Here is a 48807-nt window from a genome sequence, read left to right as displayed (position 1 = left end):
CGGCACCGACGGCACCGACGGCACCGACGGCACCGACGGCACCGACGGCACCGACCCCGCCCTGGGTGACCGGTCGTCGCCACCACCACCATCATCATCACCACCACCGTCCCCGGGATCGGGTCCCGCCGCGGGGGGTGACCGGTGACCGGGCTCATCGCGGCCGAGGTCAAGAAACTCACCTCCGTGCGCAGCACGCTGATCCTGACCCTCATCGGGTGGTTCCTCGCCGTCACCTCGGCCATGCCGATCGTGATCAGCAGCTTCGAGCCGTTCCGGGGCACCTCCCAGCAGGTCGCCGACGCGGTCGCCGGCGCGGGTGGGAACTCGATCATCGTCCTGGTCGTGGGCCTGCTGTCGATGACGACCGAGTTCCGCCACGGCACCATCGGCCGGACGCTGCAGCTGGTGCCGTCGCGGACCCGGGTCCTGTTCGCCAAGCTCGCGGCGGGTTCCGTCTACGCCACCGTGTTCTTCCTCGGCGCGTTGGTGCTGATCGCCGTGGTGGTGGTCGGTGCCGTCCTCATCCAGGACGTGTCATTCGCCGTCGACGGGGCGGCCTTCGAGAAGGCGTGGCAGGGTCTGGTCGGTGCGATCCTGACCGTCCTGCTCGGCGTGGCGTTCGGTGCGCTGGTCCGCGCGCAGGTGGTCGCCATCGTCGTCGCGCTGGTGTGGATCTTCGTGGTCGAGAACCTGTTCGCCGCGCTGTGGCCGCAGGTCGGACGCTGGTTCCCGTTCCAGGCCCTCAACGGCCTGTTCATCCCCGAGTCGGCCGCGGGTCAGCTGCCCGACGGCATGTTCGTGCCGCTGGCGGGCCTCACCGCGCTGGCGGTGTTCTCGGCGTGGGTCGTGGCGTTCGGCGTGGCCGCGGTCGTGCTCCTGCGGACGCGCGACGTCTGACCCGCCGTGTGACCTCAGCGTGTCACGGTCACCTCAGCGCATCACCGGTGAACGGCTGGGGTCACCGTGAGCAGCTGAGGTGACACCGGTCAGCGGGCTGCGCCGGTGCCGGCGGGGTCGAGCGCCGCCAGCAGCGCGGTCACGTCGGCGGGCGCGTCATCGCGGGCGGCGATCGCCGCCACCTCGGCGTCGTCGACCGCGTCGCGTTCGATCGCGTGGCACAGCCGGTGCAGCTGGTCGGCGTGGTCGGCGACCCGTTCGGCGGCGTACCCCGGCGAGTTGCCGCGGGTGACCATGAACGGCCAGTCCGACGAGGCCAGCAGGGCGAGCTCGCGGGCGACCTGGACCCGGGCGCCGGAGGGGCCGCGCCCGCCAGCCAGGGCGCGACGAGCGGCAGCCTCGGCGCGGCGCAGCTCCTGCCACATCGGGCGGGTCTGGTCGGTGACCCACGACGCGTGGCCCTTGGCGAACCCCCACGAGGACTCGGGGAGCTCCAGCCGGCGCGTCGGCGGGCGGCGCTCGCGCCGGGACGCCACCGTCGTGGTCGTGAGCGTCGGGTCGTCAGCCACGGCGCGGACCAGGGCGCCGAGCCACTCCACCCCCTCGAACCACCAGTGTCCGAACAGCTCGGTGTCGTAGGCGGCGACGACCAGCTCGCCGGGCCGGTCGTCGAGGACGCCGTGGAGCACCCCGCGCAGGTGCTCGGCGTCGATCAGGGTCTGTGCCGCGGCACGGTCGGGCTCGTAGGTGGCTTTGCGGTCCGGCGGCAGGCTGCGGTCGGTCACCCGCCACGACGGGTGGAGGCCGTACCCCCCGGTCGCGTACAGGTCCCGGTACCACACGTTCCCGGGGTACCCCGCCGTCGGCGACCACACGTGGTAGGCGACCGACAGGTCGCGTGCGTACGCCGTCACGTCGCTGTCGCCGATCAGCACGCCGTCGTGGACGACCGACTCCGGTGTCCCTGGCGCGGCCGGGTCGGGCCGCACGGTCCAGTCGCGCTCGCGGCCGCCCGCGGCCTGGATCAGCGTCGGCGCATCGACCAGGACGTGGGAGATCCCGTGCGCGGCGTAGTGCTCCTCGAGCCCCGGCAGCTCGGGACCGGTCCGCGGCAACGTCGGCGTCCCGTGAGCGTCGACGGCCGTGGCCGCGGCGGTGGCGTCCGCGACGCGGCCGCGCGGCCGGTAGCCCATCTCCGGGGCCCAGATGCCGCGCGGGGAGCCGCCGGCCCAGCGCGCGTGGCTCGCCAGACCGTCGGCGAGCTGGGCGTCGATCAGCGCCGGATCGGTCTGCAGCGGCAGGTAGGGGTGGGTGGCCGGACCGCCGAGCAGCTCGAGCACCCCCGCGTCCTGCAGCTGGGCCCAGACCGCCAGCAGGCCGCCGCGGCGTTGCACGTCCTCGTGGTAGGCGAGCAGCCCTGAGAAGCGGCGCCAGTAGAAGCTCGACAGCGCCCGGACGTCGTCCGGGACGCGGTCGTGCCAGCGTTGCTCCTCGCTGCGCCAGACCTGACCGCCGAGCCAGGTCCCGAGGTCGTCGGCCAGCCGCTGGTCGGCGACCTGGTGGGCCACCATCGGGGTCACGCCGAGCGTCACCACCTCACGGCGCCCCTCGCCCGCGAGCTCCTCGAGCAGCCGGGTCACCGGCAACCAGGACGTCCCCCAGGCCTGGAACAGCCACTCCTCGCCGACCGGCCAGACCCCGTGGTGGCGCAGGTAGGGGAGGTGGGTGTGCAGGACCAGCGCGAGCTCGCCCGGTGCTCGACGGCTCACGCGGTCGGGACGCGGCAGACCGCGAGCAGGTCCAGGGTCGCGTCGAGGTCGCTGGTGCCGTCGGCGTGGACGGTCCCGGGGGTCACGGTGAACCAGGACGCGTCGACGCGGTGCACGACGGCTCGCAGCCAGCGTGGCCAGTCCTCCGGCGGCGACGAGGTCACGAGGTCGACGAACGTGCGCCGGGTGAGACGTTCGATCGTCCGCAGCGGTCGTCCGTGGCCGATCCCGTGCAGCCGGGGCACGGTGAACCCGGCGCGTTCGCACTCCTCGACCAGCTCGGCCGCGGTGAACTCGCGCGTGTGGAACGGGTTGACCGGCGTGTCGCTGCCGGGGGTGAAGGTCAGCCGGTTCGGGGTGGCGATCCACACCTCACCGCCCGGGCGGGTGACGCGGCGCAGCGACCGCAGGTAGCCGGGGATGTCGTGGAGGTGCTCGATCACCTGGAACGACACGACCAGGTCCACCTCGTCGTCGGCCAGGGGCAGGCTCATCAGCTCGGCCTCGTGCACCTCGACGACGGGGCCGCCGTCCGCCCCGTCGCGGCCGTAGGTGGCGCGGGCGTGGGCGACCACGGGAGGTTCGAGGTCGACGCCGATGACGCGGACCGGACGTGCACCGCTCGCGTCGGTGCCAGACCCCGCGGCGGCCAGCATCGCCAACCCGTAGCCCTCGCCGCACCCGGCATCGAGCACCACGTGTGCGCCGGCCGCGACGCGTGCCTGCGCGAGCCGGTACGCGACGACGTGGCGCTCGAACCAGTAGCGCTCGTCGGGGATGCCGGGCAGGGTGCGTTCACCCGTCAGCACGAGGCCGGGCGGGTCGTCTGGCGCGGGGACGGAAGCGGTCACGGCCGGCGAGCCTACGACGGGCGTGTCGCGGACCACGAACCCGGCCGGTCGGCCCGGAGCTGACTTTGAGCGTCCGCTCAAAGTTCCCTACGCTGCGATCGGCCCGAGGTGTCCACGAGCGACCGATCGCGGCCCCGCCACCACCCGACCACATCGAGAGGGAGACCGGATGAAGGTCATCGTCCCCGTCAAGCGCGTGCCCGACACCGCTGGCGAGAAGAAGATCGATGACGGCACCATGACCGTCGACCGCGAGTCCGTCGAGTCGGTCCTGTGCCCCGTCAACGAGTTCGCCATCGAGGAGGCCGTGCGCCTCAAGGAGAACCAGGGCGCCGAGGTCAAGGTGCTGCTGATGGGCCCCGAGTCCGCGCAGCCGGTGGTGCGCAAGGCCCTGTCCTACGGCCTCGACTCGGGTCTGCAGATCACCGACGAGGCGCTCGCTGGTTCCGACGCCATCGGTACCGCCAAGGTCATCGCCAAGGCGCTCGAGGGTGAGGAGTTCGACCTCGTCATCTTCGGCAACCAGTCGACCGACGCGCGCACCTGCGTGGTCCCGGCCGCCGTGGCCGAGATCCTCGGCCTGCCCTCGCTGACCTACGCCCGCCACCTCGAGGTCGACGGCGACAAGGTCGTGGTCCACCGCGAGCACGAGGAGGGCTGGGACGTGGTCGAGTCCACGCTGCCCGCCATCGTGTCGGTGGTCGAGGCCATCAACGAGCCGCGCTACCCCTCCTTCAAGGGGATCATGGCCGCCAAGTCCAAGCCGCTGGACGTCAAGTCGGCCGGCGACATCGGCGTCGACACCTCGCAGGTCGGCCAGGACAGCGCCGCAGCCGTGCTGACGTCGTTCGAGCCGCGCCCGCCGAAGGAGGCCGGGACCATCGTCGAGGACGACGGGTCCGGGACTGCCGCTTCGCAGCTCGCCGACTGGATGGCCTCGAAGAAGTTCGTCTGAGCGGCGCCGTCCGCCCACCGCATCTCCAAGGCGGGCCGGCGGTCTCGGAAACAGATCTGAGCTCAGCGCCGACGCACACGACGATCCCGGGAGGATCAACCCATGGCTGAACTGCTCGTACTGATCGACCACAGCGAGGGCAAGCCCCGCAAGGTCTCGCTCCAGATGCTCAACGCCGCCACGCAGGTGGCCGAGAGCGCCGGCGACACCGTCGCCGCCGTCTGGCTCGGCGAGGGTGGTGCCGACGCGGCTGCCACGCTCGGCGCGCACGGCGCGGCCAAGCTCTACACCTGGGACTCGGCCGACGCGCACGGGTACGTCACCCTGCCGCAGGTCGAGGCGCTCCAGCAGGTCCTCGAGACCTCCGGCGCCGAGGTGCTGTTCTTCTCGTCCTCCAACCACGTCAAGGACGTCGCGGCGCGGCTCGCGATCCGCGTCGACGGCGGTGTCATCACCGACGCCACCAACGTCGAGGTCGAGGGCGGCAAGATCTCGGCGACCAAGGAGGTGTTCGGCGGTGACCTGATCACCCGCTGCACCTTCGCCGACGGCAAGAAGCAGCTGGTCGGGGTCGCCTCGAACGCCTTCCCGGTGGTCGAGACCGGTGGCGGCGCACCCGAGGTCGTCTCGGTCGACGTGTCGCTGTCCGAGGCCGCGCAGGCCTCGAAGGTCACCAGCGTCGAGAAGCAGGGTGGCGGCGACCGTCCCGACATCGGTGAGGCCGCGATCGTGGTCTCCGGTGGCCGCGGCCTCGGCAACGAGGAGGGCTTCCAGCTCATCGAGCAGCTCGCGGACGTGCTCGGCGCTGGCGTCGGTGCGTCGCGCGCCGCGACCGACGCGGGGTGGTACCCACACCGCTTCCAGATCGGCCAGACCGGCCGCACCGTGTCGCCGACCCTCTACATCGGGTCCGGCATCTCCGGTGCCATCCAGCACCGCGCCGGGATGCAGACCGCGCAGAACATCGTCGCGATCAACAAGGACGCCGAGGCGCCGATCTTCCAGATCGCCGACTTCGGTGTGGTGGGCGACCTGTACGACGTGATCCCGAAGCTGATCGAGGAGCTCGAGGCGCGCAAGAGCTGAGCGAGCGAGAACCGCTGAACGCTCCGCCGCACACGACGGGCCCCGGCCACATCGGCCGGGGCCCGTCGCGGCTGGTGTGCGTCAGTCGCGGCCGCCACCGCCCTTGACGGCGCCCTTCACCTTGTCGGTGACCTTCTCCACCTTGCGCTTGGCGTCGCCCTTGGTCTCCTGGGTCTCGCCCTCGGTGCGCATCTCGTCGTTGCCCGTGACCTTGCCGGCGGTCTTCTTCAGCTTGCCGCTGGCCTGGTCCTGCCTGCCGTCGTTGCCCACGATCGTCTCCGCGCGGTCGCGAGCTCACCGGGATGGCGAGCTTCGGCACGAGTGTGACCGGCGGGGCTCGGTCGCGTCAGCCCGTCCGTACACTCCGGCCGACCGACGGACCTGGAGGAGCTCGTGGTCGCGCCCTGGGACCGTCGCAGCGACGACGACCGCGCTCGCATCGAAGCCGCGACGCTGGCACGGTGGCTGCCCGGCGCGGTCACGGCTGCGCCGTTCCACGCCGCTCGCGTCGGGGACATCGACGATCGCCTGATCGTCGACCGCCGTGGTCTCCAGCGGCTCGCTCCGACACGTGAACGCGATCTGCTCGCCGACGGCGCGGGCGGCGGGTCCGCGGTCCTGCGCCCGAACGAGCAGCAGGTCAAGGCCACCGCCGACGACAGCGTGATCGTCGGGATCGCTCGCGCCATCCGGCGGGACGGGACCGGCGGGAAGCGCGACGCGCTCGTCCGCGAGTACCGACCGCTCCAGCTCCACCGCGGCGGGGTAGCGGGCGAGTTGCTCGTGGCCTCGACGCGCTCCGACCTCGATCGTCAGCACCGGGTCGGCGCGCGCGCCGCCGCTGTCCTCGGGTTGCGCGAGGACGACGTGCTCGTCTCCGCGCTGCCAGCGGGACCGACGCTCGACCACCTCGGTGTCGTCCACCTCGCGACCGGTGCGGCCCTGACGGCGCTGCACGCCCGGGGTGTCGGGGACGACCTCACCACCGTCGCCGCTGCTGCGGCGCGGCTGCCCGTCACCGTCCTGGTCGTGGCGGCGCACGAAGCTGACGTGCTCGCCGCCGTCCTGCGGGAGGAGCGGACCGAGCTCCGCGAGCTGCGCACCGTCGTGTCGGTGGGGCCGCCGCCGACCGCCCAGCAACGAGCCGCGACGATCGACGCGTTCCGTCGTGCCGGTGCCGATCGCGAGGTGGCGATCCTCGCGCTCTGGGGCCCGAGCGTGAGCCGTTCCCTCTGGGCCGAGTGCGTCGAGGGGGGCGGCGGTCTCCACACCTACCCGGACCTCGAGGTGCTCGAGGTCCTCGATCCGCTGACCGGCAGGGTGACCGACGGTGACGGTGATCTGACCCTGACCAGCGCCGGGTGGCACGGCACCGTCCACCTCCGCTTCCAGACCGGGACCTGGGTGGACCCGCTCACCACCGACCCGTGTCCAGGGTGCGGCCGCGACGTCCCCCGGCTCGTGGGGGACCTCGTCCCGCACGCCTGGGAGCTGCCGGTCGCGCTCGACGGTGGGGTCCGGGGCACGATCGACCTCCGCGGGATCGCTGCCGTGGTCGCTCGGACGTCGTGGGTGACCGCCTGGCGGGCGGAGCTGCGTGGCCCCGACGAGCGCGTGCCGCGTGATCGGCTCGTGGTGGAGCTCGCCGGCACCGGTCCGCGCTCGGACACCGGGCGCCTCGAGCGGGCGCTCGAAGCGGCGACGGGTCTGGCCCCCGAGGTGATCGCGGGCGTCCACGAGGACGAGGTGGTACGGGGGATCGACGCCGCGGGCGGCGTCCTCGCCGACCGCCGCTGACGCTTGCGCGTCCCGCTACCGCGGCGGTTCGTCGACCACGCCGGGCTTGGCCGCCGCCAGCCCGCACAGCAGCTGCGGGACCAGCAGCGCGAGGATGACCAGCAACGGCACCTGCCAGCTGCCGGTCGTGTCACGGAGCAGCCCGATCAGCACCGGTCCGCCGGCGGCGATCAGGTACCCCACGCCCTGCCCGAGCGACGACAGCGCCGCCGTACCGTCCGTGGTCGTGGCGCGCAGGCCGATCAGCGTCAGGGCCAGCGGGAACGCTCCCATCCCCACACCGATCAGGACGGCCCACACCCACGGTGCCGCCGCTGGCGCGACCAGCAGGCCACCGAACCCGATGGCGGCCGCGATCCCGAGCAGGATCACCAGCGGGCGTTGGTCGACCCGGCGTCCGGCGAGCGCGGGCACCAGCAGCGACACCGGTCCCCCCACCAGCATCAGGACCGCGAGCAGCGACCCCGCCACCGCTGGTGAGGCGCCCGCGTCCCGGTAGATCGACGGCAACCACCCCATCACCACGTACGCCGTCAGGCTCTGGGTGCCGAAGTAGCCGGCGAGCGCCCACGACCGCGGTTGCCGCCGGACCCGCTGGCCGATGGCCGAGTCGAAGCTCGGTGCGACCGGTTCACCCTCGCCCGGCGGCGGTCCACGGCTCTCGCGCAGCCACCACCAGGGCACCGCTGCGAGGAGCGCTGGGATGGCCCAGACGGCCAGGCCCAGCCGCCAACTGCCGCCCGCGTCGGTGACCGGGACGGTCAACCCGGCGGCGGCGGCCGTCCCTCCCGCCAGCGCGCCCGTGTACCACGCGGTCGCGTCGCCGACCCGGTCCGGGAACCAGCGCTTCACGACGACCGGCAGGAGGGCGTTGCCGAGCCCCATCGCGAGCAGGGCGCCGCTCGACCACAGCACGATCGCGGTGCCCGAACCGCTGGTGGCGCGCAGGGCCAGGGCGGTGCCCGTGACCAGCATCGCGACCAGGAGCGTGGGAGCCGTCCCGAACCGACGGCCGATGCGAGCCCCGAGCAGCGCCGCGACGCCGAAGCAGACCGGGGGCAGGCTCGTCAGCAGACCCGCGACCGCGACGCTGGTGCCCGTGCCGACACGGACCTCCGGCAGGATCGCGCCGAGGCTCGTCACCGCCGGTCGCAGGTTCGCGGCCGTCAGCACGAGCGCCACGACGGTCAGACCGGCCATCCCGTGCCGGGCGGAGCGACCGTGTGCGGTGCTGGTCGGGGAGGTCACGTCCCGACGTCGGCGACGCGGGCGCCGGTGACCTCGAGCAGTGCATCTGGGGTCAGCGCGAAGACGGTCGTCGGCGTCCCGGCGGCGGCCCAGACCTCGTCCAGCCGCGTGAGATCGGCATCGCAGACCACCTCGAGATCGGTGGCGTGCCCGAACGGTGGGGTGCCGCCGATGGCGTACCCGGTCGCGTCGCGGACCTCGGCAGCGTCGGCCTTCCGCACCGAGGCGGCACCGAGCACCTCGGCGAGGGCGGACTCCGAGACCCGGTTCGCGCCCGAGGTCAACACGAGCACCGGTCGGTCGTCGGCGGGTCTCTCACGCCCCGAGCCCGAGGCGATGAACACGAGCGACTTGACGATGGCGGCGAGGTCGCACCCGATGGCCTCGGCAGCATCGGCCGCCGTCCGCGTGCCCGCCGGGAACTCACGGACCTCGGGCGAGAGTCCCGCAGCACGGGCCCGCGCGAGGAACCGTTCGGCGCCGGAGGCGGTCGGTCCGGCGGTCACGCCGTCACCTCGCCGTGCAGCGGCGCGGTCCCCGGGAGCAGGTCGACGGTCACGGCGAGCGTCGAACCGGCGGCCGGCGCGGGACGCAGACGGACCTCGCCGTTGGAGAAGTCGCGGTCCCCGCGCCCGACGCTGTCCCACACCTCGACAGGTTCGCCGTCGACGGTGATCGTCCAGGCAGTCGGTGGTGGGACCCGCCGGGGGAGCGGGCGCCCGGTCCCGTCGGAGACGCGTGCGAAGCGCAGGTCGGCGAACCCCGGCCACACCTCGAGGCTCAACAGCGTGAACCGGTGGCCGTCGGTCTCGCCGAGATCCACCAACAGCGGGACGACCCGGACGGCGCGCACGCCGGACGGGACGTCGGGGGGCAGGTGGGGAGCGGTCACGGGGCCTCACGGGCAGCGGCGGTGGAGCCTGACGCTACCGTCGTGGACGTGCCCACCTCTCTCGACCACGCCGCCACCACGCCGCCGCGCCCCGAGGCGCGCGCGGCCCTGACGCGCTGGCTCGAGGCGGCGAACGCGTCCTCCCCACACGCCGCGGGCCAGGACGCCCGCACGGTCGTCGAGGAGGCCCGGGAACGGGTGGCTGCCGCGGTCGGCGCGAGCCCCCACGACGTGGTCTTCACCTCCGGGGGGACCGAGGCCGACAACCTCGCCGTGAAGGGGGTGGTGTGGGCAGCTGGACGCCGGCTCGGCCGGACCCCGCACCTGGTCACCACGGCCGTCGAGCATCCGGCCGTGCTCGCGCCCGCCCGCTGGCTCGCCGACCGGGGCGAGGTCCACCTCGACGTCGTGCCACCGTCGGCGGACGGCACCGTGGACGTCGACCGGACCCTGGCGGCGCTGCGGCCCGACACCGTCCTCGTGAGCGTGATGGCCGCGAACAACGAGATGGGGTCCGTCAACGACATCCCCGCGTTGGCCGCCGCGCTCCGCGATCGAGCCATCCCCCTGCACACCGACGCGGTCCAGGCCTTCGCGACCCTGCACGTCGACGTGGCGGCGTGGGACGTCGACGCGCTGGCCCTGTCGGCGCACAAGTTCGGTGGACCGCAGGGCGTCGGGATCGCGGTCCTCCGGCGTGGGCTGCCGGTCGAGCCCCTCACCCACGGGGGCGGGCAGGACCGCGGCGTCCGGTCCGGGACGTTCGCCACCGGGTTGATCGCCGCGTGTGCCGCCGCCGGCGACGCGGCGGTGGCCGACCGCGCCGATCTGCGGGCGCGCCTGCGCCGGCTGAGCGATCGGCTCGCCGAGGGGCTGCTGGCCCTGGACGGTGTCCGCCGGAACGGGCCCGGCGATCCGGAGCGTCGGCTGGCCTCGCACGTCCACGTCGCCTTCGACGGCGTCGACCCGTCCGCGTTGGCGTTGGCCCTCGACCGCGCGGAGCTCATCGCTTCGTCCGGCTCGGCCTGCGGCTCTGGTGCGGCGACCGCGTCGCCCGTCCTCGAGGCGTGCGGTGTCGTTGGCACCCCGCTGCGGCTCTCGCTCGGCTGGACGTCGACCGACGCTGACGTCGACCGTGCGCTCGAGGTCCTGACCGACCTCGTCCCACGCCTGCGATCCGGCGCCGCGGTGGTCGGCTGATGGCGCAGGTCCTGGTCGCCATGTCCGGCGGTGTCGACAGCGCGGTCGCCGCCGAGTTGCTCGTCGCTGCCGGCCACGACGTGACGGGCGTGCACCTCAAGCTCGCGGAGGTCGCCGCGGAGGAGCAGGTCCCGGGGCACGGGTGCTGCACGCTCGACGACGCGCAGGACGCCCGCCGTGCGGCGCAGGTGCTCGGCATCCCGTTCTACGTCTGGGACATGGCTGACGAGTTCCGGCGTGAGGTGCAGGACCCGTTCGCTGCCAGCTACGCCGCCGGCGTCACCCCGAACCCCTGCGTGACCTGCAACGAGCGCGTCAAGTACGCGGCGCTGCTCGACCGGGCCACGCGGCTCGGGTTCGACGCGCTCGCGACCGGCCACCACGCCCGCCTGCGGCGGGACGGTCTGCCGGTCACCCAACCGGGTCCGGGCACGCAGCTACGCCGGGCGGTCGACGCCGGCAAGGACCAGTCCTACGTCCTGTACGTCGCCAGCCCGGATCAGCTCGACCGCACCCTGCTGCCCGTCGGTGAACTGTCGAAGGTCGAGGTCCGAGCGCGTGCAGCAGCAGCCGGGCTCCGTGTCGCCGACAAGCCCGACAGCTACGACGTGTGTTTCATCCCCGACGGGGACACCGCGGGCTACCTCGCCGATCGCGTACCGGCGGCTCCAGGTCCGATCGTCGACCTCCAGGACGGCGAGGTGGGACGCCACGACGGGGTGTGGCGCTACACGGTGGGGCAGCGGCGCGGCCTCGGTCGCGCAGTCGGCAGCCACCGACGCCGTTTCGTCGTCGACGTGGACGCGCCGTCACGCACCGTCGTCGTGGGTCCGCGCGAGGCGCTGGCGTGTCACTGGCTCGAGGTGGCGATGCCCACCTGGGCGGTGGCGGACCCGCCCACGCCGGGGGACCGGGTGCTGGTGCAGATCCGTGCGCACGCACCGGCGGTCCCGGCGATGCTCGTCCCTGCGGAGGAGAGCAGCGGCTGGCGCGTCGCGTTCGACCAGCCGCTGCACGGCGTCGCGCTCGGCCAGGCCGCCGTCCTCTACGACGAGTCGGACGAGCTGTGCCTCGGCGGCGGCCGCATCGCCCGCGCCGACCGCCCCGCCGGTCTGCCGCTGGTCACTGGCTGAGCGGCAGGTCGCGGGCGCCGGCAGCAGCGCCGATCCCGTGGCGCGCCCTGCTTCGCCGCGCCGTGGTCACCACCGGCCGATCTCGCTCAGGACGGGACGAGTCGGGTGTACGCTACGATCTGTTCCCAGATGTACAGGATGAGATGTGGCGGAGGTCGGGGTCGCCCAGTTCCGTCGGGAGCTCAAGGACTGGCTCGAGCGGGTCCGATCCGGCGAGGAGATCGTCATCACTGAGCGCGGCCGAGCCGTCGCCCGACTCAGCGGTGTCGACACCGGATCGCTCCTCGACCAGCTCGCCGGGGAGGGCCGGATCAGCGCACCAGCCGATGCCCCGCGACCCGCCGCGCGGAACCGACCTCGGGCTACGGCGACCACCGATGTGGCGGAGCTGATCGTCACCGAGCGCGACGCTCGCCGGTGAGCGTCGCGTACTTCGATTCGAGTGCCCTGGTGAAGCTCGTCATCGATGAGCCCGGTAGCGACGATGCCGCCTGGCTGTGGGATGCGGCGGACAGCGTGTTGACCAGCCGTGTCGCCCACCCGGAGGTTCGCGCGGCACTCGCTGCGGCCCACCGTGCCCTACGGCTCACCGCTGAGGGGTACCGGCGGGCGACGGGGGACTGGCAGCAGCTACGCCGGGGTATGCGTCTGGTGGAGGTGACACCACGGATCGAGCACGATGCCGGCGAGCTCGCAGAACAGCACGCACTCAGCGGTTTCGATGCCGTCCACCTCGCGAGCGCGCTGACGCTCGCCTCGGTGCCCGTGGTCGTCGCGACCTGGGACGCCCGGCTCCACCGAGCTGTCCGCGCATCAGGACTCGCGGTCCTGCCCGTGGTGGCAGACTGACATCGGCGCGTGAGGGGAGCGATGACCGTCGTTGTGGCACTCGTGACGATCGCGGCGTGGTTCGCGATCGGCCTCCCGCGGGTCGCTCGGGACCTCGCCGCGCTGCGCGACCTCGGTCCGGCGAGCCCGGATGCGGCCGGCCGTTGGACGTTGACCGAGGACGGTGCGAACGTGTTGCAGCTGTGAGGCTCGATCGGCGTCGCGTCGGTCAGGTCCTGGTCGTGATCGGGACGCTCGGGGTCGTCGCCAGCGTCCTCGCCACCATCGTCGGCATGCGCCTGCTCGGGTCCCTCGACCGAGCCCTCGAGGACAGCGTCGGCGTCGCCGCCGAGGCCATCGACGCGCTCGGCGCGACCGTCGAACTCGCGGGGGAGACCACGGCCCGGCTCGCGGTGACCCTGGAGCGGACGGCGACGACCACGCGTGACCTGTCCGCCGCCCTCGCCGATGCCGAGCAGGTCCTGCGAGCCACGGCCGACATCAGCGAGGACCAGGTCGCCGGCAGCGTCGAAGCCCTCGAGGACACGCTGCCGGCGCTCGTGCAGGTGGCGGCCGTCATCGACCGGACGTTGTCGGCGCTGAGCGTGGTCCCGTTCGGACCGGAGTACGACCCGGCCGAACCGTTCGACGATTCGTTGCGTGCTGTCAGCGAGGAGCTCGACGGCCTACCCGAGGCGCTCCGCGAGCAGGCGGAGCTGATCCGCGAGGGCAGCCGGGAACTGCGGACCGCTCGCGTCGGCACCGCCGCGATCGCCGACGACCTCGATTCGCTCGGCACGACCCTCGAACGGTCGACCGAGCTGGTCGAGCGCTACGCCGCGACGGCGGCCGAGGCGCGCGAGCTGGTCTCGGACGACGCCGACCTCGGACGGCAGCTCGCCCTCGGTCGGGTCCTCGTACTGGTGCTCGGCCTCACCTTCGCGGCCGGGCAACTGCTCCCGCTGGGAGCGGGGTGGCTGCTGCAACGACCCGACGTCGCCGCTGCCTTCCTGGCCCCACGCGACGGAGAGTCGCCACCCCCGCGGTGAGACCGGCAGCCGGCATCCCGACGCCGCCGTCACACGCTGGCGCACACGTTCGCTACCCACGCTGCGTGGGTCCGGCGCGTGTGGGTTGGCCACAGGCGAGGAACGAGCGAGGAGAGACGGATGCCGTTCATCAACGTGAAGGTCATCGAGAACGTCTTCAGCGACGCGCAGAAGCGGGACATCGTGGAACGGTTGACGGACGCGATGGTCGTGATCGAGGGCGAGGCGATGCGGGGCGTGACGTGGGTGGTCATCGACGAGGTCAAGAGCGGTGACTGGGCCATCGGTGGCCGGACGCTGACCACCGAGGCGGTCCGCGAGCTGGCCGCGGGCGTCCCGGCCGGCTGACCGGCGCCGCCATCGACGGACGCCACCACCCGCAGGATCCGAAGCCCGCGGCTGCCCACGGCGGTCGCGGGCCTTCGGCGCGTCGTCGAGGGCGCGCGCGTCCCTCGTCCAGGCGCGCACTGGTGACCCGAGAGAGGGCGTCCCACGCCCCGTCTCACGCGGTCGTTCGAGGGTGGCGATCCGAACCGAACGAGGAGCGCGAGGATGAGTCTGACCACCAGCCACCCGGCTGTCACCACAGCACCGAGGTCGGAGGGGGCGGCCCGTGAGCGCACGTGGGGCTCCGTGATCCTCACCGCCGGCGACGCCGTTGCCTGCATCCCGTTGGACGATGCCCGGTGGCGGACGGTCGGCGCCCGACTGACGGCCGTCGTGGACGCTGTCCGGCGAGCGAACGGGCACCCGGGGTCGCCGATCGGCGCGCACGAGACCGTCGCGCCCGTGTTGCGCCTGCGAGACCTCGGCTGTCTCAGCCGGATCATCGACCCGAGCGCGACCGTCGAGGGCCCCGAGGTGATCGAGGACCTCCTATGGTCGCTGCAGGTCGCGGCCTTGTGAGACGAGGACGATCATGAGCTTGGAGCTCTTCCTCCTCGGTCAGCCGCGCGCCGTCCTCGATGGCCACGCGGTGAGCGCCGTGCGCGGTACGAAGGCGTGGGCCCTGCTCGCCTACCTGCTGCTGGCGGACGGGCAGGTCGAGCGGCGGCGCCTGGCCTCGATGCTGTTCCCCGACGCCGATGACCCTTCGGCGTCGCTGCGCTGGAACCTGTCCCAACTGCGCCGCGGCCTCGGGATGGCGCTCGAGGGGGATCCGCTGACGGTGACGTTGCCCGAGGACACCTGGGTGGACCTCGAGGTCCTCGCCAACGGTGAGACGGGCGAGGCCGCCGCGGTCGCCCTCCGCGGGCAGGAACTGCTGGACGGTGTCGTGGTCGACGACCTCGACGCGTTCAGCGCGTGGCTCGATGGCGAACGTCGGCACGTCGTCGCGTTGTGCGCGGCGGGGTTGCGGGAGGCGGCCGCGTTGCGCCTCGCGGGCGGCGACGCGGAGGGCGCCTCCGTGCTGGCCGAACGCGTCGTCAGGCTCGAGCCGTTCGACGAGAACGCCGTGGTGTTGCTGGTCCGTGCCCTACGGGAAGCCGGCCGCCTGGGTGAGGCGCACGCGGTCGCAGCCGCGACGGCCGTCCGGTTCCGCCGCGAGCTCGGGACCGAGCCGTCGAGCGCGTTGTGGTCGGCTGCGCATGCCTCGACCGGTGGAGCTGCGAGGAGTGGGGGTGCAGCAGCGACCCAGGCGCAGCTCGAAGCCGGTGAGGCCGCCATCGCCGCCGGGCTCCCGGATGCCGGCATCGACGCGCTCCGGGAAGCGTTGGGCGGTGCCCGGGCGCTCAGCGACGCGGGCTTGTTGGCGCGGTCGCTCACGGCCCTCGGCAGCGCGCTGATCCACGCCATCCGTGGCAGCGACCAGGACGGACTCGCCCTCCTCCACGAGGCGATCCCGCTCGCTGCAGCCAGGGACCTGCCCGGCGTCGCGGCGAGAGCCACCCGCGAACTCGGCTACGTCGACATGCTGCGCGGACGTTACGGGCGAGCCCAACGCTGGTTCGAGGCGGCGGCCGAGCACGCGACCGGCGACGACGAGGAGCTCGCGTGGATCGCGGCGTTCGCCGGTGCCGCCCGGACCGACGTGGCCGACCACGCCGCGGCTATCGGCCTGCTCGACGAGGCCGTCGGCCGAGCTGACGCGAGCGGTTCGCTGCAAGCCTCGGCCATGGCTCTGGCCATGCGTGGCCGCCTCCGCCTCTTCCTCGACGACCCGTCCGGGGCGGCCGAGGACCTGGACCGGTCGGTCGCGGTCGGCCGCGCAGCCACGTGGCGTGCGTTCGTGCCCTGGCCCCAGACCATCCGCGCCGAGGTCGCCTACCGCGACGGGGAGCTCGACCACGCCACTGCGCTCCTCGAGGCGGCGCACGCGACCAGCCTCCAGGTCGCAGACCCGTGCTGGGAGTCCATGGCGCTGCGCGGGCTCGGCCTCGCGCGTACCGCCCAGGGCGATGTCGACGAGGGCCTCGGGTTGCTCGAGAACGCTCCACACCAGTGCCGCCGACTGCCCGACACCTACCTGTGGATCGAGGCCTACGGCCTCGACGCGCTGGCTGACGTCTCCAGCCGACGTGGTCTCGACACCGCCACGCGCTGGATCGATCAGCTCGAGGAGCTCAGCGTCCGCCACGGCATGCGGACCCTGAGCTCCAACGCCGCCAGCTACCGCGAACGCTGAGAGCTCGCGCTGGCGGGTGCTGCTGCGCCGGGGCCGCCAGCCGTCTCACGACTCCGACCTGGGGGTGGCGGGCGCGTGCGACACGGATGGGACGGTGCTCGCGGCGAGGAGGCTGGCGAACAGCATGGCTGCGGCTGTGGCCACCCACGCCACGGCGTACGACGCGTTCTCGGCCAGGGCGCCGAACACCAGCGGGCCGAGCGCTCCGCCGATGCCGAGCCCGGTCAGCACGGTGCCGGCAGCCACGGCGGGAGCTTCGGGACGCGCCCGGACCGCGGCGAGGAACGCCAGCCCCGTCCACCCCCAGCCGGCGCCGAGAAGCACGATCGCCCCGATCGCCGCGAGGACCGCAGGTACCGGGGTCGCCAGCAGCACGGCGCCGAGCCCACCGATCGCGAGGAGCGCTGCCACGGCTGGTGTCGGCCGGGCGCGCTCGCCGTCCGCCCAGCGGCCCAGCCCGATCCGGGCGCCGATGCTGGCCAGGCTCGCCGCGACCAGGAGCAGTCCCGCGGCCCCCGTCGACAAGCCGCGCGCGGTCGAGGCGGGGACGAGGAAGGTCGGGGCTGCGGTCGCTGCCCCCGCACCGAGGCCGACCGCGACCGCGAACCGCACCAGGGCCTTCCTCGCGGTCGGGTCGGCGGTGGTCGGGGTGGCGGTGGCCGGGGTTGTGGGGGTCGGTTCGCTGTCCCTGCGAGTGGCTGGCCCCGAGACGCGAAGGGACCCGCCGCCTCCGCGGGGCAGCAACACGAGGACGACGATGGCCAGGATCGGTGCGGCGAGGAAGGCGGCGCGCCAGTCGAACCACGCGGTCAACGTCGGCAGCGCGAGACCCGCCAGCAGCGAGGCGGTCGGGACGCTCGCCTCCTTGATCCCGAAAGCGAACCCCTGGCGGTCCGCACGGAGCCGGTCGGCGAAGGTGCGTGCGCCACCGGTGTCGATGAGACCGACCGCCACGCCCACGAACACCAGCGGGGCAGCCAACTGCCACCACGAGGACGCCGACCACCCGATCGTGGCGGTCGCCACCGCCGCGACGATGACGCCGGCGCGGAGCGCGAGGTTGGCCCCGAGCCGCTCGGTCCACCGCCCGACGGTGCTCGCGGCGATCCCGACCGTGGTGAAGAGCACGGTGACGGCGGCACCGATGGCGGTCTCGCTGAGGCCGAGATCAGCCCGGATGGCGTCCGTCGACGCGCCGATGAGGAACACCGGCAGCACCGCGAGGCTGAGCGCAGCGGCGACCGACGCGGTGACCCGCGCCGTTCCCGCTGGTGTCGTGCCGTGCACGTTGACCTCGCCGTGGTTGGCCACAGGAGCGTAGGCAGCGGCGGGTCCGGCACGGTCGCGCGGGCCAGCGGTCGGCGCCGACGTGCGGGTCGGTGGGTCACACCGCAGCACTAGCCTGGCCCCTGCTCGCCGCCGGATCCCGCTGCGCCGTCGCGCCTGGAGGTCGTTCACCGTGCCCGATGCGCCCGAGGCGCCCGCGGACCTCGATGCCGCGCGGGATCGTCACGACGAGCTGGCGGGCACGATCCGTGACGCGCGGTACCGCTACTACGTGCTGTCGGACCCGACGCTGACCGACGCCGAGTTCGACGCGCTCTGGCACGAACTGCTCGCCCTCGAGGCCGCCCACCCGTCGCTCGTCACGCCCGCATCGCCCTCGCAGCAGGTCGGCGCGCCGGTCGACAGCGCGTTCCCACCGTTCCGCCACCTCGAACCGATGATGAGCCTCGACAACGCCTTCGATCGCGACGAGCTGGTCGCCTGGGCGCAGCGGGTCCGACGTCGGCTCGCCGCGACCGCCGTGGTCGAGGACGGCGGGGGCGACGTCGACGAGGTCGAGGACGAGCTCGACGATGAGGACGCCGAGGAGATGCTCGGCGAACCCGTGCGGTTCCTGTGCGAGCTCAAGATCGACGGCGTGGCCATCAACCTGGTGTACCGCGACGGGTTGCTGGTGACCGGGGCGACCCGCGGAGGCGGGGTCGTCGGCGAGGACGTCACCCCGCAGATCTCCACCCTGGCCGACGTGCCCTACCGGCTCGCCGTCGACGATCCCCCCGCGCTGATCGAGGTCCGTGGCGAGGTGCACTACCCGAGCGAAGCGTTCGAGGCGATGAACGCCGAACGGATCGAGCGGGGAGAGCCGGCGTTCATGAACCCCCGCAACGGGGCGTCGGGAGCGCTACGTCAGAAGGATCCCGAGGTGACCCGGCAGCGGCCGCTCGCGCTCTGGTGCCACGGGCTCGGGATAATCGACGGTGTCTCCTTCGCCACGGGCAGCGACGCCTACGCCTGGCTCCGCGACGCTGGGCTGCCCGTCCCGCCGCAGACGACCACCGTCGACTCGATCGAGGCGGCGTGGGAGCTGGTCGAACGCTTCACCGCCGAGCGCTACGAGGTGGGCTTCGAGATCGATGGCGTCGTGGTCAAGGTCGACGACCTCGCGCAGCGGGAACGGCTCGGATCGACCTCGCGAGCGCCGCGCTGGGCCATCGCCTACAAGATGCCGCCCGTCGAGCAGACCACCCGCCTCGAGGCCATCGAGGTGAACGTCGGGCGGACCGGCAAGGCGACGCCGTACGCGGTCCTCGACCCGGTGGTGGTCGCCGGGACGCGCATCACGTTCGCCACCCTCCACAACGAGATCCAGGTCCAGCTCAAGGACGTCCGCGTCGGGGACACCGTCGTGGTCCGACGCGCCGGCGACGTCATCCCCGAGGTCGTCGGGCCGGTCCTCTCGGAGCGACCGGACGGCACGGAGGCCTGGTCGATGCCGGCCGACTGCCCGTTCTGCGGCCAACCGCTCGTGCGGCCCGAGGGCGAAGCTCACCACCGCTGCGAGAACGTCGACTGCCCGAACCGCCTGCGTGAATCGCTCACCCACCTCGCGGGCCGAGGGGCGCTCGATATCGAGGGGCTCGGGGAGAAGAACGTCGACCTGCTGCTCGCTGAAGGGCTGCTGGCCGACCTCGCCAGCGTGTTCCGCCTGCACGAGCACCGTGAGGCGCTGCTCGCCCTCGACAAGTGGGGTGACAAGCGGGTCGACAACCTGCTCGCCGGTATCGAGGTCGGCCGGCAGCGCACGCTCGACCGCGTCCTGACCGCCCTGAACATCCACCACCTCGGCCCGACCTACGCCAAGGCCATCGCACGGGCGCTGCCGTCGCTCGACGCCGTCCGGTCGGCGACCGTCGACGAGCTCGAGGCCATCGACGGCATCGGACCCGTCATCGCGCAGGCGGTCGTGCAGTGGTTCGCGACCCCGCGCAACGCCGAGCTGGTCGACGACCTGATCGCGCTCGGCGTCGACCCGCGGGGTGAACCCGTCGCCGGAGCGCCTGAGGGCGTCGACCCGGACCTGCTCGCCGGTTGGACCGTGGTGGTGACCGGCACGCTCGAGGGGTGGACCCGCGACGAGGCACGCGAAGCGCTCGAGGCTCGCGGTGCCAAGGTCACCGGCAGCGTGTCGGGGAAGACCAGCGCGGTCGTGGTCGGGGCCGACCCGGGAAGCAAGCTGGCGAAGGCCGAACAGCTCGGTGTCCCCGTCGTGGACGAGGCGGCGTTCGGGACCCTGCTCGAGAGCGGGCAGCTCCCCTCGTGATCGAGCCGTTCGAGGCGGCCTCCTACCCGGGTCCCCGACCGGACGGTCCCGTGCTCGTGCACGAGGGCCGCCTGCACGACGTCGCGATCGCTGGCGACGGAGCCGTCGTGTCGTCGGTCGCCGTGCCGGTCCTCGCGCACGGCGCGCTGCGGTGGGTCGTGGCCTACGGCTCGAACGCCAGCGCCTTCCCGACGCGTTGGCGTACCTGCCGGGTCCCGCGACCCGCGTGCAGTTCGATGACGCCGGCGAGTGGCGTGGCTGGCCCGACGTCGACCAGCGGCGCGCGGCGGCCCACGTCGTCGCGGGTGGGCGGTCGACGCCGCCCCCGCCGCTGCCCGAGGCGGTCGAGGGCGCCTGGCCTCACACGCCGCTCACCCGAGCCAGCTGAGACCGCGGGGCGGCCACGGCCGTCGGTCTGGCCGTTTTCGACGTCCGCAGCTTCTCGCCGGCCGTGGCCGGTTCCCCCGCGCTGCGCGCCCACCTCGAACAGACCGTCGCGCAGCGGACCGCCGCCTGAGGGCCGTCAGGCCCGCAGCATCGCGGGGTGCAGGCGCTCGGCTGCGCCGCGGCGGTACCGCTGCGCTGGTCGGCCACCACCCGGTCCAGGCTTGGCCAGCCCCTCGACGGGGACGACGAAGTCGCGGGCGGTGACCACCTTCCGCCGGAAGTTGGCGGCGTCGAGCTCGACGCTCCAGACCGCCTCGTACACCCCGCGGAGCTCACCCAGGGTGAACGGCTCGGCGACGAACGCCGTGGCGAGGGCGGTGTACTCGAGCTTGGACCGGGCTCGCTCGACGGCGTCAGGGACGATCCGGTCGTGGTCGTAGGCGAACGGGGGCGCGTCCGGCGACGCCCCCGGTGAAGCGGGGTCGAGCCCGAGCGCGTCGACGAGGAAGAACGCGGCATCGGTGCCCGCGGCGGGATCGTCGGTGGTCGGCGTGAGCAGGAGGTAGGCCACCGACACCACCCGCCCCCGTGGATCGCGGGACGGATCGCCGTACGTGCGCAGCTGCTCGAGGTGTGCCTCGGGCGCGGTCAGGCCGGCGTGCTCGGCGAGGGCTCGGTGCGCGGTGTCGTCGAGGCTCTCCTCGTCCCGCACGCGACGTCCGGGCAGGGCCCACCGGTCGTGCAGCTCGGCCGGCTGCGGTCGCACCAGCAGCAGCATCAAGCGTCCGTCGCGGATGGTCAGCATCGCGACGTCCACGGCGACGGCGCAGGTCGAGACCCGCCCCGCCCGCGCTCCTGCGCTCCCGCCGCTGGAGCTCACGCCTGAGCTGCCGACGGGCCGCGCGCCGTGATCCTCACGCCGGCAGCTCGCAGCTCCTCCACCGTCCGGTCCCCATCGCCAGGTTCGAGTTCGACGAAGGCGGTGGTGGTCAGGGGCACCTCGACCGCGAAGCCGAGCCGCTGCGCGTCGAGCGCTGTGGCCTTCACGCACACGTCGCCTGCGAGACCGACGACCACGACGCGGTCGACACCCGCGTCCGTGAGCAGGCTGCCGAGCTCCGTCGCCTCCTCCTCGCCGCTGACGGGGTCGCGCACGGAGAACCCGGAGTAGCCGTCGCCGCCATCGACGCCCTTGCGGACCACCGGCCCGTCGACGGTCAGGTCGCGGTGCAGCTCGGCACCCCAGGTGTCCGCGACGCAGTGCACGGGCCAGACGCCGCCGTCCTTGGCGAAGTGCGGGGTGACCGGTGGGTGCCAGTCCTGGGTGTAGATCACGGTCGCGCCAGCGTCCCGCGCGGCTCGGACCTCGGTGTCGACGGCGGGCACGACGGCATCGCCGCCGGGCACGTAGAGGCCTCCATCCGGCGAGGCGAAGTCGTGCTGGACGTCGACGACCACGAGCGCTGTGCCGGGGCCGTACCCGGCCGGTGTCGTCGTGTCCTGGCTGGCGGTGGCGTTCACGGTGTCGCTCCGTTCCTCGGCTGCGCGGCGGACGGGTCCTGGCCTTCGCGGACGGTCGGGAGGGCGACCGTGCCGGGGCTCACATCGAGCGCCGAGGCCGGGAGCTCGGCGAGGGTGTCACGGTGGTGCTGCTGGGAGGTGGCGAAGCTGGGGCGGGGGAGGGCCTCGCCCGCGGCGATCACCGGCACCTGCAGCGGCCGCGACCCGGGCGGTGGCGGGCGGCCCCACGGGTGCAGCACGTCGGCGACGGCGACCCCGTCCTCGAACCTGCGCGCGGCGGCTTTCCAGCCCCCGACGGTGGCCTTGCCGCCGCCGGCCTTCGCGACCGGTTCGAGCTCACCTCCACGCTCGCGTGCCCGGGCCACGAGCTTGTAGACGAACCCGGCCGTCGGAGCGCCGCTGCCCGTGACGACGGCGGTGCCGACACCGAAGGCGTCGATGGGGGCGCCCCGACACGCATCGATCCGGTGTTCGTCGAGGTCGCCGGACATGACGATCCGCGTGTCGTGGTTGCCGAGCTCGTCGAGCAGGGCCCGAGCGTGGTGGGCTTCCGCGGCGGGATCGCCGCAGTCGATGCGGATGGCATCGAGGTCGGGCCCGCCTGCGGCCACCGCCTCACGGATGCCCTGCGGGACGTCGAAGGTGTCGACCAGCAACGTGGTCCGGGTCCCGAGGGCGGCGATCTGCGCGCGGAAGGCCGTGGGCTCGTCGTCGTGCACCAGCGTGAAGGCGTGTGCGGAGGTACCGAGCGTCCGCAGCCCGTACCGGCGGCCGGCCTCCAGGTTCGAGGTGCCGATGAACCCGACCAGGACGGCCGCCCGCGCGGCAGCGACGGCGGCCTCCTCGTGGGTGCGTCGGCTGCCGAACTCGAACAGCGGGCGGCCGTCGGCGGCCACGACCATGCGTGACGCCGCGGACGCCACCGCGGTGTCGTGGTTCAGGACCGACAGCAGCACCGTCTCGAGCAGCACGGCGTCCCCGAAGCTGGCCGAGACGGTCATCGCCGGCACGTTCGGGGACACGATCTCGCCCTCGGGGAGCGCCCAGGCGTCGCCGCGGAACCGGTACCCGGCCAGCCAGGCCAGCGTGGGCTCCGAGACCACGGCGTCGCGCTCCAGCGCGGCGAGCACCTCGTCGTCGAAGCGGTGGCTCGCGATGGCATCGATGGCGCGATCGAGACCGGCGGTGACGGCGTACCGGCGCCCTTCCGGGAGCCGGCGCGTGAACAGCTCGAACACGCAGGGACGATCGATCGTGCCGTCGGCTCGGGCCGCGTCGAGCATCGTCAGCTCGTAGCGGTCGGTGAGCAGCGCGGTCGACGCGGCACCCGCGGCAGCGGCGGGGGAAGCGGAGCTGGCGGTCACGGGGATCTCCGTCGGTCGGGGACGACCGTAGCGCGGTTCTGGTCACAGTGACCTGAACGGTCGTGGGCTCGCGGACACGCGACGTCGGCGTGGTCCGGGGTCAACCTCGCGACGGCGATCCACTTCGCCATCCTCCTGCGGTGGGGCATCGTTCCCACGCTCGTGGCGATCGTGCTGGCCACGGTCACCGGCGAGCTGGCACGTCGCAAGCCGCTGCACAAGCTGACGTACAACGTCGCGCAGTGCTCGCTGTCGTTCCTCGCCGCCTGGGGTGTCCTCCGCCTCGCCGGGTGGGAGGCGTCGCCGCTCCTGCCCGCCGACCTGCGACCCGCGGACCTGCTGCTGGTCGCCGCGGCTGGCCTCGCCTACCACGTCGTCAACATCGGCCTCGTCGGGACGGCCCTCGCGCTCATCGCCGGAAGCACCTGGTGGGCGACCACCGCGGACAACGTCTGGTGGTACACGCGCACGACCCTGGCGGTGCTCGCGATCGGCCCGCTGATCGTCGTGGTCTCCATGGTGCACGCGGGCTTCCTGATCCTGCTGGTGCTGCCGCTGTGGCTCATCTACGCGGTCGCCAAGCTGTCGCTCGACCGCGAGCTGCGGGCCTCGACCGACTCGCTGACGGGCCTGGCCAACCGGGACCGACTCGAGCACCTCCTCGAGGAGCGCTCCGCCGCCGTCGCGCGGACCGGTCGGCGCATCGCGCTCTGCGTGGTCGACCTCGACCGCTTCAAGGAGGTCAACGACACGCTCGGTCACGCCACCGGGGACGCGCTGCTCCGCGCCGTCGCCGCCCGCCTGACGGCTGCCGTCCGCGAGGACGACGCGGTCGTCCGTCTCGGTGGCGACGAGTTCGTTCTGCTGCTCGATGTCGACGACCGGGCCGTCGCGGGCACCGTTGTGGAACGGATCGCCGTCCACGTCCACCGCCCCTACGACCTCGCCGGGGTGCGCCTCGAGGTCGCCATGAGCGTCGGGGTCGCGGTGCTCGGCGAGGACGGCGACGATCTCGACACCCTGATGCGTCGCGCCGACGTCGCGATGTACGACGCGAAGGCCTCCGGCGAGATCGTGCGCGTCTACCACCGCGAACTCGACCATCGGAGCATCCTCACCGGCGAGCTCGTGGCCGACCTACGCCGTGGGATGACGGCCCGGGAGCTCGAGCTCCACTACCGACCGCAGGTCTCCATCCCGGACCGAGCGGTGATCGGCGTCGAGGCGTTGGTGCGCTGGCAGCACCCCACCCGCGGGTTGCTCGCACCGGGCGCGTTCCTGCCGGTCATCGAGCGCACCGCGACGATGCGACAGCTGACCACCGAGGTCCTCGAGCTCGCCCTGGCCCAGTGCGCGAGGTGGCGACGCCTCGGGCTCGGCGTCCCGGTGTCGGTGAACGTGTCCATGCACGACCTCGCCGACGTGACGTTCGCCGACCGGGTGGTCGCGGGGATCGCTCGGCACGGGCTGGCGGCCGGCGATCTGTGCATCGAGATCACCGAGCAGGCGCTGGTCGGGGACACCGATGAGATCATCGCGACGCTGGACGCGTTCGCCGCGGCCGGCATCAGGTTGAGCCTCGACGACTTCGGGACCGGCCACGCGTCGCTCACCTGGTTGAGCCTGCTCCCGATCAGCGAGGTCAAGGTCGATCGTGGGTTCGTGGCCGACCTGGTCGAGGGCCGCCCAGCGGTGGGAGCGATCGTGCGCTCCGTCCTCGAGTTGGCACGTGCCATCGGTGCCAGGTCCGTCGCGGAGGGCGTCGAGACCGAGACGCAGTGGGCCGTCCTGGAGTCGCTCGGCTGCGACGCCGCGCAGGGGTGGTTGACCGCTCGACCGATGCCACAGGACGAGGCGACGGACTGGCTGCTCGAACGGACCGGCTCGGGCGATCACCGCGCCGACGCCGACGACGCGGAGACGGTCGCCTGAGCCGAGGGCCGACCGGAGGCAACCTGGGCGACCGCTAGCCTCTGGACGCTCCCGTCCCGCTCGAGGAGGCCCTCCGTGGCCCTGTCCGATGACGAGGTCCGCCACGTGGCGTCCCTCGCTCGCTTGGCGTTGACCGACGACGAGGTCACGGCGCTGGCTCCCCAGCTGTCGGCGATCCTCGACTACGCCGAGCAGGTCGGTGAGGTGGCTGCGGCCGACGTCCCGCCGACCACCCACCCCTTCGCGCTGACCAACGTCTCGCGGCCCGATGATCCGTCACCCTCGATGCCACGCGAGGACGTGCTCGCGATGGCTCCGCAGGTCGAACAGGACCGCTTCGCCGTCCCCCGTATCGTCGCGGAGGAGGGCTGATGACCGAGCTCACCACCCTGTCCGCCACCGAGTTGGCCGTCCGCCTGCGCGCTCGGGAGGTCTCCGCTCGGCAAGCCGTCGACGCCCACCTCGACCGCATCGCCGCGGTCGACGGGGTCGTCACCGACGGTGACGTGTGGCGCCCCGCGGACGAACCCGGCGACGGTGATCTGCACGCCTTCCTCGCCGTCACCGCGACCGCTGCCCGCCAGCACGCGGACGACGTCGACACCCGCCGCGCGGCCGGCGTCGAGCTCTCGCCCCTGGCTGGCGTGCCGCTCGCGCTGAAGGACGTCCTGACGATGCGCGGCGCCCCGACGACGTGTGGGTCGCGGATGCTCGAGGGCTGGATCCCGCCGTACGACGCGACCGTCACCGAGCGCCTGCGCGACGCCGATCTCGTCGTCCTCGGCAAGACCAACATGGACGAGTTCGCGATGGGCTCGTCGACCGAGAACTCCGCGTACGGCCCCACCCGGAACCCGTGGGACACCGATCGGGTGCCGGGTGGTTCCTCGGGCGGGTCGGCGTCAGCGGTCGCCGGGCTGCTCGCTCCGTTGTCGATCGGGACCGACACCGGTGGCTCGATCCGTCAGCCCGCGGCGTTGACGGGCCTCGTCGGCGTCAAGCCGACCTACGGCACGGTGTCACGCTACGGGCTGGTCGCGTTCGCCTCGTCGCTCGACCAGGCGGGCCCCTTCGCCCGCACCGTCGAGGATGCCGCCACCCTGCACGAGCTCATCGCCGGTCACGACCGTCGCGACTCGACCTCGGTCCCCGATCCGGTTCCGTCGCTGACCGCGACGATGCGCGACGGCATCGAGGGGCTGCGGATCGGGGTCATCTCCGAGCTCCGCGGCGAGGGGTACGAGCCCGGCGTCGCACGGGTCTACGACGAAGCGCTCGCCCGTTTCGAGTCGCTCGGGGCCACGCTCGTGGACGTGTCGTTGCCGAACGCCGCGTACGGCCTGCCGGCCTACTACCTCATCGCCCCGTCCGAGGCCTCGTCCAACCTGGCCCGGTTCGACGGCGTGCGGTACGGCGTCCGCGTCGACGCCGAGACCGCCGAGCTGATGAACGCGGCCACCCGCGAGCGAGGTTTCGGACCCGAGGTCAAGCGCCGCATCATGATCGGCACCCACGCGCTGTCGTCCGGTTACTACGACGCGTACTACCTGCAGGCTTCCAAGGTCAGGACGTTGATCGCCCGGGACTTCGCTGCGGCCTTCGAGACCGCCGACGTCCTCGTCAGCCCCACCTCACCGTCGGTGGCGTTCGGGCTCGGGACCAAGACCGCCGACCCGCTGGCGATGTACCTCAACGACGTCGCGACCGTGCCGGCGTCGCTCGCGGGTGTCCCCGCGATGTCGCTGCCGGCCGGGCTCGCCGAGGCGGCTGACGCCCCCGGCACGGCGCTGCCTGTCGGGTTGCAGCTGATGGCGCCGCTGCTCCGCGATGACCTGCTCTACCGCGCCGGGTACGCCTTCGAACAGACGACCGGCTTCTCCCCGATCCCGGTCGGTGACCGTGCCGTGGAGGTGACCGCGTGACCACCAGTGATGTGACCGAGGTGCCCGTCCCGGGCGAGCTGCGCGACGCCGACAAGCTGCAGAAGGACACCGGCACCGCGGGTGTGGTGCCCGAAGGCTGGGCGATCACCATCGGGCTCGAGGTCCACGTCGAACTCACGACCCGCACGAAGATGTGGTGCGGATGCTCGACCACCTTCGGCGGTGAACCCAACACCAACGTCTGCCCGGTCTGCACCGGCCAGCCGGGGGCGCTGCCGGTGGTCAACGTGCGGGCGGTCGAGGACGCGGCGCTGCTCGGCCTCGCGCTCAACGGGTCCATCGCCGAGGTGTGCCGGTTCCACCGCAAGAACTACTTCTACCCCGATATGGCCAAGAACTACCAGATCAGCCAGTACGACGTCCCGCTCGTCCACGACGGCTACCTCGACGTGCCCGGTCCCGACGGCCAGCCGCACCGGGTCGGGATCGAACGCCTCCACATGGAGGAGGACACCGGCAAGTCGCTGCACGTGGGCGAGTCCGGCCGGCTCCACGGCGCCGACCGGTCCCTGATCGATTACAACCGGTGCGGCATCCCTCTCCTCGAGGTGGTGTCGCGTCCGCACGTGCACGACCCGGACACCGCGCAGGCCTACCTGCGCGAGCTGGTCGCCATCGTCCGTGCGACCGGCGTCTCGGACGCCCGGATGGAGGAGGGCTCGATCCGGTGCGACGCGAACGTCTCGGTCGCCCGTCCCGGCGAGCCGCTCGGCACCCGCTGCGAGATCAAGAACCTCAACTCGGTGCGCTCGCTCGGTCGGGCGATCGCGTACGAGGCCGCCCGGCAGGTCGCCGTGATCGAGGACGGCGGCACGATCGTGATGGAGACCCGGCACTGGGACGAGGGAGGCGGTGTCACCGAGACGCTCCGCAAGAAGGAATCGGTGACCGACTACCGCTACTTCCCCGACCCCGACCTGGTCGCGATCGTGTCACCCGTCGAGTGGGTCGATGGCGTGCGGACCCGCCTGCCCGAGCTGCCCGCACAGACCCGGACCCGGCTCATCGATGCGGGCGTCGCGTCCGAGGCCGCCGGATCGCTGGTCGGTAGCGACCTGCTGCCCCGCTACGACGATGCCGTCGCGGCCGGCGCGGCACCGGATGCGGTCGCCAAGTGGCTGACCGGGGACCTGACGGGTCTGCTCGGCGCCGCGGGGCTCACGGCCGACGAGGCGGGCGTCACCGGCGCCCACGTCGCCGAACTCGTGCAGCTCGTCGAGGTTGGCACGCTGTCGACCAAGCTCGCCAAGCAGGTCCTGGAGGTGCTGGTCGAAGAACGTGGCGCGAAGGGGCCCGCGGCCATCGCGTCCGAACGCGGGTTGCAGCAGGTCTCCGACGAGGGCGAGCTGCGCAGCATCTGCGAGCAGGTCGTCGCCGACAACGCCGCCACCGTCGAGCAGATCCGCGGCGGCAACGACAAGGCCATCGGTGCGCTCGTCGGACAGGTCATGAAGGCCACGAAGGGGCAGGCCGACCCGCGCAAGACCAACGAGCTGCTCCGCGAGCTCATCGGTTGATCGGCGCCGCTGCGCGCCGTCGGCGCGCAACGGCGACCCACCTCGGTCCGGTCGCCACCGGGCGGTGGGGTCCGGGGTCACGAGGTCCTGGGACCTCGGACCCCCGCCCGTCGACGGTGGTGCGGGGGTCGGTCAGTCGTCGAGCTGGAAGGTCACCAGCAGGTTGACCTGGTAGCCCGAGACTTTGCCGTCGGTCAGGGTCACCCGCTGTTCCTTCACCCAGGCGGACTGGACGTTGCGGAGCGTCTTGTTGGCACGGTCGACGCCGGCCTTGATGGCGTCCTCGAAGCTCGATTCCGACTTGGCGCTGATCTCGGTCACGCGTGCCACGGTCGTCGTCATGGTTCTCCCTCTCGTCGGGTGTTGCGGTCGCCGCGCACCCTGGCGCCTCGAGCGCGACCGCGCAGGGGTCGAACGGCCACGACCACCGCGGCGACGCGAGAGCCAGCGCCCGTTCGGGCGTCGGTCGACAGGACGCCCATCTGGTCGCTGTCGTCGAGCAACCGACCGACCTCGGTCAGGATCTCGGTTCCGGTGCCACGGCCCTGGTGCGCAGGTGCCGTCGCCACCGCCTCGACGTCGCCCGGGAGGTCGCCGTGGTGAACGTGGAGATGGTCGTCACGCCTCGTTCCGGACCGGCCCGGAGTCGAAGGCCAGCAGGTCGGTCCCGAGGTGCGCCGCGGCTGCCTCGCTGGCGTTGCGCACCACCACACCGTGGGAGCGCTCGAACAGCGGCCGCGCGATCGGCGTCAGCAGGTCCATCCAGCGGGCGGTCGTCACGACGTCCCACACGAAGTGGACGTCGGTGGCGGTGGTCCCGCCGGAGAGGTCCCACGTGCCGGTGCCGTCGAGCTGCCCGGAGGAGCGCATCCGCAGGTGCGATCGCCAGCTCCCATCGGGGCGGGCGGCCGGCCCGTCCACCTCGACCGTCTCGATCGAGGCGGACAACCGGTACCCGACGGGTGCACGGACGGTCGCGTCGAAGGTGCGTCCCACGCCGCGTTCGTCCCCGTCGTCGACCCGGCGCACCTCGACGGCGTCGCCCCACAGCTCGAGCCACCCGGACGGGTCCACGATGGCCCGGTGCACCTCACTCACCCCGGCGCCGAAGCGCATCCGCGTCGAGAACCGGTACCTCGCCACGGGTCCCTCGCCGTCGTCGTGTCTGGTGGCGGGACGCTAGACGGCTCGTCGGCACCACGGCACGGGACCGTCGGGCGCCCGACCCGTTAGCGTCCCTGCGATGACCGACCACGTTGCCCCCGAGCCGCTCGACACCATCGCGGGCAGCGTGCGAGCCGAGATCGAGGTGAGCCGGTCGCGCTTCATCGCCGACCTCGTGCCCATCGCGGACGAGCCCGGCGCATCGGACGTGGTCGCTGCGGCGCGCCGCGAGTTCCACGGGGCCCGCCACCACTGCAGCGCGTGGGTGCTCGGCCCGGACGGTCAGCGGGTCCGCTCGAACGACGATGGTGAGCCCGCAGGGACGGCGGGTGCACCGATGTTGGCTGTGCTCGAGGGGGCCGCCCTCACCGACGTGGTCGCGGTGGTCACGCGCTACTTCGGCGGCACGCTGCTCGGCGCTGGTGGGCTCGTCCGCGCCTACGGGGACACCGTCAGCGCCGCGGTGGTCGCAGCGGAGCGGCGCCGCCGGCGGCTCGTGTCCCGGGTCGAGGTGCAGGTCGCGCACGCGGAGGCCGGCAAGCTCGAGCACCTGCTCCGACGGTGGGTGGAGGGTGCGCGGGGGGCGGTCGACGATGTCCGTTACGGGCCGACCGCGATCCACCTCGTCGTGGCGGTCCCGCTCGACGAGAAGGCGGAGCTGCTGGCGGCGCTGGCGGCCAGCGGGGTGACCCACCGGGTCGGCGAGCTCGGCGAGGCCATCCGCGCCCTACGGTGACCGTTGGAACCAGGGACCGGCCGGGGGCGCGACCCTCGCTGCGGCCGGGCGGCCGCACGTCCCGCGGGCGCTCACCCTCTACCCTCGGTGGCCGCGGGCGAGCGCCCGTGCGTGGCGCCCGTCGAGGCGTGCCCAACGACCGTGCCAGGACCGCTGCTCACAGACGGTGCCGAGGACCAGGAGCCCGACCGTGGTGCTCGAGAGGATCGGGTCGCCCGCCGACCTGAAGGCGCTGCCGCTCGAGGACCTTCCGGCGCTCGCCGAGGAGCTGCGGGCGGCCATCATCGCCGCGGTGGCGCGACTTGGGGGACACCTCGGCTCGAACCTCGGTGTGGTGGAGCTGACCATCGCGCTGCACCGCGTGTTCGACTCCGGCGGCCGCGACCTCCTGCTCTGGGACACCGGACACCAGGCCTACGTCCACAAGATGCTGACGGGCCGCAGTGGGATGTTCGACACGCTCAAGCAGTCCGGCGGGCTGTCGGGGTACCCGTCCCGCTCCGAGTCCGAGCACGACGTCATCGAGAACAGCCACGCCTCGACGGCGCTGTCGTGGGCCTTCGGCGTCGCCCGGGGCGAGCAGGCCAAGGACCCCGAGGACCGTCGCCGGGTCGTCGCGGTGGTGGGTGACGGCGCGCTGACGGGCGGGATGGCCTACGAGGCCCTCAACAACCTCGGCCACCACCGGCTGCCGGTCCTGATCGTGCTCAACGACAACGGCCGGTCCTACGCCGAGACCGTCGGGCGGTTGTCCGAGCGGGTGTCCGACCTGCGGACCGACCCGCGGTACCGCACCTGGCGTGCTCGCCTCGACCGGGTCCTGTCGCGGGTCCCGCTGGTTGAACGGGTCGCCGGCGCGGGGCTCGAGGGCATCAAGCAGTTCGTGTCCGACGCGCCGGCGCTGCAGTCCTTCGTCGAGGCGCTCGGGGTGCGGTACCTCGGTCCGGTCGACGGCCATGACGTCGCGCGGCTCGAGCACGTGTTGACGACGGCCGAGCGGCTCACCGGCCCCGTCCTGGTCCACGTCCTCACCCAGAAGGGCAAGGGGTACGAGCCGGCCGAGACCGACCTCGAGATGCACCTGCACGACACCTCGGCCTTCGACCTGCTGGCCGGTCCCGGCAACGGCGGTGTCCCCAAGCCGCGCGGGTGGACGGCGGCGTTCTCGGACGCCATCACCGACCTCGCGACGCGTCGTCGCGACGTGATCGCCATCACCGCGGCGATGCCCGGGTCGACCGGCCTGCTCCCGCTCGCCGAGCGGCGCCCCGACCAGGTGCTCGACGTCGGTATCGCCGAGCAGCACGCGATCACGGCCGCTGCGGGGATGGCGCAGGCCGGCTTGACCCCGGTCGTCGCGTTGTACTCCACGTTCTTCACCCGCGGCTTCGACCAGGCCAACCTCGACGTCGGGCTGCACGACGAGCACGTCGTCTTCTGCTTCGACCGGGCGGGCATCACCGGCAACGACGGCGCCTCGCACCAGGGCGTGCTCGACCTGGGGCTGATGCTGCGCATCCCGACCGCCACGGTGCTCGCACCCTCCACCGAGGAGGACCTGCGCGCCCTGCTCGAGGTGGCGCTCGACCTCGACGGTCCCGTGTCGTTGCGGTTCCCGAAGTACGCCGTCGCGACGGCTGCCGCCCTCGGGCTCGATGGGCCCGGGGAAGGGCTCGAGGCGGCGGAGGTGCGCCGGGTCGCGGAGGAGGTCGACACCGACCTGTGCCTGCTCGCCGTCGGCGACCGGGTGGGACCCGCCCTCGAAGCGGCCGAGCTGCTCGGTGAACACGGCATCGAGACGACCGTCTGGGACGTGCGTTCGGTGCGGCCCGCCGACCCGCGGATGCTCGCCGCAGCCGCGCAGGCGCCTCTCGTCGTCACGGTCGAGAACGGCTACGTCGCCGGCGGGGCCGGCGCCCACCTCGCCGACCGGATCGTCGAGTTGGCCGGCGTCCGCGAGGCGCCGCCGGTGCTGCGCCTCGGCGTGCCCGACACCTACATCAGCCACGCCAAGCCGGACGCGATCCTCGCCGAACTCGGGCTCGACGCCGCCGGCATCTCCTCCGCTGTCCGCAAGGTGCTCAGCGACGGGTAGGCGCGGGGACTTGCGTCGCGCCCGGCCATCGGGGAACATCGTCGGACTTCCCACCGGAAGACACGCGTTGCGCACCGACACCGTCACGACCCGCCCGGCGTTCCGCGCCGGGTCCGTCGTGTCCGTGATCGTCGTTACGTAGCGCGTGCTCGCTCGGGCACGCGCGAACCTCCCGGATCGGGAGGTTCTCTCGTGAGAGGGGTACCAACGGCACGGCGCCGATCCGCCGCCGACAGGAGACACGATGTCGCTCGCCCCCGAGGCCGCAGGACCCGGTTCCGCCGGGACCGCTCCGCGCCCGCACGAACGCACCGGTGAGGTCATCACCGGTGCACAGGCGGTCATGCGCAGCCTCGAGGCGCTCGGGGTCGACGTGGTCTTCGGCTACCCGGGTGGCGCCATCCTGCCGGCCTACGACCCGCTCATCGACGCCGGGTTCGAGCACGTGCTCGTCCGCCACGAGCAGGGCGCGATCCACATGGCGGAGGGCTACGCCCACGCGACGGGCCGCGTCGGCGTCTGCATCGTCACCTCGGGCCCGGCGGCGACCAACCTCGTCACCGGTCTGGCCGATGCTCACATGGACTCGCTCCCCATCCTGGCCATCACCGGACAGGTCGCCACGACCGCGATCGGCTCCGATGCCTTCCAGGAGGCGGACGTCACCGGCATCACGATGCCGATCACCAAGCACAACGAGATCGTGTACTCCGCCGACCGCATCGCTGGTGCGCTCGCCGAAGCGTTCCACATCGCCCGGTCGGGACGCCCCGGGCCGGTGCTGATCGACCTGCCGAAGGACGTGCTGAACGCGACCGTCGAGTGGCGCTGGCCCGACCAGCTCGACCTGCCCGGGTACCGGCCGACGGTGCGCGGTCACGGCAAGATGATCCGCGAGGCGCTCGACCTCATCGCCGGCGCGCAGCGCCCGGTCATCTACGCCGGTGGGGGTCTCGTCCGTGCGGGTGCTGACGCCGAGCTGCGCGAGTTCGCCGAGACGCTCGGTCTGCCGGTCGTGACCACGCTGATGGCCCGCGGGATCCTGCCCGACACCCACGAGCTGACCGTCGGGATGCCCGGGATGCACGGCCACTACGCCGCGGTCAAAGCCTTCCAGGAGACCGACCTGCTCGTCACCCTCGGTGCACGCTTCGACGACCGCGTGACCGGCGACCTCGGCAGCTTCGCGCCCCTCGCCAAGGTCGTCCACGTCGACGTCGACCCCGCCGAGATCGGCAAGAACCGGGCCGTCGACGTGCCGATCGTGGGTGACGTCAAGGTCGTGCTCGGCCAGCTGCTGGAGGTGCTCGAGGACAAGCGCGCCAAGGGGCAGCTCGAGGAGCTGGTCCCCGACGTGGCGGCCTGGCGGGACCACCTCGACCGGATGAAGTCCGAGCACCCCCTGCGTGTCGATCAGCCCGACACCGGCGTGCTCAAGCCGCAGACCGCGATCCGTGCCATCCACGCCACGTGGGGGGACGAGGCGGTGTACGTCGCCGGCGTCGGACAGCACCAGATGTGGTCGGCCCAGCACATCCCCTACAGCCGCGGCCGGCAGTGGATCAACTCGGGCGGGCTCGGGACGATGGGCTTCGCCGTCCCCGCCGCGATCGGGGCCAAGGTCGGGGTCGGGCGTGACGTCCCCGTCGTCGCGATCGACGGCGACGGCTGCTTCCAGATGACCTTCCAGGAGCTCGCCGCCGCGGTGCAGCACGACATCCCCGTGGTGTTCTGCGTGATCAACAACGGCTACCTCGGCATGGTGCGCCAGTGGCAGCACCTGTTCTACGACGACCGGCTGTCGCAGGTGGCGCTGCCGCAGGACCTGCCCGACCTGATGAAGCTGGCGGACGCCTACGGCATGCCGGGCTTCCGCGTCACCACCGTCGACGAGCTCGATGCGACGCTGGCCGAGGCGAAACGGATCACCGACCAGCCCATCCTGGTCGAGTTCCGCGTCGACCCGGACGAGATGGTCTTCCCGATGGTCCCGTCGGGAGCCAGCAACGACGAGATCCTCGAGTCCGCCGAGGAGTGGCACGCCCGTGCCGCGGCGGTGGCCGCGGTGGACGACAGCTCACCCCAGGACCTCGGCGTCGGACCGGAGATCATCTGATGAGCCACCACACCCAGCACACCCTGTCGGTGCTCGTCGAGAACAAGCCCGGCGTGCTCACCCGCATCGCGGGCATGTTCGCCCGGCGCAACTACAACATCCACTCGCTGGCGGTCGGCCCGACCGAGGATCCTCGCGTGTCCCGGCTCACGTTGGTCGTCGGGACCGAAGCGGTCCAGCTCGAGCAGATCGTCAAGCAGCTCAACAAGCTGGTCCACGTGCTGAAGATCGTCGAGCTCGAGGAAGGTGACACCGTCGAACGCGAGCTGCAGCTCATCAAGGTCGCGTGCGACGCCTCCACACGCAGCCAGGTCATCGAGCTCGCGAAGGTCTTCCGTGCCAACGTCGTCGACGTGGACCACGACTCGCTGACCATCGAGGCGGCCGGTGACCCCGAGAAGCTCGGGGCGATGGTCGAGCTGCTCGAACCCTTCGGGATCCGCGAGATGGTCCGGAGCGGGCGGATCGCGCTCGCCCGCGGCGCGCGCAGCATCACCGACGGGTCCAAGGTCCGGATGCAGCGCGTGGTCTGAACCCGTCCGCGGTCAGGTCGCGGCGGGGAGCTCGAGGGTGAGCACGGCCCCGCCCTCGGGGACGTCCCGGCCCGAGAGGTGGCCACCGAGCCGTCGGGCCAGGTCGGCAGCCGTCGCCAGACCGAGACCGCTCCCGTCGCGTCCGTTCGAGGTGGCACCGCGCACGAACGGCGCGAACAGATCGTCGTCGCCACCGAGCCCGGGTCCGTCGTCGTGGACCTCGATGGTGACGACCGCCCCTCCGCCGCCGATCGTCACCTGGACCGTCCCGTCGCCGCCGTAGCGCAGCGCGTTGTCGACCAGGTTCGTCACGATCCTCCGTAACGCGTCGGGGTCAGCGAGCGCGGACCGGTCCTGACCTGACACGACGGTTCGTGCCTCGGCATCGGCGCCGACGGACGCGATCGCCTCGAGCAGCACGCCTCGGACCTCGACCCGCCGAGGCGCGAGTGGCGTCGTGCCGACGCGAGCGTGTTCGACCGCCGCGGTGAGGGTGCGGTCCACGCGATCGAGCGCGGCTTCGGCCCGGCCGACCAGCGCTTCGAGGTCCGGTGCCAGCTCACCGAGCTGCTCGCGCACGAGCGACACCGCGCTGCGTGCGGTGAGCAGCGGCGTGCGCACGTCGTGAGCCAACCGCCCGACCACCTCGTCTGCTGCGGCGTGCGACGCGAGTGCTCGGTGCACCGCGGTGGCACCGGCGACGGAACCTGGCTCCGGTTGCCTCTCGGACACGCTGTACCTCCCGAGCGCCTCTCCGCGGCGGCTCAGCGGTGAACGGTACGGTCGCGTGCCGATGCCGTCGCGCGAACCGGAGCGACCGGCGCGGAAGCAGACCCCGTCGCACGAGGCCGCCCGAGATGCACCCCGTCGGGGTGGCACGCGACGACGACCGTAGGAGCCAGCGTGACCGCCACCGCCTTCCCCGCCGCCACCCCACCGGAGCGACTGCTCCTCGGGCCCGGCCCCTCACCGGTCCACGAGCGGGTCACAGCGGCGCAGGCGCGCCAGGTCGTCGGCCACCTCGACCCGTGGTTCCTCGAGGTGATGGACCAGATCGCCGCGATGCTGCGTGTGGTCATGCGCACGGCGAACCCGCTGACCTACGCGGTGTCGGGGACCGGGTCCGCTGGGATGGAGACGGCGGTGGTCAACACCGTCGAACCCGGCGACACCGTCATCGTCGGGATCAACGGGGTCTTCGGCGGTCGCATCGCGGACACGGCGGAACGTGCGGGTGCCGAGGTCGTGCGCATCGAGGAGCCCTGGGGCCGGATCATCGCGACCGACCGCGTCGCCGAGGCGCTCCAGGCACACCCCGGCGCGAAGTTCGTCGCCCTCGTCCACGCCGAGACGTCCACCGGCGCCCACCAACCGCTCGAGGAGGTCGGCGCGCTCCTGGCCGACACCGACACCCTGTTCCTCGTCGACAGCGTGACCGGTCTGGGTGGCGTCCCGCTCGAGGTGGATGACTGGGGGGTCGACGTCCTGTACTCCGGCACCCAGAAGTGCCTCTCGGTCCCCCCGGGGCTGGCGCCGGTCACGTTCTCGGCGAAGGCCGAGGCCGTCCTCGACGCGCGCACGGCTCCCGTCCGGTCGTGGTACCTCGACGTGTCGGCGATCCGCACGTACTGGGGACAACCCGCGGGTGGGGGGTCGGCGAAGCGCGCGTACCACCACACCGCGCCGATCAGCGCGCTCTTCGGGCTGCACGAAGGGCTGCGCATGGTGCTGGAGGAGGGTCTCGAGACCCGCTGGGCCAGGCACGCGGAGGTGGGCGAGCTGTTCCAGAGCCACCTCGAGGACCGTGACATCGAGCTGCTCGCCCAGCAGGGGCACCGGCTGCCGCAGCTGACCTCGTTCGCGTGGCCGGAGGGCGTGGACGAGGGCGCGCTCCGCAGCCGCCTGCTCGACGAGCACGGCATCGAGGTCGGTGGTGGGCTCGGCACCTTCGCGGGCACGGCCTGGCGGGTGGGCCTGATGGGCGAGGGGGCGACCCACGCGAACGTCGACCGTCTGCTCGACGCGATCGACGAGCTCCGCGAGCGCTGACCTCCCGTCACCGCGACGGTCATCGGTCGTTCGAACGGGGGAACCGGCGGGTACGCGGGGCGGGGTATCGCCGCGTGGTCCAGGGCCGCCGGAGCCGGGAGAGCTCGTCGTGCGTCCATCGTCGCTGCGTTCCGTCCTCGCCATCGGCACCGCAGGGGTCATGGCCCTCGGCGCCGTGCCGCCACCCGTCAACGGCGTACCGGTCCCGGACCCGCTGGGTCCGATCGTGGGCGACCTCGTCGCCGCGATCCCGCCGGAGGCGCTCGGTGCGCTCGGCGACCTGTCGTCCCTGGTGCCCGAGGACGGTCCGCTCGGCACCGTCGGTGACCTGGTGCGTCCCGCCCGGGACGCTGAACCGGTCGTCCTGACCGGCACGGCCCTGCCGGCCTGGTCGCGCTCGCCCGCCACCGGCACGCCGGCGACCTACCCGGGCGGCACCGACGAACAGAACGGCCTCGGCGACCTGGTCCGGTCCGCGCACCACGGCACCATCGTCGTACCGCCCGACCCACGCGACGGCACGAACGCTCCCGTCGACGCGGTCACCGCGTGGCGGTGGGATCCGGACGCCGGGTTCGTCGAGGTGCCCGTGCAGGTCGATGAACGCTTCCCCCACTTCCTCGCCAACGCCCGCTCGACGTTCTCGGTGTACTCCGGCGCCGACACCGAGCTGACCTACGCCTGGGGCGGCGACGGACGCAGCACCGTCGGCGAGGAGGCCTGGAAGAAGGTCGCCGGCGAGTGCGTCGCCCGGTACCCGGAGGCGGACGAGCTCGAGACGCTGGCGGCCGTAGGGGTCATCACCCCCGGCCAGGGCGAGACGCTGACCGACTACCTCGGCCCGAAGGCCGACCCGGTCCCCGGCCTCGACGACGACGACGAGATCGCCTTCCTCGCCGAGGACGCTGGCCCGCGTGCCCCGGCCGACCGCGCTCCTGACCGCGTCGACGGCGCCTCGAAACACGAGGTCGTGCTGGTCGACCCGCTCACCGGCGAGGTGTCGTACATCTACCTCTTCCTGGCCGACGACGGTCCGTCGTTCAGCGCCGATGACGGGTACGTCCAGCTCGAGCGGGATGACACCGCCGACTGGTGGGCGGACCGGGGCAGTTGGGCCGCGACCGACCCCGAGAAGATCGGCACGTCCAACACCGGGTACGGCGCGAACCTGCCCGGGACCGCGTGCGTCGTGGCACAGGGCCGCGACTACGAGCTCGGGCAGGCACGGCCCTCGAGCGATCGGTTCCCGCTCGACGGCATGAAGGTGCGCACCGACGCTTACGAGTTCGACGCCTCGGGTCGCTGGATGAAGCGCGCGATGCGCATCGCCCCGCCCGGCGCCGCCCCGTCGAAGGTCGGCACGCCGTTCGACGACCGTGGCTGGGAGTACGGCGATGACCTGGTCGACCGCTGGAAGGGCCGGGCGTTCCAGCAGTCCCCGGACTCCGCGGTCTCGCTCGTCGGTTTCGAGGACGAGCAGGTCAACTGGGAGGCGAACGCCTCGCTGATCGGGTGGCGGTCCGGACCGGTCCGCGCCATCCGCGAGGTCTGGGGTGCCGACTCCGGGACCAACGTGACCAAGACCGAGACCTTCTACCGCGACGGGATCCAGTACCGCTACCGGGTGCGGGTCCACCCGATCCCGCCGGACGGCCTCTACACCTCGTGGGACTACGACGGTGACGTCGCGGCTTGCTACTACAACGTGACCACGGTGCTGCAGGACCGTCGCGACGGCGACTGCGTCGGCGGCGTCCAGGTCGACGGTGTGGACGACGAACGGGTCGGCAACATCGACGGGTTCGACCTGAACGGTGACGGGGACATCGACTTCCCCGCGTTCTTCGACGTCACCGATCCGACCTTCGACGTGCCGCTCGCGTTCGGCCGGTGGGAGCAGGTCTCCGGCAAGGACGACAACGGCAGCCTGGTCTACCTGTTCGAGATGACGGGTCCGACCACGCTGACCAACCCGATCGTCATCCCCTACTACCGCGACGACGCGTGCCTCGACGACGGGACCGGTGACCTACCCGTCGCGCGTCCGTGGCCGGGCGAGCCGTCGACCGACCAGCGGGTCGTGGCCGGCTACCAGCTGGCCGGGGGGTACGGACCGGACGACGAGGTGCCGTGCGCGGACCGTCAGGGTGCGTACGGCAGCCACGGGGTCCACTTCCTGGTCACCCACGACAGCGATAACGCCTTCGTCGGCTCACCGGTGCCGCTGACCGAGATCGACGGGTCGCAGTGGCAGTGGGCCGTCCCGACCGAGGCGCCTGGTGCGGTGGGCGATCGGTACGCCCAGACGCGGCGGGTCCCGCTCGTGCCGGTGGTGCTCGGCCAGGGCTCCGCGGTCGTGGCGAGCCCCGATGACGGTGGCCCGGATGACGGCGGCCCGGACGACGGCGGCCCGGACGACGGCGGCACCGATCCAGGGGGTCCGGACCGCGGACCGTCGTCCTGCCCCGATCGAGGTGGCCCGCAACGGGGTGACCCGGACCGCGGCGAGGGAACGCCGGGGCGCGGTTGCGGCCGACGCTGAACTCCACGGCCGCCGGCTACGGTCGGTGGCCGTGGAGCGACAGCGGCTGACCTGGAAGTGGCGCGTCATCACCGGTCTGGTGGTGGCGTTCGTCCGCCTGTGCCGGTGGCAGGTCGACGTCCAGGGCCTGACCAACGTCCCCCGACAGGGCGGGGCGGTGCTCGCCTTCAACCACCACTCCTACCTCGACTTCGTCATGTTGGCGTGGGCGCCGGTCCTGCGGGTGAAGCGCACCGTCCGGTTCCTGGCGAAGCGCGAGATCTGGGCCTCGCCGTGGACCGGGTGGCTCGCTCGCTGGGCCGAAGCGGTCCCCGTCGACCGCAGCTCGGCGACCGCCCGGGCCGATGCCTACGGCGCTGCTGTCGCCGCGTTGCAGGCCGGCGATCTGGTCGCGGTCGCTCCCGAGCAGACGATCTCGACCTCCTTCGACCTGCTGCCGTTCCGCACCGGTGCGGTCCGGATGGCGCAGCGGGCCGGCGTCCCGATCGTCCCCGTCATCGGCTGGGGTACCCAGCGCCTGGCCGCCAAGGACGTCGGGTTGCACATCCGGTCCGGTCGCGGCATCCCGATCGTCGTCCGCTACGGACCACCCCTGCACGTCGGGACCGACGAGGACCCGGCGGCGGCCACGGAGCGGCTGCAGGAGGCGATGACCGAGCTCCTCGACGAGGTGCAGCGCGACTACCCGGACGGGACACCGCCCGGTGCCTGGTGGGTCCCCGCCCGCCTCGGCGGCGGCGCGCCCGACCACGACGGGGTGCAGCGCGCCCACCTCGCCCGCTTCCGCGCGAAGGGACCCGACCCCGGCTGATGAGGGTCACGGGTTTCCGGAGAGCCGTCCGAGCCAGACCGTCCACCCTCCCACCGACCGCCGGAGCAGGCCGTGCCGCGTCCCATCCACCCCGGCAACCCGCGGGCATCCTGGCTCTACCGGTTCGCGGCGTGGTTCGCGTTCGCCGTCATGCGGCTCCAGCGTTGGCGCATCAGCGTCCGTGGGCTCGAACACGTACCGATGGCCGGCGGCGCCGTGATCGCGGCGAACCACACCTCGTTCTGGGACTTCTTCACCGTGGGACGCGAGCCCTACCTCCGCTGGAGCAGGCCCGTGCGGATCATGGCGAAGGAGTCGCTGTTCCGTGCGCCCTTCTTCGGGTTCCTGATGCGGCGGGCCGAGCACCTCCCCGTCCACCGTGGGGCTGGTGGGGACGCGCTCCGCAGCGGTGTCGTGGCGCTCGAAGCGGGCGAGCTCGTCCTCGTCCTGCCCGAACAGACCATCTCGCCCTCGTTCGAACTGCTGCCGTTCAAGACCGGCGCGGCCCGGATGGCCGCCGCTGCCGGTGTCCCGCTCGTCCCAGCGGTCTCGTGGGGATCGCACCGGTTCCACACCGTCGGACGGCGTCCGCGGTGGTCGTGGCGCCTGCACGTGAGCGTCGCGTACGGGGAACCGCTCCACCCCTCGCCGGACGATGACCCGCGGGAGGTCGCGGCCGAGCTCCGGCACCGCGTGCAGACGTTGCTCGAGGAGGTGCAGGCGGGGTACCCGGATCACGTCCCCGGGGCCTGGTGGATGCCGGCGCGGCTCGGCGGGGGTGCTCCGACGACCGAGGAGGGCGACCGCATCCTGGCCCGGATCCGCGAGGGCTGGAAGCCCAAGGACGCGGCGACCGGCTGAGCTCGCGTCAGGCGTCCAGGGTGGCGATCGCTCCGGCCCGAGCGACGGTGTCGCGTGCCTGGTCGACGTGCAGGTTCTCGATCATCCGACCGTTCACGGTGACCACACCGCGCCCCTCGCGTTCGGCCTCCTCGAAGGCGGCGATGATCTCCTCCGCACGGGCGACCTCATCGTCCGACGGCGCGAAGACCCGGTTGGCCGGTTCGAGCTGCTTCGGGTGGATCAGCGTCTTGCCGTCCATGCCGAACTGGCGGCCCTGGAGGCACTCGGCCTCGAACCCCTCGGCGTCGTCGAGGTCGTTGTAGACGCCGTCGACGATGGCCTTGCCACCCTCGCGCGCGCCGATGACCAGCTGCTGCAGCGCCGTCAGGAGGGGAGCTCGACCCGCGACGTGCTCGGCACGCAGCTCCTTGGCGAGGTCGTTGGTCCCGACGACCAGCACCGCCAGCCGCTCGGACGCCGTGGCGATCTCGAAGGCGTTCCGCACCGCCGCGGGGGTCTCGACCATCACCCAGATCCGGGTGCGATCCGGTGCACCGCCCGCCTCGAGCGCCCGCTCGATGGCGTGCACCTCGCCGGCCGATCCGACCTTCGGCACCAGCAGCGCGTCCGGGCCGGCCGCCGCGATGGCGGCGACGTCGCCCTCGTACCACGTCGTGTCGGCACCGTTGGCGCGGATCGCGACCTCGCGACGTCCGTACCGTCCGGACGATGCGGCCTCGCACACGCGGTCGCGCGCCTCCTCCTTCGCGTCGGGTGCGACGGCGTCCTCGAGGTCGAGGATCAGCGCGTCAGCCGGCAGCGAGGCGGCCTTCTCGAGGGCGCGGTCGTTCGCGCCCGGCATGTACAGGACGCTGCGGCGGGGACGGGTGGTGTCGGTCACGGTGATCTCCTCGGAGCGCTCGGGGGCGGCGGACCTGGCGGCGGTCGTCAGAGGTCGTAGGCCGCGGCGAGGTCGTCGTCGCGCTCGGCGAGCGTGCGGGCGAGGTCGAGCACGACCAGGCACTGCTTGTAGGTCGCATCGTCCTGCATCTTGCCGTCGATCATCACCGCGCCCGTCCCGTCGCCCATCGCCTCGACGACCTTCTTGGCCCACTCGACCTCCTCGACCTCGGGGGAGAAGACCTTCTTGGCGATGTCGATCTGGACCGGGTGCAGCGACCACGCACCGACGCACCCGAGCAGGTAGGCGTTGCGGAACTGGTCCTCGCAGGCGACCGTGTCCTTGATGTCGCCGAACGGGCCGTAGTACGGCAGGATCCCGGCGGTCCCGCAGGCGTCGACCATCCGGGCCACGGTGTAGTGCCACAGGTCCTGCTGGTAGGTCGTGCGCTCACCTTCGATGTCGCCGTCGACCGGGTCCTGGCGCACCAGGTAGCCCGGGTGACCGCCACCGACGCGGGTGGTCTTCATCCGACGGTCGGCGGCGAGGTCGGCCGGGCCGAGCGACAGTCCCTGCATCCGCGGTGAGGCGAGGCAGATCTCCTCGACGTTCGCCATCCCGCGGGCGGTCTCGAGGATGGCGTGGACCAGGATCGGACGGGTCAGGCCGGCCTTCGCCTCGAGCTGCGCGAGCATGCGGTCGACGAAGTGGATGTCCTCCGCGCCCTCGACCTTGGGCACCATGACGACGTCGAGCACGTCGCCGATCTCGGTCACCAGGGTGGTGAGGTCGTCGAGGATCCACGGCGAATCGAGCGCGTTCACCCGGGTCCACAGCTGCGTCCCTGTGGAGCTGTCCCAACCGCGTCCGACCTCGACCAGGCCGTCGCGTGCCGCGTCCTTCTTGTCCGCCGCGACCGCGTCCTCGAGGTTGCCGAGCAGCACGTCGACCTTGGGCGCGATGTCGGGGACCTTGCCGACCATCTTCGGGTTCGACGGGTCGAAGAAGTGGATCATCCGCGAGGGCCGTGCGGGTACCTCACGCACCGGCTCGGGTGCTCCGAGGGCGAGCGGCTTGAAGAAGTCCTTGGGGCTACGCAAGGGAGAGCCTTCGTGACGGCGGCGAGGTGGCAGATGCCGAACGGTAGGCGCGGGGCCGCGTCACCACCGAACCGGCGTCGTCAGGCGGAGGCGCCGGCGTAGTTCCGCAGGCCCAACCGCCAGAACCAGCGGGTGACGGCGACCAGCACCAGCGTGAAGGCGACGGCGCCGCCGAGGGCGAGCAACCCGGCCCGTCCGGTCAGCGCCTCGGACGGGAGGGTGACGGCGAACGCGAGCGGCACCAGGACGGTGAACACCAGCCGCAGCCAGCCCGGGAACAACCCGATCGGCCAGCGACCGGCCTGGTAGAGCCCGTTGAACAGCTCGGCGACGTGCTCCATCCGCACGATCCAGAAGGCACCGGTCGTGATGATCAGCCACAGGCAGTAGATCATCACCGCGCCGAGCGGCAACGCGACCAGGAACGTCCCGACGCTGAGCACGGTCACGGCGACGCCGGCCTGGACCGCGGCGACCACGACGACGCCGAGCCCGACCACGACGTCGACCAGCGGCCACACCGTGATCCGGCGCAGGCTCACCACCAGTTGGGCGTCCACCGGCTTGATCAGGGCGAAGTCCAGCTTGCCCTCGCGGATGTCCTCCATCAGCAGCTGCATCGAGGGCTGGATCAGCGACCGGATCACGCCGCCGAGCGCCGTGTGCACCCCGACGACGACCATCAGCTCCCACGGGCTCCAACCGCCGAGCGACGGGGTGTAGAGGAAGACCAGCGCGACCACGGCGATGGCGGTCGCCAGCGCGACCAGTGACTGGAACAGCTGCAGGAAGAAGTTGACCCGGTACTGCAGTTCGTTGAGTGCGCTGACGCCGACGAGGGTGCGGATCACGTCCCGGCGGCGGACCACCGCGGGTCGCGCCAGACCAGCCCGGTCCGGCCGCCGGCCGGGTGCAGTGTCCGGGGTCGGGGCCATCAGTTCCCCACCGCGCTGTAGCGCCGGATCGCGCGCTTCCACACCACCATCGCCAGCAGCCAGCCGAAGCCGATCCAGAACAACTGTGCCAGCAGTCCACGCACGAGTTGGGGGCCCGAGAGGTCGCTGACCAGCGCCTCGATCGGGAACCCGAACGTGGACCGGAACGGCAGGAGGTCGACCCAACGCAGCACGGCGTCGGGCATCAGGTCGAGGGGAACGAGGCGGCCCGACAGCAGCAGTTCCGCGGCGAAGTACAGCTCGAACAGGGCCGCGACCCGCGTGGTCCAGAGCGTCACCAGGCCGAGCACGAACAGCAGCAGGGTGCGGATGACGTAGGCGCCCCAGATCGCGACGAAGAAGGTCGCGGCCTGGGCGAGGTTCACCGATAGTTCGGGGGGGAACAGCAGCGCGAGCACGACCGCGATCGGGACCCAGAGCAGGACCGCGATCACCTTCCAGCCCGCGAAGTAGGCCAGGTCGTAGTGCAGCGGGTGGATCGGGCGGACGAGCATCCCCGACAGCTGTCCCTCGCGGATGCGGAACTCCCAGCCGTAGGGCGTGAACACGATGTTCATGTTCCGGACCAGCATCCACACGATGTAGTAGGCGGCGAACCCGCCCGGCGTGTAGCCGCCGACCGAGCCGCCGCTGGCCTCGGCGACCACCGACCACACCACGAGGTAGATGACCGGCTCGACCACCATGCCGATCATGTACATGTAGTTGGCGGCGCGGTACTGGAACTGCTCCTGGACCGCCGTGCGGGCGACCGTGGCGTAGAAGTCGAGCATCTGCCGTGGCCGGCCGACCCGCGCGAGCGGCGGCCGGGCCGGAGGCGGTGGGACCCGGTGCTGTTGCGCCGTGTCGGCGCTCATCCGGGCAGCTTCTCGTCGCTCGGGACGGCGCTGCCCGGCTCGTCCGGCGTGGCGAAGACGCGCTCGATGACGTCGTCGATCGGGGGATCCTCGATGGTCAGGTCGGTCGGCTGCAGGTCGGCGAGCAGGCGCGCCGCGACGGCGGATGCGTCGGCCCTCGGTACCCGCAACGTGACGCGCGCGCCGTCGACCGCGACCACCTCGCCGTAACGGGACAGGTCGGCGCCCGGATCGACGAGCGTGACCCCCACGGTCTTGGCGGTCTCGAACCGTGCGGCGAGCTCGGACAGGGGGCCGTCGTAGAGCAGCCGACCGTGGTGGATCACGATCACGCGGCGGCACAGGGCGGAGACGTCGGCCATGTAGTGGCTGGTGAGCATCACCGTCGCCCCGTAGCGAGCGTTGTACCCGGCCAGGAACGTCCGGATGCGCTTCTGCATCGTGACGTCCAACCCGATGGTGGGCTCGTCGAGGAACAGGACCTGCGGCCGGTGCAGCAGCGCGCCGGCGATCTCGGCCTTCATGCGCTCGCCGAGCGAGAGGTTGCGCACCGGCTTGGTGACGAGGTGACCGATCTCGAGCAGCTCGACCAGCTCGTCGCGGGTGCGATCGAAGTCGGTCCGCGCGATGCCGAAGATCGCCCGGTTCATCTCGAACGAGTCGACGACCGGCAGGTCCCACTGGAGCTGGTTGCGGTTGCCCATGACCAGCGTGATGCGGGCCAGGTACTCGCGCTCGCGCCGCCAGGGCTCGTGGCCGAGCACGCGGGCCGTGCCGGAGGTCGGGTGCAGCAACCCCGAGAGCATCTTGAGCGAGGTGGTCTTGCCGGCACCGTTGGGACCGAGGAAGCCCACCACCTCCCCGGGTTCGATCGTCAGCGACAGTCCTTCGACGGCCCGCACCTCGCGGTGCTCGCGACGGACGAGCGAGCGCATCGCCGCGCCCAAGCCGGCCTCGCGGACCGGGACGCGGAACACCCGCGTCAACTCGTCCACCTCGACGTCCGCCAAGCTCGGTCCCTCCGCGTGGGAGGGGAGAGCTAGCAGGTCGCGTCGTGCGATGGCCGCCAGCTTGCGTCGGCGTGCCCTCGCCGACCACGATGCCGCTCCCGCTGCCCCGATCCCCGCCCCAGGAGCTCCGCCATGCCCACCGAGGACTTCGGCCGCTACCTCGACGACTTCGAGGTCGGTGACGTCTACAAGCACTGGCCCGGCAAGACGATCACGCAGGCCGAGGACATCCTGTTCTGCTCGATCACGATGAACCAGCACCCGCTGCACTCCGACGACAACTACGCGGCGGCGGCCACCCCCCACGGCAAGGCCATGGTGGTCGGCAACCTCGTGTACTCGATCGTGCTCGGTCAGTCGGTGCCGGACGTGTCGGGCCGGGCCATCGCCAACCTCGAGATCGAGTCGCTCAAGCACGCCAACCCGACCTTCCACGGCGACACCATCTACTCGGAGACCGAGGTCCTCGAGAAGCGCGAGTCCAAGAGCAAGCCGGACCGCGGCATCGTCAAGGTCCGCACCATCGGTTACAAGCAGGACGGCACGGTCGTGTGCGAGTTCACCCGGAGCGTCCTGGTCCCGAAGCGTGGACACGGCTTCGATGGCCACGTCGGGCGGCCGGAACCGCAGCGGTGAGCTCCCCAGAGGGGTGACCGCGGCGTGACCGCTGGGTGAACCTCTCGTGCACGGTGCGCGGCACCCGTGCGACATCTCCACCTGCCGACGGCGGCTCCGTAGGCTGCGCCACGATGGGACTTCGACTCGGTATCGACCTCGACGGCGTGGTCGCGGACTTCAACCGCGGCTGGACGGCGGCCTACAACGATGCCTTCTCCGGGCAGCTGGAGGCGGACATGGTCGTGTCGTGGGACAGCCCGCTCGAACTGACCCACTTCGGGGACATGGACGCGTTCTGGGCGTGGGCCCGGGATCACGGCGGGCACAGCGTCTTCCGCCACCTCGAGCCGTACCCGGAGGCCGCCGAGAGCCTGCGGGAGTTCAACCGTGCAGGGCACGATGTGGTGATCCTCACCGCCAAGCCCGACTGGGCCGTCCACGACACGCTCGAGTGGCTCGCCGACCACAAGATCCCCACGCGGGACATCCACTTCCTCGAGGACAAGCACACGATCGCCTGTGACGTGTACCTCGACGATGCGCCGCACCAGGTGGAGACCATCGCCGACCACCGGGCGACGACCGCGACGGTCTGCCGCTTCGTGCGCGCCTGGAACGATCCGGTCGAGGGTTCGGTCGACGTGCACAGCTGGGAGGATTTCCGACGGCTCGTCCGGCAGCTCGCCGAGCAGCCCGGAAGTGTCCGGTCGAAGGTGACCGGGTAGCAGGAGCAACGCCGCGACTGGGGGCCCTCTGGTCGCGTCCGACGTAGAGGGGTGCGACCAATGAAGATCCGGAAGTGGACCGCGCTGAGCGCGGCCGCCGTCCTGCTCGCCGCGTGCGGCGGCACCGACGACGAACCCGAGGACACCACCACGGAGACCGAGGCGACCGACGACGGCGCCGAGGAGACCGAGGACGACGGCGAAGCCGCCGCCGGCGAGGACTGGCCGGACGAGCTGGTGCTCGGCCTGGTGCCCTCGCAGGACATGGACAAGCTGGTCGAGGACGCGAGCGTGCTCGGTGAGCTGCTGTCCGAGGAGCTCGGCATCACCGTGACCACCAACATCACCGACGACTACACCGCCCTGGTCGTCGCGATGGGCACCGGCCAGGCCGACATCGGCATGTTCGGACCGATCGCGCTCGCGCAGTCGGTCGACCAGTCCGACGCCGTCCCGATCCTCCAGTCGGTGCGGCGCGGCGCGGCGACGTACCACACCCAGTGGTTCACCAACGACCCGGACCGCTTCTGCGACGACGAGCCGGTCGAGGCCGAGAACGCCGAAGGTTTCACCTACCTGTACTGCAACGGCACGGACGCCGCGGACGCCGGCCCGGTCGGTGAGGACGCGCTCAACAACATCGAGGAGGGTGAGACCATCTTCTTCGTCGATGAGGCGTCGGCGTCGGGGTACTACTACCCGGCGACCCAGCTGCAGCAGGTGGCCGGTATCGACCCGTTCGGTACCGAGATCGACCCGCAGTTCGCCGGTGGCCACCCCAACGCCATCCTCGCGGTCCTGCGCGGTGACGGCGCGATCGGCACCAGCTTCGACGACGCCCGCAACGTCGTGGTCGAGGACGAGCCCGCGGTCGCCGAGGACATCGTCGTCTTCGCGTGGTCGACCGAGATCCCCAACGACGGCATCTCGGTCTCCGGCGACCTGCCGGAGGACCTCGTGCAGGCCATCACCGACGCGTTCCTCGCGCTCGCGGCCGACGAGGAGGGCAACGCCGCCCTGTTCGAGGTGTACGAGATCGAGGACCTCGTCGAGGTCGACATGGCCGCCATCGACGAAGCACGTGCCGTCGCCGAGAACTTCGGCGACTGACCGTCCCTGCTGCGCGCCCGGGCCGGTGACGGCCCG

At 72.4% G+C, this 48807-nt stretch carries 48 protein-coding genes; 30 read left to right on the top strand and 18 right to left on the bottom strand.

What is annotated here, in order from left to right:
• Positions 1-144 precede the first annotated feature (144 nt).
• Complete coding sequence (locus WEB03_RS00240) at positions 145-900, top strand: hypothetical protein (RefSeq protein WP_368068961.1); 756 nt, start codon at positions 145-147, stop codon at positions 898-900.
• Positions 901-989: 89 nt separating this feature from the next.
• On the opposite strand, the gene WEB03_RS00235 is transcribed toward WEB03_RS00240, so the two are convergent.
• Positions 990-2669, bottom strand: a complete 1680-nt coding sequence (locus tag WEB03_RS00235; protein WP_368068960.1) for a 1,4-alpha-glucan branching protein domain-containing protein — start codon at positions 2667-2669, stop codon at positions 990-992.
• Complete coding sequence (locus WEB03_RS00230) at positions 2666-3520, bottom strand: class I SAM-dependent methyltransferase (protein ID WP_368068959.1); 855 nt, start codon at positions 3518-3520, stop codon at positions 2666-2668. Before WEB03_RS00230 ends, WEB03_RS00235 begins: the two co-directional genes overlap by 4 nt.
• Before the next feature lie 169 nt (positions 3521-3689).
• On the opposite strand from WEB03_RS00230, the gene WEB03_RS00225 reads away from it, so the two are divergent.
• Entirely contained in the window at positions 3690-4475 is a 786-nt protein-coding gene (locus WEB03_RS00225; RefSeq protein WP_368068958.1) for an electron transfer flavoprotein subunit beta, read from the top strand.
• 102 nt (positions 4476-4577) lie between these two features.
• Entirely contained in the window at positions 4578-5561 is a 984-nt protein-coding gene (locus WEB03_RS00220) for an electron transfer flavoprotein subunit alpha/FixB family protein (protein WP_368068957.1), read from the top strand.
• Positions 5562-5642: 81 nt separating this feature from the next.
• Here the strand turns inward: WEB03_RS00220 and WEB03_RS00215 are convergent, their stop codons facing one another.
• Positions 5643-5831 carry a CsbD family protein gene (locus WEB03_RS00215; protein ID WP_368068956.1) on the bottom strand — a complete coding sequence of 63 codons (189 nt, stop codon included), beginning with the start codon at positions 5829-5831 and terminating at the stop codon, positions 5643-5645.
• Between the two features lie 123 nt (positions 5832-5954).
• Here WEB03_RS00215 and WEB03_RS00210 point away from each other — a divergent pair, with 123 nt between their 5' ends.
• Positions 5955-7358, top strand: coding sequence for a hypothetical protein (locus WEB03_RS00210; protein ID WP_368068955.1), 1404 nt, complete (start codon positions 5955-5957; stop codon positions 7356-7358).
• Between the two features lie 15 nt (positions 7359-7373).
• On the opposite strand, the gene WEB03_RS00205 is transcribed toward WEB03_RS00210, so the two are convergent.
• The 3 genes from WEB03_RS00205 to WEB03_RS00195 are packed head-to-tail and all read right to left on the bottom strand — an operon-like array spanning position 7374 to position 9498.
• Positions 7374-8606, bottom strand: a complete 1233-nt coding sequence (locus WEB03_RS00205; RefSeq protein WP_368068954.1) for an MFS transporter — start codon at positions 8604-8606, stop codon at positions 7374-7376.
• Positions 8603-9112 carry a YbaK/EbsC family protein gene (locus WEB03_RS00200; protein ID WP_368068953.1) on the bottom strand — a complete coding sequence of 170 codons (510 nt, stop codon included), beginning with the start codon at positions 9110-9112 and terminating at the stop codon, positions 8603-8605. Before WEB03_RS00200 ends, WEB03_RS00205 begins: the two co-directional genes overlap by 4 nt.
• Complete coding sequence (locus tag WEB03_RS00195) at positions 9109-9498, bottom strand: hypothetical protein (RefSeq protein ID WP_368068952.1); 390 nt, start codon at positions 9496-9498, stop codon at positions 9109-9111. Before WEB03_RS00195 ends, WEB03_RS00200 begins: the two co-directional genes overlap by 4 nt.
• A 48-nt stretch (positions 9499-9546) precedes the next feature.
• Between WEB03_RS00195 and WEB03_RS00190 the strand changes: the two genes are divergently transcribed.
• The 9 genes from WEB03_RS00190 (at position 9547) to WEB03_RS00150 (ending at position 16334) form a co-directional block, all read left to right on the top strand.
• Positions 9547-10698: a cysteine desulfurase family protein gene (locus WEB03_RS00190; protein ID WP_368068951.1), complete on the top strand. Its 1152-nt coding sequence runs from the start codon at positions 9547-9549 to the stop codon at positions 10696-10698.
• Positions 10698-11831: a tRNA 2-thiouridine(34) synthase MnmA gene (gene mnmA / locus WEB03_RS00185; RefSeq protein WP_368068950.1), complete on the top strand. Its 1134-nt coding sequence runs from the start codon at positions 10698-10700 to the stop codon at positions 11829-11831. The genes WEB03_RS00190 and mnmA overlap by 1 nt, the downstream gene beginning before the upstream one ends.
• A gap of 145 nt (positions 11832-11976) precedes the next feature.
• Positions 11977-12252, top strand: a complete 276-nt coding sequence (locus WEB03_RS00180) for a type II toxin-antitoxin system Phd/YefM family antitoxin (RefSeq protein ID WP_368068949.1) — start codon at positions 11977-11979, stop codon at positions 12250-12252.
• Entirely contained in the window at positions 12249-12680 is a 432-nt protein-coding gene (locus WEB03_RS00175) for a type II toxin-antitoxin system VapC family toxin (RefSeq protein ID WP_368068948.1), read from the top strand. The genes WEB03_RS00180 and WEB03_RS00175 overlap by 4 nt, the downstream gene beginning before the upstream one ends.
• A 21-nt stretch (positions 12681-12701) precedes the next feature.
• On the top strand, positions 12702-12866 hold the full coding sequence (locus tag WEB03_RS00170) for a hypothetical protein (protein ID WP_368068947.1): 165 nt from the start codon (positions 12702-12704) through the stop codon (positions 12864-12866).
• Positions 12863-13708, top strand: coding sequence for a hypothetical protein (locus WEB03_RS00165; protein WP_368068946.1), 846 nt, complete (start codon positions 12863-12865; stop codon positions 13706-13708). The genes WEB03_RS00170 and WEB03_RS00165 overlap by 4 nt, the downstream gene beginning before the upstream one ends.
• Positions 13709-13828: 120 nt before the next feature.
• The gene (locus tag WEB03_RS00160) at positions 13829-14056 is read left to right on the top strand and encodes a 4-oxalocrotonate tautomerase family protein (RefSeq protein WP_368068945.1); all 228 of its coding nucleotides are present in this window, start codon (positions 13829-13831) and stop codon (positions 14054-14056) included.
• Positions 14057-14260: 204 nt separating this feature from the next.
• A complete protein-coding gene (locus WEB03_RS00155; protein WP_368068944.1) occupies positions 14261-14614 on the top strand; it encodes a hypothetical protein in 354 nt (117 codons plus the stop codon).
• A 13-nt stretch (positions 14615-14627) separates the two neighbouring features.
• Complete coding sequence (locus tag WEB03_RS00150; protein ID WP_368068943.1) at positions 14628-16334, top strand: BTAD domain-containing putative transcriptional regulator; 1707 nt, start codon at positions 14628-14630, stop codon at positions 16332-16334.
• 45 nt (positions 16335-16379) lie between these two features.
• Here WEB03_RS00150 and WEB03_RS00145 read toward each other — a convergent pair whose 3' ends face one another.
• The gene (locus WEB03_RS00145; protein ID WP_368068942.1) at positions 16380-17621 is read right to left on the bottom strand and encodes an MFS transporter; all 1242 of its coding nucleotides are present in this window, start codon (positions 17619-17621) and stop codon (positions 16380-16382) included.
• A 172-nt stretch (positions 17622-17793) separates the two neighbouring features.
• Here WEB03_RS00145 and ligA point away from each other — a divergent pair, with 172 nt between their 5' ends.
• Both ligA and WEB03_RS00135 read left to right on the top strand, forming a co-directional pair.
• Entirely contained in the window at positions 17794-19941 is a 2148-nt protein-coding gene (gene ligA / locus WEB03_RS00140; RefSeq protein ID WP_368068941.1) for an NAD-dependent DNA ligase LigA, read from the top strand.
• A 151-nt stretch (positions 19942-20092) separates the two neighbouring features.
• Positions 20093-20329, top strand: a complete 237-nt coding sequence (locus WEB03_RS00135; RefSeq protein ID WP_368068940.1) for a hypothetical protein — start codon at positions 20093-20095, stop codon at positions 20327-20329.
• A 135-nt stretch (positions 20330-20464) separates the two neighbouring features.
• Here WEB03_RS00135 and WEB03_RS00130 read toward each other — a convergent pair whose 3' ends face one another.
• Genes WEB03_RS00130 through WEB03_RS00120 form a run of 3 tightly spaced genes read right to left on the bottom strand, consistent with a single transcriptional unit; the run spans position 20465 to position 23213 of the window.
• Positions 20465-21145, bottom strand: coding sequence for an NUDIX domain-containing protein (locus WEB03_RS00130; protein WP_368068962.1), 681 nt, complete (start codon positions 21143-21145; stop codon positions 20465-20467).
• Positions 21146-21204: 59 nt separating this feature from the next.
• Positions 21205-21849, bottom strand: a complete 645-nt coding sequence (locus WEB03_RS00125) for an isochorismatase family protein (protein WP_368068939.1) — start codon at positions 21847-21849, stop codon at positions 21205-21207.
• Positions 21846-23213: a nicotinate phosphoribosyltransferase gene (locus tag WEB03_RS00120; RefSeq protein ID WP_368068938.1), complete on the bottom strand. Its 1368-nt coding sequence runs from the start codon at positions 23211-23213 to the stop codon at positions 21846-21848. Before WEB03_RS00120 ends, WEB03_RS00125 begins: the two co-directional genes overlap by 4 nt.
• Before the next feature lie 162 nt (positions 23214-23375).
• On the opposite strand from WEB03_RS00120, the gene WEB03_RS00115 reads away from it, so the two are divergent.
• The 4 genes from WEB03_RS00115 to gatB all read left to right on the top strand — a co-directional run bounded on the left by WEB03_RS00115 (position 23376) and on the right by gatB (position 28605).
• Positions 23376-25145, top strand: a complete 1770-nt coding sequence (locus tag WEB03_RS00115) for a putative bifunctional diguanylate cyclase/phosphodiesterase (RefSeq protein WP_368068937.1) — start codon at positions 23376-23378, stop codon at positions 25143-25145.
• A 75-nt stretch (positions 25146-25220) separates the two neighbouring features.
• A complete protein-coding gene (gene gatC / locus WEB03_RS00110; protein WP_368068936.1) occupies positions 25221-25517 on the top strand; it encodes an Asp-tRNA(Asn)/Glu-tRNA(Gln) amidotransferase subunit GatC in 297 nt (98 codons plus the stop codon).
• A complete protein-coding gene (gene gatA, locus WEB03_RS00105) occupies positions 25517-27067 on the top strand; it encodes an Asp-tRNA(Asn)/Glu-tRNA(Gln) amidotransferase subunit GatA (RefSeq protein WP_368068935.1) in 1551 nt (516 codons plus the stop codon). Before gatC ends, gatA begins: the two co-directional genes overlap by 1 nt.
• Positions 27064-28605: an Asp-tRNA(Asn)/Glu-tRNA(Gln) amidotransferase subunit GatB gene (gene gatB / locus WEB03_RS00100; RefSeq protein ID WP_368068934.1), complete on the top strand. Its 1542-nt coding sequence runs from the start codon at positions 27064-27066 to the stop codon at positions 28603-28605. The genes gatA and gatB overlap by 4 nt, the downstream gene beginning before the upstream one ends.
• A 132-nt stretch (positions 28606-28737) precedes the next feature.
• Here gatB and WEB03_RS00095 read toward each other — a convergent pair whose 3' ends face one another.
• Complete coding sequence (locus WEB03_RS00095; protein WP_368068933.1) at positions 28738-28947, bottom strand: dodecin family protein; 210 nt, start codon at positions 28945-28947, stop codon at positions 28738-28740.
• Positions 28948-29223: 276 nt separating this feature from the next.
• Positions 29224-29748, bottom strand: a complete 525-nt coding sequence (locus WEB03_RS00090; protein WP_368068932.1) for a hypothetical protein — start codon at positions 29746-29748, stop codon at positions 29224-29226.
• A 100-nt stretch (positions 29749-29848) separates the two neighbouring features.
• Between WEB03_RS00090 and WEB03_RS00085 the strand changes: the two genes are divergently transcribed.
• The 4 genes from WEB03_RS00085 (at position 29849) to ilvN (ending at position 35249) form a co-directional block, all read left to right on the top strand.
• On the top strand, positions 29849-30505 hold the full coding sequence (locus WEB03_RS00085; RefSeq protein ID WP_368068931.1) for a YigZ family protein: 657 nt from the start codon (positions 29849-29851) through the stop codon (positions 30503-30505).
• Between the two features lie 190 nt (positions 30506-30695).
• Positions 30696-32600 (top strand): 1-deoxy-D-xylulose-5-phosphate synthase, encoded by a 1905-nt coding sequence (gene dxs, locus WEB03_RS00080; protein ID WP_368068930.1) that lies wholly within the window; start codon positions 30696-30698, stop codon positions 32598-32600.
• 244 nt (positions 32601-32844) lie between these two features.
• A complete protein-coding gene (gene ilvB / locus WEB03_RS00075; RefSeq protein ID WP_368068929.1) occupies positions 32845-34716 on the top strand; it encodes a biosynthetic-type acetolactate synthase large subunit in 1872 nt (623 codons plus the stop codon).
• Positions 34716-35249 carry an acetolactate synthase small subunit gene (gene ilvN / locus WEB03_RS00070; RefSeq protein WP_368068928.1) on the top strand — a complete coding sequence of 178 codons (534 nt, stop codon included), beginning with the start codon at positions 34716-34718 and terminating at the stop codon, positions 35247-35249. The genes ilvB and ilvN overlap by 1 nt, the downstream gene beginning before the upstream one ends.
• A 12-nt stretch (positions 35250-35261) precedes the next feature.
• Here ilvN and WEB03_RS00065 read toward each other — a convergent pair whose 3' ends face one another.
• Entirely contained in the window at positions 35262-35933 is a 672-nt protein-coding gene (locus WEB03_RS00065) for a sensor histidine kinase (RefSeq protein ID WP_368068927.1), read from the bottom strand.
• Positions 35934-36152: 219 nt separating this feature from the next.
• Here WEB03_RS00065 and WEB03_RS00060 point away from each other — a divergent pair, with 219 nt between their 5' ends.
• The 4 genes from WEB03_RS00060 (at position 36153) to WEB03_RS00045 (ending at position 41512) form a co-directional block, all read left to right on the top strand.
• Positions 36153-37298: an alanine--glyoxylate aminotransferase family protein gene (locus WEB03_RS00060; protein WP_368068926.1), complete on the top strand. Its 1146-nt coding sequence runs from the start codon at positions 36153-36155 to the stop codon at positions 37296-37298.
• Between the two features lie 109 nt (positions 37299-37407).
• Positions 37408-39840, top strand: a complete 2433-nt coding sequence (locus tag WEB03_RS00055) for a hypothetical protein (RefSeq protein ID WP_368068925.1) — start codon at positions 37408-37410, stop codon at positions 39838-39840.
• A 31-nt stretch (positions 39841-39871) separates the two neighbouring features.
• Entirely contained in the window at positions 39872-40651 is a 780-nt protein-coding gene (locus WEB03_RS00050) for a lysophospholipid acyltransferase family protein (RefSeq protein ID WP_368068924.1), read from the top strand.
• A 72-nt stretch (positions 40652-40723) separates the two neighbouring features.
• A complete protein-coding gene (locus WEB03_RS00045) occupies positions 40724-41512 on the top strand; it encodes a lysophospholipid acyltransferase family protein (RefSeq protein WP_368068923.1) in 789 nt (262 codons plus the stop codon).
• Between the two features lie 7 nt (positions 41513-41519).
• Here WEB03_RS00045 and WEB03_RS00040 read toward each other — a convergent pair whose 3' ends face one another.
• The 5 genes from WEB03_RS00040 to WEB03_RS00020 all read right to left on the bottom strand — a co-directional run bounded on the left by WEB03_RS00040 (position 41520) and on the right by WEB03_RS00020 (position 46318).
• Complete coding sequence (locus WEB03_RS00040) at positions 41520-42395, bottom strand: CoA ester lyase (protein WP_368068922.1); 876 nt, start codon at positions 42393-42395, stop codon at positions 41520-41522.
• A gap of 47 nt (positions 42396-42442) precedes the next feature.
• Positions 42443-43495: a CoA ester lyase gene (locus WEB03_RS00035; protein ID WP_368068921.1), complete on the bottom strand. Its 1053-nt coding sequence runs from the start codon at positions 43493-43495 to the stop codon at positions 42443-42445.
• An 80-nt stretch (positions 43496-43575) separates the two neighbouring features.
• The gene (locus tag WEB03_RS00030; protein WP_368068920.1) at positions 43576-44346 is read right to left on the bottom strand and encodes an ABC transporter permease; all 771 of its coding nucleotides are present in this window, start codon (positions 44344-44346) and stop codon (positions 43576-43578) included.
• Between the two features lie 83 nt (positions 44347-44429).
• Entirely contained in the window at positions 44430-45308 is an 879-nt protein-coding gene (locus WEB03_RS00025) for an ABC transporter permease (RefSeq protein WP_368068919.1), read from the bottom strand.
• Positions 45305-46318, bottom strand: a complete 1014-nt coding sequence (locus WEB03_RS00020) for an ATP-binding cassette domain-containing protein (RefSeq protein WP_368068918.1) — start codon at positions 46316-46318, stop codon at positions 45305-45307. The genes WEB03_RS00025 and WEB03_RS00020 overlap by 4 nt, the downstream gene beginning before the upstream one ends.
• Before the next feature lie 132 nt (positions 46319-46450).
• On the opposite strand from WEB03_RS00020, the gene WEB03_RS00015 reads away from it, so the two are divergent.
• From WEB03_RS00015 to phnD, 3 genes are all read left to right on the top strand, one after another.
• A complete protein-coding gene (locus WEB03_RS00015; RefSeq protein ID WP_368068917.1) occupies positions 46451-46954 on the top strand; it encodes a MaoC family dehydratase in 504 nt (167 codons plus the stop codon).
• A gap of 113 nt (positions 46955-47067) precedes the next feature.
• Positions 47068-47661 carry a hypothetical protein gene (locus WEB03_RS00010; RefSeq protein WP_368068916.1) on the top strand — a complete coding sequence of 198 codons (594 nt, stop codon included), beginning with the start codon at positions 47068-47070 and terminating at the stop codon, positions 47659-47661.
• Positions 47662-47721: 60 nt separating this feature from the next.
• Positions 47722-48771 (top strand): phosphate/phosphite/phosphonate ABC transporter substrate-binding protein, encoded by a 1050-nt coding sequence (phnD, locus tag WEB03_RS00005; RefSeq protein ID WP_368068915.1) that lies wholly within the window; start codon positions 47722-47724, stop codon positions 48769-48771.
• Positions 48772-48807 lie beyond the last annotated feature (36 nt).

Origin of the sequence: Nitriliruptor sp. (genome assembly GCF_040882075.1) — a bacterium.
In the GTDB taxonomy this organism is placed as follows: domain Bacteria; phylum Actinomycetota; class Nitriliruptoria; order Nitriliruptorales; family Nitriliruptoraceae; genus Nitriliruptor.
Note: the sequence above shows the minus strand (reverse complement) of the source record. Positions and strands in the feature narration are given on the sequence as shown.

Coding starts and splice junctions, on each gene's coding strand:
- WEB03_RS00155 (WP_368068944.1), top strand. CDS start 14,261: ATGAGTCTGACCACCAGCCACCCGGCTGTCACCACAGCACCGAGGTCG.
- ilvN (WP_368068928.1), top strand. CDS start 34,716: ATGAGCCACCACACCCAGCACACCCTGTCGGTGCTCGTCGAGAACAAG.
- WEB03_RS00095 (WP_368068933.1), bottom strand. CDS start 28,947: ATGACGACGACCGTGGCACGCGTGACCGAGATCAGCGCCAAGTCGGAA.
- WEB03_RS00160 (WP_368068945.1), top strand. CDS start 13,829: ATGCCGTTCATCAACGTGAAGGTCATCGAGAACGTCTTCAGCGACGCG.
- WEB03_RS00150 (WP_368068943.1), top strand. CDS start 14,628: ATGAGCTTGGAGCTCTTCCTCCTCGGTCAGCCGCGCGCCGTCCTCGAT.
- WEB03_RS00225 (WP_368068958.1), top strand. CDS start 3,690: ATGAAGGTCATCGTCCCCGTCAAGCGCGTGCCCGACACCGCTGGCGAG.
- gatA (WP_368068935.1), top strand. CDS start 25,517: ATGACCGAGCTCACCACCCTGTCCGCCACCGAGTTGGCCGTCCGCCTG.
- WEB03_RS00010 (WP_368068916.1), top strand. CDS start 47,068: ATGGGACTTCGACTCGGTATCGACCTCGACGGCGTGGTCGCGGACTTC.
- WEB03_RS00220 (WP_368068957.1), top strand. CDS start 4,578: ATGGCTGAACTGCTCGTACTGATCGACCACAGCGAGGGCAAGCCCCGC.
- WEB03_RS00085 (WP_368068931.1), top strand. CDS start 29,849: ATGACCGACCACGTTGCCCCCGAGCCGCTCGACACCATCGCGGGCAGC.
- WEB03_RS00025 (WP_368068919.1), bottom strand. CDS start 45,308: ATGAGCGCCGACACGGCGCAACAGCACCGGGTCCCACCGCCTCCGGCC.
- WEB03_RS00015 (WP_368068917.1), top strand. CDS start 46,451: ATGCCCACCGAGGACTTCGGCCGCTACCTCGACGACTTCGAGGTCGGT.
- phnD (WP_368068915.1), top strand. CDS start 47,722: ATGAAGATCCGGAAGTGGACCGCGCTGAGCGCGGCCGCCGTCCTGCTC.
- mnmA (WP_368068950.1), top strand. CDS start 10,698: ATGGCGCAGGTCCTGGTCGCCATGTCCGGCGGTGTCGACAGCGCGGTC.
- WEB03_RS00170 (WP_368068947.1), top strand. CDS start 12,702: ATGACCGTCGTTGTGGCACTCGTGACGATCGCGGCGTGGTTCGCGATC.
- ilvB (WP_368068929.1), top strand. CDS start 32,845: ATGTCGCTCGCCCCCGAGGCCGCAGGACCCGGTTCCGCCGGGACCGCT.